This window comes from Halobacteriovorax sp. GB3 (genome assembly GCF_028649655.1).
Classification (GTDB): domain Bacteria; phylum Bdellovibrionota; class Bacteriovoracia; order Bacteriovoracales; family Bacteriovoracaceae; genus BSW11-IV.
The window spans coordinates 1-57,671 of sequence record NZ_JAQSLN010000002.1 but is presented as its reverse complement, the minus strand read 5'-3'; the positions used below and the strand labels follow the sequence as shown (position 1 = coordinate 57,671).

Annotated in this window: 49 protein-coding genes and 1 rRNA gene (1 of these 50 running past the window's edge); 16 read left to right on the top strand and 34 right to left on the bottom strand. The window is 35.9% G+C overall.

Annotated elements, in window-relative coordinates; translation table 11 throughout:
• Both groL and groES read right to left on the bottom strand, forming a co-directional pair.
• A protein-coding gene (gene groL / locus HBN50_RS04980) for a chaperonin GroEL (RefSeq protein WP_273868411.1) crosses the window boundary here: on the bottom strand, window positions 1-128 show its start. The gene continues 1,519 nt to the left of window position 1, outside the view; the window shows 128 of its 1,647 coding nt (coding positions 1-128); the start codon lies at window positions 126-128; its stop codon lies off the left edge, out of view.
• 30 nt (window positions 129-158) lie between these two features.
• Window positions 159-446, bottom strand: a complete 288-nt coding sequence (groES, locus tag HBN50_RS04975) for a co-chaperone GroES (RefSeq protein ID WP_273868410.1) — start codon at window positions 444-446, stop codon at window positions 159-161.
• 221 nt (window positions 447-667) lie between these two features.
• On the opposite strand from groES, the gene HBN50_RS04970 reads away from it, so the two are divergent.
• A complete protein-coding gene (locus HBN50_RS04970) occupies window positions 668-2,503 on the top strand; it encodes a chloride channel protein (protein ID WP_273868409.1) in 1,836 nt (611 codons plus the stop codon).
• Window positions 2,504-2,555: 52 nt separating this feature from the next.
• The gene (locus HBN50_RS04965; protein ID WP_273868408.1) at window positions 2,556-4,418 is read left to right on the top strand and encodes a FecR family protein; all 1,863 of its coding nucleotides are present in this window, start codon (window positions 2,556-2,558) and stop codon (window positions 4,416-4,418) included.
• 70 nt (window positions 4,419-4,488) lie between these two features.
• On the opposite strand, the gene polA is transcribed toward HBN50_RS04965, so the two are convergent.
• Together polA and HBN50_RS04955 are read right to left on the bottom strand one after the other, a co-directional pair.
• Window positions 4,489-7,179, bottom strand: a complete 2,691-nt coding sequence (gene polA / locus HBN50_RS04960; protein ID WP_273868407.1) for a DNA polymerase I — start codon at window positions 7,177-7,179, stop codon at window positions 4,489-4,491.
• Between the two features lie 55 nt (window positions 7,180-7,234).
• Entirely contained in the window at window positions 7,235-7,729 is a 495-nt protein-coding gene (locus HBN50_RS04955) for an RDD family protein (RefSeq protein ID WP_273868406.1), read from the bottom strand.
• A gap of 150 nt (window positions 7,730-7,879) precedes the next feature.
• Between HBN50_RS04955 and trxA the strand changes: the two genes are divergently transcribed.
• From trxA to HBN50_RS04935, 4 genes are all read left to right on the top strand, one after another.
• Entirely contained in the window at window positions 7,880-8,203 is a 324-nt protein-coding gene (gene trxA, locus HBN50_RS04950) for a thioredoxin (protein WP_273868404.1), read from the top strand.
• Window positions 8,204-8,333: 130 nt separating this feature from the next.
• Window positions 8,334-8,987 carry a MotA/TolQ/ExbB proton channel family protein gene (locus HBN50_RS04945; RefSeq protein WP_273868403.1) on the top strand — a complete coding sequence of 218 codons (654 nt, stop codon included), beginning with the start codon at window positions 8,334-8,336 and terminating at the stop codon, window positions 8,985-8,987.
• A gap of 28 nt (window positions 8,988-9,015) precedes the next feature.
• Window positions 9,016-9,546 carry an ExbD/TolR family protein gene (locus HBN50_RS04940; protein WP_273868402.1) on the top strand — a complete coding sequence of 177 codons (531 nt, stop codon included), beginning with the start codon at window positions 9,016-9,018 and terminating at the stop codon, window positions 9,544-9,546.
• Window positions 9,547-9,552: 6 nt separating this feature from the next.
• Window positions 9,553-10,059, top strand: coding sequence for a biopolymer transporter ExbD (locus tag HBN50_RS04935; RefSeq protein ID WP_273868401.1), 507 nt, complete (start codon window positions 9,553-9,555; stop codon window positions 10,057-10,059).
• Window positions 10,060-10,065: 6 nt separating this feature from the next.
• Here HBN50_RS04935 and HBN50_RS04930 read toward each other — a convergent pair whose 3' ends face one another.
• The 9 genes from HBN50_RS04930 to HBN50_RS04890 form a co-directional block, all read right to left on the bottom strand.
• On the bottom strand, window positions 10,066-10,503 hold the full coding sequence (locus HBN50_RS04930; RefSeq protein WP_273868399.1) for a hypothetical protein: 438 nt from the start codon (window positions 10,501-10,503) through the stop codon (window positions 10,066-10,068).
• Between the two features lie 115 nt (window positions 10,504-10,618).
• Window positions 10,619-12,646: an AgmX/PglI C-terminal domain-containing protein gene (locus HBN50_RS04925; RefSeq protein WP_273868397.1), complete on the bottom strand. Its 2,028-nt coding sequence runs from the start codon at window positions 12,644-12,646 to the stop codon at window positions 10,619-10,621.
• A 10-nt stretch (window positions 12,647-12,656) separates the two neighbouring features.
• The gene (locus HBN50_RS04920; RefSeq protein ID WP_273868396.1) at window positions 12,657-12,908 is read right to left on the bottom strand and encodes a hypothetical protein; all 252 of its coding nucleotides are present in this window, start codon (window positions 12,906-12,908) and stop codon (window positions 12,657-12,659) included.
• Entirely contained in the window at window positions 12,905-13,810 is a 906-nt protein-coding gene (locus HBN50_RS04915) for a tetratricopeptide repeat protein (RefSeq protein ID WP_273868395.1), read from the bottom strand. The genes HBN50_RS04920 and HBN50_RS04915 overlap by 4 nt, the downstream gene beginning before the upstream one ends.
• Entirely contained in the window at window positions 13,810-16,689 is a 2,880-nt protein-coding gene (locus HBN50_RS04910; RefSeq protein ID WP_273868394.1) for a tetratricopeptide repeat protein, read from the bottom strand. The genes HBN50_RS04915 and HBN50_RS04910 overlap by 1 nt, the downstream gene beginning before the upstream one ends.
• On the bottom strand, window positions 16,686-18,101 hold the full coding sequence (locus tag HBN50_RS04905; protein ID WP_273868393.1) for a hypothetical protein: 1,416 nt from the start codon (window positions 18,099-18,101) through the stop codon (window positions 16,686-16,688). Before HBN50_RS04905 ends, HBN50_RS04910 begins: the two co-directional genes overlap by 4 nt.
• 8 nt (window positions 18,102-18,109) lie before the next feature.
• Complete coding sequence (locus tag HBN50_RS04900; protein ID WP_273868391.1) at window positions 18,110-18,814, bottom strand: outer membrane beta-barrel domain-containing protein; 705 nt, start codon at window positions 18,812-18,814, stop codon at window positions 18,110-18,112.
• A 79-nt stretch (window positions 18,815-18,893) separates the two neighbouring features.
• Entirely contained in the window at window positions 18,894-22,166 is a 3,273-nt protein-coding gene (locus HBN50_RS04895; RefSeq protein WP_273868389.1) for a UvrD-helicase domain-containing protein, read from the bottom strand.
• A gap of 5 nt (window positions 22,167-22,171) precedes the next feature.
• Window positions 22,172-24,526 carry a PD-(D/E)XK nuclease family protein gene (locus tag HBN50_RS04890; RefSeq protein ID WP_273868388.1) on the bottom strand — a complete coding sequence of 785 codons (2,355 nt, stop codon included), beginning with the start codon at window positions 24,524-24,526 and terminating at the stop codon, window positions 22,172-22,174.
• Between the two features lie 77 nt (window positions 24,527-24,603).
• Here HBN50_RS04890 and HBN50_RS04885 point away from each other — a divergent pair, with 77 nt between their 5' ends.
• On the top strand, window positions 24,604-25,440 hold the full coding sequence (locus tag HBN50_RS04885; protein ID WP_273868385.1) for an Hsp33 family molecular chaperone HslO: 837 nt from the start codon (window positions 24,604-24,606) through the stop codon (window positions 25,438-25,440).
• Here the strand turns inward: HBN50_RS04885 and HBN50_RS04880 are convergent.
• Complete coding sequence (locus HBN50_RS04880) at window positions 25,437-26,438, bottom strand: hypothetical protein (protein ID WP_273868384.1); 1,002 nt, start codon at window positions 26,436-26,438, stop codon at window positions 25,437-25,439. The two genes, HBN50_RS04885 and HBN50_RS04880, sit on opposite strands and share 4 nt — an antisense overlap.
• 184 nt (window positions 26,439-26,622) lie before the next feature.
• Here HBN50_RS04880 and HBN50_RS04875 point away from each other — a divergent pair, with 184 nt between their 5' ends.
• The 5 genes from HBN50_RS04875 to HBN50_RS04855 all read left to right on the top strand — a co-directional run bounded on the left by HBN50_RS04875 (window position 26,623) and on the right by HBN50_RS04855 (window position 35,278).
• Window positions 26,623-28,656 (top strand): (Fe-S)-binding protein, encoded by a 2,034-nt coding sequence (locus HBN50_RS04875; RefSeq protein ID WP_273868383.1) that lies wholly within the window; start codon window positions 26,623-26,625, stop codon window positions 28,654-28,656.
• Window positions 28,649-30,556 (top strand): hypothetical protein, encoded by a 1,908-nt coding sequence (locus HBN50_RS04870; RefSeq protein ID WP_273868381.1) that lies wholly within the window; start codon window positions 28,649-28,651, stop codon window positions 30,554-30,556. Before HBN50_RS04875 ends, HBN50_RS04870 begins: the two co-directional genes overlap by 8 nt.
• Window positions 30,543-31,607 (top strand): hypothetical protein, encoded by a 1,065-nt coding sequence (locus tag HBN50_RS04865; RefSeq protein WP_273868380.1) that lies wholly within the window; start codon window positions 30,543-30,545, stop codon window positions 31,605-31,607. The genes HBN50_RS04870 and HBN50_RS04865 overlap by 14 nt, the downstream gene beginning before the upstream one ends.
• Window positions 31,604-32,500 carry a hypothetical protein gene (locus HBN50_RS04860; protein WP_273868379.1) on the top strand — a complete coding sequence of 299 codons (897 nt, stop codon included), beginning with the start codon at window positions 31,604-31,606 and terminating at the stop codon, window positions 32,498-32,500. Before HBN50_RS04865 ends, HBN50_RS04860 begins: the two co-directional genes overlap by 4 nt.
• 102 nt (window positions 32,501-32,602) lie before the next feature.
• The gene (locus HBN50_RS04855; protein WP_273868378.1) at window positions 32,603-35,278 is read left to right on the top strand and encodes a valine--tRNA ligase; all 2,676 of its coding nucleotides are present in this window, start codon (window positions 32,603-32,605) and stop codon (window positions 35,276-35,278) included.
• 33 nt (window positions 35,279-35,311) lie between these two features.
• Here HBN50_RS04855 and HBN50_RS04850 read toward each other — a convergent pair whose 3' ends face one another.
• Genes HBN50_RS04850 through HBN50_RS04840 form a run of 3 tightly spaced genes read right to left on the bottom strand, consistent with a single transcriptional unit; the run spans window position 35,312 to window position 37,418 of the window.
• Complete coding sequence (locus tag HBN50_RS04850) at window positions 35,312-36,247, bottom strand: hypothetical protein (RefSeq protein ID WP_273868377.1); 936 nt, start codon at window positions 36,245-36,247, stop codon at window positions 35,312-35,314.
• Between the two features lie 57 nt (window positions 36,248-36,304).
• Complete coding sequence (locus tag HBN50_RS04845) at window positions 36,305-36,967, bottom strand: EI24 domain-containing protein (protein WP_273868376.1); 663 nt, start codon at window positions 36,965-36,967, stop codon at window positions 36,305-36,307.
• A 10-nt stretch (window positions 36,968-36,977) separates the two neighbouring features.
• Window positions 36,978-37,418, bottom strand: a complete 441-nt coding sequence (locus tag HBN50_RS04840) for a DUF309 domain-containing protein (protein WP_273868375.1) — start codon at window positions 37,416-37,418, stop codon at window positions 36,978-36,980.
• Between the two features lie 137 nt (window positions 37,419-37,555).
• Here HBN50_RS04840 and hisC point away from each other — a divergent pair, with 137 nt between their 5' ends.
• From hisC to HBN50_RS04820, 4 genes are read left to right on the top strand one after another with little or no spacing between them, the layout of a single operon-like run.
• Complete coding sequence (hisC, locus tag HBN50_RS04835; protein ID WP_273868374.1) at window positions 37,556-38,701, top strand: histidinol-phosphate transaminase; 1,146 nt, start codon at window positions 37,556-37,558, stop codon at window positions 38,699-38,701.
• A 9-nt stretch (window positions 38,702-38,710) separates the two neighbouring features.
• Entirely contained in the window at window positions 38,711-39,718 is a 1,008-nt protein-coding gene (locus HBN50_RS04830; protein ID WP_273868373.1) for a fumarylacetoacetate hydrolase family protein, read from the top strand.
• On the top strand, window positions 39,718-40,806 hold the full coding sequence (locus HBN50_RS04825; protein ID WP_273868371.1) for a homogentisate 1,2-dioxygenase: 1,089 nt from the start codon (window positions 39,718-39,720) through the stop codon (window positions 40,804-40,806). The genes HBN50_RS04830 and HBN50_RS04825 overlap by 1 nt, the downstream gene beginning before the upstream one ends.
• Before the next feature lie 9 nt (window positions 40,807-40,815).
• On the top strand, window positions 40,816-41,442 hold the full coding sequence (locus tag HBN50_RS04820; RefSeq protein ID WP_273868370.1) for a flavin reductase family protein: 627 nt from the start codon (window positions 40,816-40,818) through the stop codon (window positions 41,440-41,442).
• A gap of 1 nt (window position 41,443) precedes the next feature.
• Here HBN50_RS04820 and HBN50_RS04815 read toward each other — a convergent pair whose 3' ends face one another.
• From HBN50_RS04815 to rrf, 17 genes are all read right to left on the bottom strand, one after another.
• Window positions 41,444-41,833: a response regulator gene (locus HBN50_RS04815; RefSeq protein WP_273868368.1), complete on the bottom strand. Its 390-nt coding sequence runs from the start codon at window positions 41,831-41,833 to the stop codon at window positions 41,444-41,446.
• 152 nt (window positions 41,834-41,985) lie between these two features.
• Complete coding sequence (gene tig, locus HBN50_RS04810) at window positions 41,986-43,266, bottom strand: trigger factor (RefSeq protein WP_273868367.1); 1,281 nt, start codon at window positions 43,264-43,266, stop codon at window positions 41,986-41,988.
• A 92-nt stretch (window positions 43,267-43,358) separates the two neighbouring features.
• Window positions 43,359-44,765 (bottom strand): hypothetical protein, encoded by a 1,407-nt coding sequence (locus HBN50_RS04805; protein WP_273868366.1) that lies wholly within the window; start codon window positions 44,763-44,765, stop codon window positions 43,359-43,361.
• Window positions 44,765-45,538: a tRNA pseudouridine(38-40) synthase TruA gene (truA, locus tag HBN50_RS04800; RefSeq protein WP_273868365.1), complete on the bottom strand. Its 774-nt coding sequence runs from the start codon at window positions 45,536-45,538 to the stop codon at window positions 44,765-44,767. The genes HBN50_RS04805 and truA overlap by 1 nt, the downstream gene beginning before the upstream one ends.
• Window positions 45,525-46,478 (bottom strand): hypothetical protein, encoded by a 954-nt coding sequence (locus HBN50_RS04795; RefSeq protein WP_273868364.1) that lies wholly within the window; start codon window positions 46,476-46,478, stop codon window positions 45,525-45,527. Before HBN50_RS04795 ends, truA begins: the two co-directional genes overlap by 14 nt.
• On the bottom strand, window positions 46,456-47,214 hold the full coding sequence (gene pssA, locus HBN50_RS04790; RefSeq protein WP_273868363.1) for a CDP-diacylglycerol--serine O-phosphatidyltransferase: 759 nt from the start codon (window positions 47,212-47,214) through the stop codon (window positions 46,456-46,458). Before pssA ends, HBN50_RS04795 begins: the two co-directional genes overlap by 23 nt.
• Window positions 47,215-47,216: 2 nt before the next feature.
• The gene (locus HBN50_RS04785; RefSeq protein WP_273868362.1) at window positions 47,217-47,711 is read right to left on the bottom strand and encodes a hypothetical protein; all 495 of its coding nucleotides are present in this window, start codon (window positions 47,709-47,711) and stop codon (window positions 47,217-47,219) included.
• Window positions 47,712-47,863: 152 nt separating this feature from the next.
• Entirely contained in the window at window positions 47,864-48,472 is a 609-nt protein-coding gene (locus HBN50_RS04780) for a hypothetical protein (RefSeq protein WP_273868361.1), read from the bottom strand.
• A complete protein-coding gene (rseP, locus tag HBN50_RS04775) occupies window positions 48,472-50,046 on the bottom strand; it encodes an RIP metalloprotease RseP (protein WP_273868360.1) in 1,575 nt (524 codons plus the stop codon). Before rseP ends, HBN50_RS04780 begins: the two co-directional genes overlap by 1 nt.
• Before the next feature lie 11 nt (window positions 50,047-50,057).
• The gene (locus HBN50_RS04770; RefSeq protein WP_273868359.1) at window positions 50,058-50,882 is read right to left on the bottom strand and encodes a phosphatidate cytidylyltransferase; all 825 of its coding nucleotides are present in this window, start codon (window positions 50,880-50,882) and stop codon (window positions 50,058-50,060) included.
• 10 nt (window positions 50,883-50,892) lie between these two features.
• Entirely contained in the window at window positions 50,893-51,660 is a 768-nt protein-coding gene (uppS, locus tag HBN50_RS04765; RefSeq protein WP_273868358.1) for a polyprenyl diphosphate synthase, read from the bottom strand.
• A gap of 1 nt (window position 51,661) precedes the next feature.
• Window positions 51,662-52,219, bottom strand: coding sequence for a ribosome recycling factor (gene frr, locus HBN50_RS04760; protein WP_273868356.1), 558 nt, complete (start codon window positions 52,217-52,219; stop codon window positions 51,662-51,664).
• 12 nt (window positions 52,220-52,231) lie between these two features.
• The gene (gene pyrH / locus HBN50_RS04755; RefSeq protein ID WP_273868355.1) at window positions 52,232-52,939 is read right to left on the bottom strand and encodes a UMP kinase; all 708 of its coding nucleotides are present in this window, start codon (window positions 52,937-52,939) and stop codon (window positions 52,232-52,234) included.
• 76 nt (window positions 52,940-53,015) lie between these two features.
• Window positions 53,016-53,897, bottom strand: coding sequence for a translation elongation factor Ts (gene tsf / locus HBN50_RS04750; RefSeq protein WP_273868354.1), 882 nt, complete (start codon window positions 53,895-53,897; stop codon window positions 53,016-53,018).
• Between the two features lie 36 nt (window positions 53,898-53,933).
• Window positions 53,934-54,728 carry a 30S ribosomal protein S2 gene (gene rpsB, locus HBN50_RS04745; RefSeq protein ID WP_273868353.1) on the bottom strand — a complete coding sequence of 265 codons (795 nt, stop codon included), beginning with the start codon at window positions 54,726-54,728 and terminating at the stop codon, window positions 53,934-53,936.
• Window positions 54,729-54,916: 188 nt separating this feature from the next.
• A complete protein-coding gene (locus HBN50_RS04740) occupies window positions 54,917-57,349 on the bottom strand; it encodes a DNA translocase FtsK (protein WP_273868352.1) in 2,433 nt (810 codons plus the stop codon).
• Window positions 57,350-57,464: 115 nt separating this feature from the next.
• A 5S ribosomal RNA gene (gene rrf / locus HBN50_RS04735) occupies window positions 57,465-57,581 on the bottom strand.
• Between the last annotated feature and the right edge of the window lie 90 nt (window positions 57,582-57,671).

The window sequence follows — 57,671 nt, the reverse complement described above, 5'->3', positions numbered from 1 at the left end:
AAAGATTTTTGAATAACAACGTTTCTTCCCTTAGGCCCTAGAGTAACTTTAACAGCGTTAGCAAGTTGGTTAACACCTTCAAGAATTAAACTTCTCGCATCTTCTGAATACTTTAGTTCTTTTGCCATTTTTATCTCCTAATATGTGATTAATTTTAATTATTGTAGAACACCAAAAATTTCGTCTTCTTTCATGATTAGATACTCTTGACCTTCAACTTTAATTTCAGTTCCCGAGTACTTCCCAAAAAGAATCTTATCTCCAGTTTTAACTGTTAGTTGAGCAAATGTACCATCTTTAAGTCTATAACCTTGACCAACTGCTACAACTTCACCTTGAGAAGGTTTTTCAGCGTGATTATCTGGAATGATGATCCCACCAGCTGTTTTAGTTTCTTCTTCAAGTCTCTTAACAAGAACTCTATCCTGTAATGGCTTAACTTGCATACGTCCTCCTAAATAGACATTGTTTTCAATTGCATTGATAAATATTTAATAACTCTAAGTTGGTATGTATTAAACCAATGTCAATGGTAGTTAGTCCAAATTTTTTTTGGTCCTGGACACTTTAATGGTGGCAATGCGTCTAAAAACTTGTAAAAACCTTGATTTTCCTCTTACCACGAAGGTGAAATGGGTGTACGTTATGAGAAATACACTTCTGGCTAATGCAACGAGTAAAGAAATTGAAAGACAGACAAATCAGAAAATTTAACTTCATTGGAAAGTTCATTAAGACCGACAAGGCCGAAGAGAGAACTTACCTCGCCTTGACCCTAATCACAGGGTTTCTCGCGGCACTAGTTGCTGTCTCACTGCACAAAGTAACACACTACTTAACTGACCTTATTGGGAGCCATGAGCCATTTACTTTAAAGACTTTTCTTTTTGGTGGACTCTTCATCCTCATATCAGGTTGGTTAACGACGAGAAAATTCCCTTCAACATCGGGTTCAGGTGTTCCAGGGGTGAGAATTGCCTTGGCCGTTTTCCATGGAAAGATCAAACTTCAAGATACTCTTGCCAAATTTGTAACCTCAGCACTTAGTTTATCTTCAGGAGTTTCTCTCGGTCGAGAAGGACCGACTGTCGCAATTGCCTCTGGTATTGGATCATTTTTGGGAACATTTTTTCAAATGTCTAAAAAGAGAGTTAAGGCCCTCGTTGCAGTAGGTTCTGCTGGTGGAATTGCTGCTGCTTTTAATACTCCAATATCAGCTGTTGTTTTTACTCTTGAAGAAGTCGTCGGCGATCTCAATGCTAAGGTACTTGGGTCTATTGTCGTCTCTTCAGTTGTTGCATCAATTACGGCCACAATGTTAACCGGAACAGATGCTACCTTCTCTCAGCTTTACTATAAGTTAAGTGATCCTAGAGAGCTCATTTTCTATCTCATTATTGGATTAGTTGCTGCAGCTCTTGGACCACTATGGATGAAACTCGTTCTTTATATGAGAAAAAAGAGTATCGTCATTTTCAAGCACCATAAACTTACGCCAATGGTAACTGTTTTCATAATGATTGGCCTTTTATCGCTTATCCATCCAGGTGTACTTGGTAGCGGTCACGGAAAAATCGAAGAAACTCTTCTCTCTCTGATTCTTGACTGGAAGATTCTCTTAACTATTTTTGTCTTAAAATTCTTTGGGACAAGTCTATGTTACGCCTCTGGAATTTCTGGTGGACTTTTTATGCCAACTCTACTCATGGGTGCGACTCTTGGAAGTTTAGTTGGATCAGTGGCCCAAACTCTTTTTCCTGAAATAACTTCCAATACAGGAGCTTACGCCCTTGTTGGGATGGGAGCTTATTTTGCGACAGTCATTCGCGCTCCATTTACATCTATTCTTATCGCCTTTGAAATGACGAGAGACTACAACATTATTGTTCCGCTCATGATTGCCAATATTGTAGCCTACGTTATATCCAGTCGTTTTACTAACGGCTCGATTTACGAAGAAATCTCTGAGCAGGATGGAATTCACCTTCCTAATCGAGATGATCACGATGTCTTAGAGACCTTAACCGTCGATGAGGCCATGGTGCATGATGTGGTCTCGCTCAATGCAAATCTCTCTGTTAAAGAAGCTCTACAAGGAGTCAAGGGAACTGATATCTCAGGATTTCCTGTATTGAAAAATGGACGCCTAATAGGAATGATCTCTCGTTCAGATATTGGAATCAATTTTGCGAAAGGAAATTGCGACACTCATATTGAACATTTATGCGAGAGAAAATTAATTAAAATCTATCCAGACCAATCTTTAATGGTTGCCTTTCACAGACTTAATAAATTTCAAGTTAGCCGTCTTCCTGTTGTAAGTAGAATCAATGATAAAAAGTTGATTGGAATCATTACTGCTGAGAATATCGTCTGCCAATTTGGATACCACATCCAAGAAGGCGATGAAGAAAGACGCCCACTTGAAGAATATGAACAGGAGTACGAGAAGCTCTTACAAAACATAGAGTCTCCTTCTTCAATTCAAGAAACCAAAAAATAGTTAAGAAAAAACTACCTCTTTACTCTCGGACAAAGCTACATAAAATAAGTTTATGAAACTTATCGCCCTCGCCCTTATGTTCCTTGCATGCGGATTTGCACATGCAAACCTGATCACTGTTGTAAATTTATCGGGAAAAGTCTCATCCATTATCCCCACTCAACAGGAAGAAGAACATGTTTTTAAGAAAAAAACTTATCCCACTAAAACAATATTTAAGACTAAAGAGAAGAGTTTTGTCCAAATTCAGTATCTCGGAATTAATACGACGATAGGGCCAAATTCCGAAGTTCAAATCACTCTCCCAAATTCAAAAAAAGAGACTCACTCAATGATTAATCTGACTAAGGGAAAGATTAGGTCTTGGTCGAAAAAAAACCAAGGCAAGCTCTATATTCACTCTAAATCGGCAGCTATTGGTGTTAGAGGAACGGACTTTATTGTTACATATAATCCTATTAACAGAATTTCCTCTTTATTAACTTTAAGAGGAGAAACAGAAATACAAAAAAGACCCGATAGCGAAATATTCGATGATGAAGATATAACGTTACCTGAGCAAGAAGTTCTTAGAAACGAACTTGATTCCTATCAAAAAAATTTTGTAAAACCAGGAGAACTCTCTTCAAGCTATCCTGGAGAGCAATTGACTACAAACGCAATTAAGATTTCTAACGAGCAATTCAATGTCCTCTTAAAAAATACAACTCTGGCTAAAGAAAGTTCTCCTTCTACCACCGATGCAAGTGAATCAATCCCTCACGCTCCTAAACTCACTGAAAAAGAGGGTGTCTTCGAAGATAATACAGATAAGATTTTAGATGGAGGCTACTTTGATCTCAATACAGGTTTTTATATCTCTCCACCAAATGATTCAGGCGTTATTCCCAAAGAGTATGGAGAAATCGATCAAGTTACAGGTGAATATATTCCACCAAAAGGACTTATCCTCGATCCACTAAAAGGATTCATCAGCGTTGTTGGTGAATCAATTGAAAAGCTCAAGGAGATCAGAAACAAACTGAATAGAAAACTTGAGAATGAAATTTTTGAATTGAAAGAGAAGGCAGACCTAAGTGCTGAGATTAAATCTAATTATCGCTATCAAAACTATTCTTATGAAAGATTTTTCTTAGTCCCAAATAGAATAACGAAGACAGATATCCACCAGATAAATATAAAGGGGAAATTACAACACAATACTTTTAGCAATAAACGTTACGATTGGCGCCCCTCTCTTTTTGGATCTCTAAGCTATAATTCCCGAAGATCAAATGAAGAGGCCAAAAGAAATGATGAGGCTTTTTTTGGTGGCTCCCTTCAATTTAAAAGAAAATTCTTACTTTTCAAAAAGATGGCCAATTTTAGCTTCACACCTCGTATGAAGCTGTCATTTCGCGACCTAAATAACGAAAGTGACTTTGACTACTATTCAAGAGAGCTTAACTTTAGAACAAGTTTTAATACTTACTATTCTGGTCTTAAACAACTGAAGTTCAAATTAAATTACACAACATTTGAATCTTATCAAAGTCAACAGCTCGGCAAGCTATTTTCTTTTTCAACTGAAATAGACTTCTTTAAAACGCGACAATTCGAACTCTCTTCATCAATCTCTCTTGGTCATCGCGATTACAATCAAGAACAAGCTGTCATGAATTCTACTTCTATTGATCTTTTACTTTATAACATAGCGAGAAAAACAGATTTAGAAATGAAATTTAAAACTCAAAATTTATTTTATGATCACAGTCAGACAATAAAAGAGTGGAATTCGTCTTTAACAATCGACAGAAGAAAAGGTCCGTTTTTAAAGTATTATATACAGTTAAACTTCGAATCAATATCAGGTTTCGGTCGAGCAATAAATCTCGATGGTCTTGCAAGTGAAGTCGGGCTCAAAGGATTCTTCTAAAAGAGAGGATTCAAAAAAACGCGCTCCTCACCTGCTTTTATAAGCAAGAAGATAAGCGCGTTACTTATAACTATTTAAGATCAAACCAGTTAACCCCATAGCCCATATCAACAGAAAGTGGAACTCTTAAATTGACAACTTTTTCCATCCCTTCACGAACAATCGCCTTCATTTGCTCAAGTTCATTTTCAGGAACATCGAAAATAAGCTCATCGTGAACCTGAAGAATCATCTTGGACTTAAGCTCTTTTTCTTCAAGAGTCTTTTGGATATTGATCATGGCAATTTTAATAATATCAGCGGCAGTTCCCTGAATTGGACTATTGATGGCCATTCTTTCGGCGTTAGCTTTAATATTTCTATTACTCGACATAATATCTGGTAAAAATCTCTTTCTTCCATTCAATGTTATTGAGTATCCCTTAACCTCAGCTTCTTCTTTTAAGGAGTCTAAATAAGATTTAACTTTATTAAATCTTTCGAAATATCTATCTATATATTCTTTTGCATCTCTTCTTGAAATTTTAAGTGCCTTTGCTAATCCAAAAGAAGACTGTCCATACATCAGACCAAAGTTAACTGCCTTTGCTTTGGAACGATCATTTGATGTTACCTCGTCAACAGAGACACCCATGATCTCAGAAGCCGTCTGAGTGTGAATATCAATTCCATCGTTGAAGGCCTTAAGCATTGTTGGATCTTCAGAGAAATGAGCAAGCAGTCGAAGTTCAACTTGGGAATAGTCGGCCGCTAAAAGGAGATTACCAGGACTCGCGATAAAACCTTTTCTTACAAGTCTTCCCGTCTCTGAACGAATCGGAATATTTTGTAAGTTTGGATTCACAGACGAGAGTCGACCCGTTTGAGCGATATGCTGATTAAAGCTTGTATGAATCTTTTTATCTTTTTCATTAACCAATTGTGGAATTGCTTTTACATAAGTTGAAAGAATTTTTCCAATTTCGCGATATTGCAAAATAAGACTTGGAACTTCTGAGATATTTCTCGAAGCGAGGTCCTCTAATACTTCTGAGTCTGTAGAAAAACCAGTCTTCGTTTTTTTAACAACAGGAAGTGCTAGTTCATTAAAGAGAAACTCTCCAACTTGTTTAGGAGAATTTAAATTAACCTCATTCTCACTATATTTATTAATCTTTGCTTGAATTGAATCAATTTTTTCAGTTAACTCTTTTTCAAACTTTGAAAAATAAGCAGGGTTAATAAGAACGCCTTCTTTTTCCATCGAAGCGAGAACAGATATAAGCTTTGCATCAACATTATAATAAATTTCTTCAAGCGCATGCTTTTTTAAATCTTCTTTATAAGACGCTGACAAATTAAAAATTACAGCGGCCCTAAGTCCAGCAAACTGAAGAGCTGATTCATCATCTAATTCTGTTATAAAGGGATTTTTTTTATCCATTGGAGGAACTTCCTCTCCAATGCTTTGTGCAAGACTCTCAATACTGTGATTTCCACCTGTATTAATATTGTAGTGAACCTGAACAACATCAAAGACTCTAGCATTAAAAGGAAGATTATTAACTAGAGCATAGGTATAATCTCTCTTCCCATGTTCTGTTTGAATTTTCTTGGTCTCATCACCCCAACTCATTTTCAACAATTCAAGAGATAATTCTTTATTTTTGTTATTTCTTAAATCTAGAAAATAAGCCTTTCCTTCCTCAAAAGAAAAAGCAAGACCAATAAGATTTCTCATAATCTTATCTTCACTGTCATATTCAGTATGAAGGGCGAAAAATTCGCTCTCTTTAACTTGCTTTTTCAATAATTCAATTTGCTCTTCAGAGGAGATCGCAACAAGTTCAGTATCAATGGCCTTCTTTTCAAAAACAGTTGGTTCACTTAAGCCGCCATCATTCTGCTCTGTTTGAGCAATCTGATATTGCATATCTTTTAACTTTTTAAGAACCGTCTTAAACCCAAGTCCCTTAAGATATTCAATGAGTTCATCACTTGGATAGAATTTATACTCTGTATCAGAGGCCTTATGTCCTAATTCAACATCAGTAACAATTTTAATTAATTTCTTTGAAAGTAAACCATCATCTAAATATTCACTAAAAGCCGTTGTTAATTTTTTACCTTTAAACGTATCTTTTGCCTCAATACAGGCATCGAGCGTACCATGCTCTGCTAATAGTTTAGCAGCACCCTTAGCGCCAATCCCCTTCATTCCAGGAATATTATCAGACGTATCTCCCACCATAGAAAGGTAATCAACGATCTGATCTGGCTTTACACCCATCTTCTCAAAAACACCTTCCGAATCGTAGAGCTTATCTTTCATCGTATCGAGCATGTAGATATTATCGCCCACAAACTGCATAAGGTCTTTATCACCTGAGGCAATATAAATTTCATCAAAGTCATTTTTCCACTGAACACAGGCAGATCCAATAATATCGTCGGCCTCATAATTGTCATCCATCGAATATGGAAGTCCCATTTGATCAATAAGCTCTCCAATCAGAGCAAATTGAGGAACAAGATCTTCTGGTGGTTCAGATCTATTGGCCTTATAGGCATCATAGAGTTCATTTCTAAATGATCCACCTTTTGTATCTCTTGCAAGGAGAACATGAGTTGGTCTATACGTAGAAAGAAGCTTTAAAAACATACTCAATACGCCATGAACAGCATTAACAGGAACACCTTCAGGCGAATGTAGTGGACGGATAGCGAAAAACGCTCTGAATATAAAATTTGAAACATCGACGACAATGAGACGTTTAGACATAAATAGGCTCCTTATTACTAAGGATCAATTTATCAAATTGGGAACCAATAGAAAACTAAGCTTTTTCAGTTACGTCAAACCAACTAGTCTTAGTTTTTTTATTTAAAGAGATTCTCTCCCCATCATTGGCCATAACCGTTGTGTCTGCCATGACATCACCTAAACGATGCCCAGAGTCGAGTTTTTGAAGAAGGTAGACTTCAAGAACCAAAAGAGGAATACCTATAACAAGAGAGATAACCCACCCCCAAAAAGGGATGATTGCAAATGCCAAAGGGACAATGATTGGAAGGTTTCTAACAATAGATTGCTTCACGCTACATGGACTGCCATCTTCGAGTGAAATAACCGAGAATCCCATAAAACGCTTACCAACCGACTGCCCATTTTGCAGAGAGTCTGAAACACAGAGATAAACAATTGCTAGAATGAGTCCTACTGGATAGAACAGTGAAAGAACTAAAACTATAAACAAATCAATAGCTTTCGCGATCAATCGCGACAATTTTGCTGCTCGAATGCTCTTTTTTAGTAAATATTTTCTGTCCATAAAACCATTCTATCTTATTGAATTTCTTAATTATATTGGGCATTTATTGCCAAGTCCAGCAAATGTAAATGTAACAAAACTTCACAAGAGCTCACTTATATTATAATAATAGTATTACAAAAAAAGGTTAAAATACTTAGGAGAATTATAATGGCCAATGTAAACAAAACTGATAAAGCTAACTTTCAAAATGACGTTCTAAACTCTGACAAGCCAGTTCTTGTTGATTTTTGGGCAGAGTGGTGTGGTCCGTGTCGTTCACTTGCTCCAATTCTTGACGAAGTAGCAACAGAGGTTGGCGAAAATGCATCTGTTCTAAAAGTTAACGTTGATGAAAATGGTGAGCTAGCTCAACAATATGGAATCCGCGGTATTCCAACAATGATCTTCTTTAAAAATGGTGAACCAGCAAAAACTCTTGTTGGAATTCAGACAAAAGAAGAAATCAAAAAGACTCTAGAAGAACTTTCATAATCTAAAAAGCCCCGTTTCTCGGGGCTTTTTTTTTCTCTAAATTATTCGGCACAATTTTCCTCGAGCATTCAGAACTCTCTATTTAACTTAAAATACATTAAAGGTTTGATTTAAAAGGAGAAGTTCGACCATGGAAGCTTTGACAAATGGAATTAACGGCGTAGCTACGTTCATCCAAAGTGGTGGTGCATTTATGTGGGTCATCCTCTTAATTTGGGGAATTGGTATCGCCATTGCGATAGAGAGATTTATGAAGCTCTCATTTAAGTTTGATGTAGATGGAGCATCGTTTATGAACGAACTTCAACGCTACATTCTTTCAAATGACATTCAGGGTGCAATCAGAGTTTGCTCTGGTTCAGTTGCTGCCCTACCAAAAGTACTAAAGAGTGGACTTAAAAGAAGCACATCAACTCCTTCACAAGTTCAAAATGCAATTGATGCTACAGCACTAGAAGTTATCCCTAAGGTTGAACTTAGACTTAACTACCTACAACTGATTGCAAATATCGCGACTCTCTTTGGACTACTTGGAACGATCCAAGGTCTTATTCAATCATTCTCAGCTGTTGCTGCAGCCGATCCAGCTCAAAAAGCAGAACTACTTGCGAAAGGTATTTCTCAAGCAATGAACACAACATTTCTTGGTCTTTTAGCTGCGATTACAATCATGATGCTTCACACTTTTCTATCAAGTAAGTCTGAAAAAATCATCAACGAGATTGATGAGTTTTCAGTAAAGCTCATGGACCTATTAGGAACTAAGAAAGAGCAAGGGGAATAATTCCCCTCGCCTTTTTCAAGGAATACAAATGTATCAAGCGCCAAGTAGAAGAAAAACAAGAAGTGAAGTTAAGAAGCCGAATCTAATTCCTATTCTAGATTCTGTTTTCATTTTCATTTTCTTCCTTCTCATGTCTGCTAACTTCATTAAAGTTTATGAAATTCCAAGTGATGTTCCAATCGTCTCAAGTGCTCCGCCACCAAAGTCGAAGGAAAAGCCACTGGCACTAACTTTAAAGATCTACCAATCTTCTATTGTTCTCTACACAGGAGTTCCCTCTAGAAAAGTTAGGTCTTTCGGTAAAACAGCCGATGGAAAGTATGACTTAGAAAGGTTACACGGTTACTTAATTGATCTTAAAAAGAGAAATCTAAACGAAGCAACTGTTGTATTAGAACCGATTGTTGATTTAGCTTACGACGACATTGTTCAAATAATGGATGCCGTTCGCTATCTTAGAAAAACAGATCCAGATATTTTTATTAAAGGAAAAGACGGTCTCGATACAAAAGTTGACTCTCTTTTTAATAAAATTATTTTTGGAAATATTCAAAGTTAGGTTGTTATGAGAAATAGTAGATTAATTCGTAAAAGAGGAAGATCTAGGAAGAAAGAAGTACTTGATCTAGATATCACTTCCCTACTCGATATTCTCGTTATTCTTCTCGTTTTTCTACTTAGAAGTTATAACAGCTCTGGTGTTGTTCTCAATGTCCCAAAAGGTGTTGAACTACCAAAGTCTGAGTCATCTTCAATTAATACTTCCGGTGTAATGGTTCAAGTTTCACCAGATAAAATTTGGGTAGATGATAAGCTTATCTTAGATAATTCAGAAACTGGTGCCCATAACTCTAGAGACAGAAGAATTATCGCTCTTTATAACGAACTCGTTAAAAAGAAAAATGAGATTAAAAGAGTTGAGAAGATGTCACCTAATGCAGACAAGTTCTCAGGTAATATCAATCTCATTATCGATAAAACAATCAAGTATAGTTTTATGAAAAAGCTAATGCTCACTTGTGCTGAAGCAGGTTTCAAATCCTATAAATTTATTGTTCTAGGTGAAGAATAGATTTTTCTAGAAATAGAATAAACTTCCAATAATTACCATAATGGCCAGATTTGCATGAATGATTTTCGTGAACTTCTGGCTTTTTCTATACTCTCTTAGTGAAACTAATAAGAGTAAAGTCGACCACCCTATTGTTGAATACTTAATAACAATCATTGTATAGGGATCAAATGGAACGATATCAACGAAAGTCCCAATAATAAAAATAAGGCCTACAAAGAGACTAAAGATGAGCCGTGCAAAAAACTTATTTCGGTCTTTTTCAAAAGGATTAAGAACGTGCGAGTTACGATTGGTAAGGTGATTATAAGAGAGGATCGCCAGAAGTAGTGTGGCAATATCAGTATTATCTTCAAATCCATCCAAAGCTTCCAGTAAACACAGAACTGTGAAGAGGACAAAGAGTGCGAGTCGAATTTTAGATGCTTCCAATATCTTTTGCATAACCTTATAACCTATCGGATAGATTATAGCAGTTCATTAAGTTAGATTAAAATCTTCATGTAATAATAAATACTTAGAAAGATTCTGGAGGGAGGCTCCCTCCAGAACTTGGCACTTAAATTGACTTTGGATAGAAGTTAATTGGTTGCTTAACTGAAACAGAACCACCACCCATCGGCTCAGGGAATTTAATCCCTCTAAGGACGTTGGCCACACAGCTTCTTACAGAGAGCGGCATACGAGAGTCTTGAGACTGAGCTGCTACTCTTGAAACGTGACCAGAGGCTCCAATAGTAAAGTCTAGTTTTACGATACCGTTAAATGCTCTTGGAGACTTCTCTAGAACAGATTGATAACAAGATCTAAATTGACTTGCATGGGCCATAATTAATCTTCTAATAATATCAGGATCCATTGACCCAAGAACAACGGTACGATACGGAAGACCAGCTGTTGCGATATTCTTTTTATTTACGATTCCATCAACACCTTTTGAGCGATCGACTCGTCCAGAGCTGACACCTTTGAAATCCCCTACTTCTGTTGAGACTTCGGCCGTTTCGACTTGCATACTCTCTCCACCCTCAAACGAGCTTGAAGTACTTCCACCAGAACCTCTGTTATTTACAACAGGCTGAATACTTTTAGTTGATCCCCCCTTGGCCATAAGAGAGCTAAGTGACGATTTGAAATCAATTGATTTATAAGTATCAACACTACCTTGAGACTTCGCATTTACTTTATTACTTCTAGCTGTACTCTTACTATTTCTTGAACCACCACGCTTATTATCAGTTCGTGTTACGCGTGTTGTTTTCGTCTTAGTTGGACCTTTACGAGGATTCGCCTTTTTAACTGGTGCAACTTTTTTAGCAGCAAGATCACCCTTCGGTTGCTTTGTCGCCTTTTGCGTTTTAGCGACTTCCTTTTTCACATCTGGAGTCGGCTTTTTACGTGTCTGTGTTGGTGATTTTTGGTTCACCTTAGGCGCTGTTTTCGTTTTATCGATGGCCTTATTCTTAGAGATAACAAGTTTCTTAGGCTTATAAAGAATAGAAGCAAGGCGCTCTGGTGCCTTTTCCTTTTCCAACTCTTTATCAACTTCAAAAAGCTGCATGGCAAAGAGAAAAGTTAAAAGAAAAAGAAATACCGCCAGCAAAATCTTTTTCAAAGAGTTATCTCTTCTAAAAACAGGAGCTGCATCTACTCGTGGTGGAGCATCCGTACCTCTAACAAATATTTGAAGATCTCCCTTAGAGAATCTAAAAATATCATCTTGATTCAGGATGACTGAACCACTAACCTTTTCATTTTTCCCACTGTCAGTGAGAGTCATCATTTCAAATCCAGGAACAGGACTTACAAATGTCTCACCACCTTTGATATCAACAAATGGAATCTTCTCATTTTTACCTAAATAAGGATATTCAATATCAGAATCTTTAGCATCCCATCCCTTTAAGTGGTAGAGACCATCCTTTTGTGGAAGGTAATCAACAGAGAGGATCTCTCCTTGAAAAAGAGTGACTACTTCAACAGCGGCATGAGCGATATCGTAGTGAAAAATAGGATAAAGAGTTTCAACATCTTCGAAAATATATTCACTGAATTCTGCCTTAGGATCTTTCCCTAACGGATAGACAACACTTACCTCTTCTTTTCCACTCGTTTCTTTTTTAACAACGATTGGCTTGCTCGGAAGAGCCGGAGAAGATGGTTTTTCTACTTGCACAGGCTCATTTGGCACAGCTGCAATTGGAGGAAGATCTTCAATTTTACCTGGTAGAGGCAGATCATCTAAAACAGCAAGAGGTGCTTTAGGAATATCTACTTTATTATATTTCCTTAGTTCAAAATCAATATCTCCAAAAGTAATGACATCAGAAAGGTTTAATTCCTTTGCGACAACACTCTCTCCGTTGATTTTTGTACCGAATTTAGAATTCATGTCATAGACTTTTAAGGCCGATGTTCCAGAGATCTCTAGAACCGCATGAATTGGATTAATTTTCGGGCTATTAATAACAAGGTCACACGTTTGAGAAGTACCAATAATGAAGCGCTTCTTCTTGATGCGAATACCTTTTTTCAATTTATTAGAATATAATTCTAAATCTGTTGGTTTTTGAACTTCTAAGTTCACAGGCTCACTCCTACCTTACTCTCTCAATACCTTTTCTAATTTCGGCATTAAAATTCTTTCTATATGGCAATCTGTTCTTAAATCTTTTTGCAAAACGTGGCGAAATACTTAGAGAATCGGGTGCCCCAGTTTCTCCTTCAATCACGATATTTTCGAAATCAAAACTTTCGAACTTCTTATATTTGTAAATAATTTTTTCCTTTCCACCTTGAGCAAAAGAACTCACTGAAAGAAATAAAAAGATGAGTGCGAGGACTTTCATTTCCCCTCCCTAATGATTTTAGTTATTTTAACGTAGTACTTAGAAAAATCTGGAGTTAAAGAAGCTTCCACACCTTTGAGAACATTTAGCGCCTGATCTTTTCTTCCAAACTTATAGAGTGCATATCCCATAGAAATAGAGACTTGCGGTTTATTCATAACATCTGAAGGGAGAAGACTAAAGGCCTGAACCGCTTTCGCATAATTCCCTTTCATCATATACAAATGGGCCAGTCCATTTACTATATCAACGTCTTTATTGTTACGCTTATAAAGGGCAACTAGCAGTGGCTCAGCTTTTGTTATAAATCCATATTGCAAATAAAGCATTGCTAAATTGTATGCTGGAGTTAACGAAAATTGATTCAAATCATAGGCTTCTTTGAATGCGGCCATCGCTTTTTCTTTGTTACCATTTTTAAAATGAATAATGCCGATGTTATTAATCGCAGGTGAGTAATCCTTAACGAGATCACGTGCTTTATTGTAATAAAGTAGAGACTTTCTTGTTTCACCCTTTAAAAGATAACACGTCCCAACTTGGTTCCAATAAGAAGCATTATTCTTAAGTTTTTTATATGTACGATCAAATTTATTAAAAGCAGCTACAAAGTTATTTTGATAACACAATGAGATAGGCTTAGAGATTGGATCATTTTCATCAACAAGATCCATTAATCTCGAAGGCGGAATTTTTGCCATTGTTTCAACAGAAACAGAATCCTGCTCCTCTATATCTCCCGAATAATAGTCATCACCTTCATCGTAGCTAATTTCTTCTACTGGCTTGAAGTCAGCGTTATCAATCCAATAAAATGGGACATCTTTATTAACAACCTCTTTTTTTGTAGAAGTTCCACAAGAGGCCAGTAGTACAAGTGATATTAGAATAAGATATTTCATTATCTTCTCCCTCCACGGTCCATAATTACTGGGTCTTTAAGTGGAATAAATTCAGTTACATTATCGAGACCACTATTAAGAAAGAATCCATTGTCTCTACTCAAAATATTATATTGAAAAATATTTTTCTTCGCTTCATCTCTTAAGCTAGAAGCCTTTTGTAAGATAGGATTCGCAATTTGGGCCATACTTCCTTTGAAAGATTTTACATACTCAGGACTTTTTCCAGGAGGTGTGAATTCTCTAATCTCTTCACCAAATTTTTCATAAGAATTAACGAGTAAGCGATATGCTGCGACCATTCCTTTCCCAGATCTCAACTTGAAAATCTCAACTGTTCTATCAGTAAGGTTATTGATCATTGAAAATTTCTTTTTCAAAAGATTGTTATATGTCTTCTCAGGAAATTGAAGATTCGTTCTCTCAAACTGACGATACAAGCTCTCTAGTCCTTCTAATTTATAGAGAGCGATTACATCAAGTGCTTCAACTGGGTACTCATCTTTTCTTCTGGATGTCGTATAGTTTCTAATGAGCTTTCTTCTTGTGTCAGCAGCATTAGAAGCACGCCCACTATCTTTGTATACGTCGTAGAGTTTCACATAATGAGCGGCGACAAGAGGTCTCAAATAATCGACTTTATCTAGTTCAGCAATCAAACTACTGTATTTAGACCATCTTTTCTCTTCGTAGAAAGCATTGAGCATCTCTACTTTAAGATCATTAACTTTTTTCTTAGAGACTCCACATGAAGCTGCTTGATAAACAAGAGCTTCTGCTTTCTTAATATTTTTCTCTGCCAAATTCATGATAACAGCATTCTTAACAAAGAGATCTTTGTTCTTGCTTCTCTGTCTACAAAGTTTTTCAAATGCCTTTTCTGCAATTTCTGCGGCATAAGCAACTCTTCTTTGATTAAAAAGGTCTCTAGATGTAACGAGAATACTATCTTCGTAAGTCTTAACATCTTTATTCGTCATATGACTGATCGCTCTTTCCATCCACTTGTATGACCTTTCGGCATCACCAAGTTCATAGAAATAGACGGCCATGTTATAGGCAGCTTTCTTTCTTGCTTCAGGAGAACTTTCTTTAGATTTATATACTTCAAAGTAAATTCTTAAGGCCTTTACCTTGTCACCTTTACTTTGAGCATTTTTAACCCCTTCAAACTGCATCGTTAATAGAAGTAAATTTACTTGCTTTGCATATTTTGGAGAAACACGAAATGTTCCATTTTTAATTAATGCTACCCATTTACTAATTCCAGCTCTATCTTTTTTATCTTTGTAAAAGTCCATAATCTCAGCAAGCATCGCTTCCTGTTTTTGACTTTGCTGTGGAAAAAACTTTCTAAAACGAATAAGGATCGATTCGGCCTTCGCCACATCCTTAGCGTCGATATAAAGAGCAAACAGCTTTTGGTATACGTCTAAAGATTTTTTACCTCTTGGATTTTCTTTTAGAAAAGATTCAAGGGCCTTGGCCATATAAAGATCTTTTGTCTTTTTTGATACCCCTTCACTTCCTAGGGCTGCAATCATCCCTTCTGTAGATTTTCTCTCTATTTTTCTATTTCCAGATTTTTCAGCTTCATTTTTAGCAAGCTCATAATACTTAATCGCAGAATCAAAATCTTTAATGGCATACATTGTTTCACCAGAAAGATAATAAGCTTGCGCGGCCATTTTAGGTACAATCAAAGCATAAGTTGAAAAATAACGGACAACTAAATCCGCTCGTCTTCTTCTTTCCTTAGGTCTTCTTTCGTATAGATTTCCTACGACTTGCTTTTGTAAGATGGCCCCACTTCTTTTAACGTGGTATTCGAGGATTTCTTTTTGGTCTTTATTAAGTTCACCTTTTTTAAAGGAATCAGTCATTTTTTCAATAACTGCGATATGTAGATCTTGCTTTCCAAATCTCTCATAGATACTTAATTGCTTTGAATAGATTTCATTTTTCGTATATGTATCTGGATTGTTTCTAAGGGCATCTCTATAGATCCCCTCTGCTGAGTCATACTTGGCTTTACTTTCAAGATAGTTCCCAAGACTCAAAAGCTTTTTAGCGACATCACCACCAGTTTTTTTGAAAGAGCTAACAGCTGTTTTTACAGACCCTGACTCTGCGTAGAAGATCGCTAAATCCCTGCTTGCTTGATTACTCATATCGATGTACTTAGAGTTTGAACTCATACGTTCAACATCTTTCATCAAGTCGATTGCTTTACTTTTTAAGTTAAGACGATAGTAACACCATGCTAAATTGTAAGCATCTTTAGTCCACCACTTATCTCTTAAAGATTTTTTAGAAAGAGCTTTTTCATAAAGTGGCCTAGCTTTGGAATATTGTTGCTTATTATAGTAAATTTCCGCGAGCGCTAAATGAGACTTCACACTCGTCATACTATTGAGGTTAGAATTTTGTACTGCAAGTTGAAAATATCTCAATGCTTTTGCATCTTGATTAAACTCTTTAGCATTATAAGCTAAGATGTAGTAGACATCCCCTTTACCGGAGAAGTTTCTAAACTTATTAAGAATTGAAACACTTGTCTTTTCCGCTTGCTTAAAATATTTACGAGATTCACCAAAGAACTTCCCCTTATTGATATTCATCCTCTTTCTTGGTGGAATCTGTAGGAACTTTTTATTCTCTGCTTCTCTTGTGATTCTTGCTTTTTCAAGCCATAATTCGGCCATTCGAATCATAAGACTTGGTCGACCTCCATTACTTTGCTTATTAAGACGAACGATCTCTCTCAATTCTTCATCAATAATAGACATTAACTCCTGTCTTCTGGAGTTAACATCAGCATAAGCTTGTAAATTTGATATAAGTAAAAAAAGTACTAAAACTTTCTTTAATTTACTCATTCTCTACACTCCGATTTTAAAGAGAAGACATAGTCACCTAATTCATCGGCCCAAAACTCACCGTTAAATGACCAGAAATACTGCTTATCAGTTCTCTTTAAATTTTTAAGATCACCTCTTTTTTCAGAAACTCTCTCATCCAAGTAAAGTTCTTTCTTTCTTTGAGTTAGTACTTCAAGTTTCATATAACTCATGTCTTCAAATGAAGTTTTCAGTTGTCTTAAATATTGAGCGACAGTTTTTCTAACATAGGCTCCAATCAAATTTCTTTGAACAATTAATGTATCTCTTAAATTAATTGTTAGAATTCTCTTTAAGGCCTTACGTCTTGTCCCATTAACTTTATTAATTTCATCGTTTCCATTTTGAAATGCATTAAACATTTCAAGATATGCAGGATCACGCGTGATATTACTTAAAACCTGGTTTAGTAGTTTATTATTTCTACTCTTTCCTTCTTTAAACGATTTAGCTAGAAGGTAATAAGACTTGTAGTTTCTACCCGTTCTTTTATAAAGAGACTCTAGTGTCTGAGTATCTCGTTCATAAGTCCCATAGAATTCATTAACGACTTTCTTTACATCATCCCATAGACATAATTCCATATACGTCAAACCACGTAGTACATCACTTTCAGGATTAAAAATATAATCAAGAACAGGCGCTTTATAAGTTACAAGTTTTCCTAGTGTCCTATTATAGTTTTTTAAATAAAAGCTATTCCAAGCTTCTTCAAAAAGGATTTCAGGCCAAATATATGAACTTTTTGACAGGTCTAAATATGCTAGGTTCGCTTCATCATATTTTCCCCAAGCAAAATTAGCTCTTGCTCTTCCGACAACACAATAATCACGGTTAATACGATATTGATTCTGTCTACGAACATCACTTGTTCTCGAAATTAATGAATCACTACTATCAATACATTCTTCATAAGCTTTGATTGATGTTGCATACTTCTTGTTAATCGAAAAGATTGCGGCTTCTAAAAATAGAGCAAAAGGTTTAACTGGATGATTTCTTCCAATTGTTCCCTTCAGAGTCGCTAAACTGCTTTTATACTGTCTTTTACGAAAATACTTTTTCGCCAAAATATATTTTAGCGTTTGAGAATTTGAATTTTCGAGAGCTTTCTCTGGTAAAATTTCGAATTGCTTAACGCCAACATTTGCGACAACATCGTCAATGAGTAGGTCCATTCCCTTACTCATTTTACGATTTGATTGAAAGAGATACTCTTTAATATAAGGAACAGATGTAAAGTACATGTTATTTCTAACAAGTACTTCGATTACTTTAGGATAGTTTTTTACACTCCCCTTGCTATCAACCAACTGTTTCCAAACTTCATCAACATTGGCACTTGTTGCGAAAGAGAGAAGCAGTGTAAAAATGAAAGTTAACTTTCTCATCTTCCCTCCTAGAAGCTAGCGCTTAAAGATACTGCTAGATCATAGTTTGAATACCAAATGTCTTCAGGATTTGAGCTCTTGGCTTCTTTTGCTTGATAATGAACAGTTGTTAAGTCTAGTCGAATACTCCAACGCTCATCTAAGTAAAATTTAGCTCCAGCATTCCAAAGAATTCCTGTATGAGTTTCATTTAAATCTTCAGAATCAACTTGGTTAATTACTTCATTACGATTATTTTCTTCTTCGATTTTTGCGAGACCTAAACCAAAGATCCAATCCATGTAAACGATTTTATTGAATGTATTAATCTTGCTATAAAATGGAGACCAAAGGACCATCCCACCCATGTAGTTTTGAACTATTCTTCTAAATGGACGAGCACCTCCACCAGCACTCCCCGATGTCCTTACAGAATTTGCTGTATCGTTTTCTTCTCCACTATTCATGGCATAAAGAAATTCAAATCCAAGCTCTTCTTTGAAGAAATATCCTACTCGTCCTTGAATCGAAGTCGCATCTACAAAGGCTCCAGAAGTTGTAATTCCATAACCAGCATTTAAATAAAAACGACCATCTTTTCTAAATTTTCTATTTTGTAAAACAAAGACCTGCTTATCTGGATCAAGCCAAGAAAAATCATAAGTATCTGACTCAGCAGCATTAACAGTAAGACAACCTAAATAGGCTAAAACAATAATCAATAAACTCTTCATACTCTCGCATCCTGCGTTAATTCATTAAGGGAATCCTTCCCATATGATTTCATGAGCTTATTTTAACATGTCATAGAATCTAATCAACTGGGTCTGTTTGGTAGTAACACATCTCTTTAAAGAAACAATTCTCACAGTGCTTCTCATTTACCTGATATAAATGATCTAATTTATTCCACACTTGAGTTATTTGCTCAGACACATCTGCTCTATCAAGAGTTTTTTCTAAAACATTTTTCTCATCAAGGAATAAAAGTTTAATTTTTACATTTTCTAATTCACTATCTTGTAAAAAGAGAGCGTGTGCATAACAAGTTAGCTGAAACCAATACGGAGTTAACTTATCTTCACTTAATGCCCCTGTTTTATAGTCCCAAACTTCTGCTTCTTTTGAAGACTCATTTTTTACAACAAGATCAGGAATACCTGAGATCATTTGTCCGAAGATTGGAAATTTTATTAATTTCTCTGAAATCAATTCAACATCACTTCCTAGACTTTTAATTTCATCAACTCCAAAGTCATAGGCAATTTTGTCCCTCTTCTTCAGATCAGTCGCACCTGTCCCCGTCAAGACGTATTCACTTAAGACTTCGTGAATTAAACTTCCACGCTTTGAAGATGAAACAACAGTTTCCTCAGAAAGATCGATTCTTTTTTGACCAACCTCTAAATCTAAGTCGCTTAAAAAATCAGGATCTAATTTACAAATATTTTGAAGATAAAACTTTCTTGGACACTGACTAAGTGTCGCAAGCTTTGTAACAGAAAGTTCAGCAACAAGTCCTAAGGATGATTTTTGGCCATCTTTTCCTGAAACTCCGATATTATCGATATGAAAAATAGGAGCTCTGTTTTCTAATTCAACTAGAAGAGATTCATCTTCTACTTTCTCAGTTTCAATATATTTTTGAACAACACCCTTTTGCGGACACACTCGCAGACCATCAATCCAAGAATTACTTAGATATGAAAGATCTCCAAGTCTATGACCAATATTTCCCCAATAGAGTCCCTTCACGGCACGAGTACAAGCGACATAGAAAAGTCGTTTAGACTCAGAGAAGTCTTTCTCTCTCGTTAAGAGCGACTCGTAAATATACATTGGCGAACGAAATGCTGTCTTTTGTGAACTATCTTTTTTCCATTTAAAACTACCAGGTAGTTTTCCTAAAAAAAGTCCTTCATTAATACTTCCGCCATTCGTATGAATTCCACCTAAGATGAGATGGTCATACTCTAGACCCTTTGAAGCGTGAGCTGTCATAATTCGAATATTCGGATTTTCTTTAAACTTAAAATCAATGGAATATTTCTGAGAAGAGTTTTGGCGAATTGACTGCCAGATTGTTTCAACATCGCCTAAGCTCAGATCAGTAAGGATCTTAATGGCCTTTAAATTATTTTCATAATTAGAATTTGAAATATTTAATTTCATCAAAAAGTTACAATACGAGTAGTAAATTCCATAAACACTAAGATCATTAAAAAAACAATCTACAGATTCTTCTAAATCCCCTTCAAAATCACAATGTAATAACTCACTAATCCCCATGATTGTAATTAAGCACTGCTTTTTGTCTTTTTCTTTATCTAGTAAATACTCGATTAAGCATGCAAATATCGCAACGATTGGATCTTCATCATTTGGAATCTTAACCTGTGCTGTAAATGGAATATCTGCAAAGATGAGTTTCTCAATGAGATTAAGCGATGGTCTTAGATTTCGATAAAGGACACAGATAGGTTCATTTAACTCATTTAATTCAATAGTTTTATTAAAAATGTACTCTGCTTCGACTTCATTTAACTCCAAATTAGATACTTTAGGACCTTTCTTGAGGTCTTCATCAATTAAAATCTCAACCTTAGTTTCCTCGACGAGTCCCTTTCCAGCTTCTTTTACTTCACTAGGAAACCTCTGGTGCTTAACCTCAACAGTATGATTATCACCACCCTCAAATCCTATTCCAAGACCAAAGACATCATCAAAAAATTGGTTATTAAAATTAATAACATTTTCTTCAGAACGATAATTATTTAAGAGAGATAAATTTGTAGGAACATTTTTAGAACACTCCATGAATACTCCAAGCTCTCCTCCTCTAAAACCATAGATTGCTTGTTTTTCATCTCCAACGCAAAAGAGGCGGGAATAATCACTCTTAATAATCTTGCGAACAATTTCAAACTGTACCCAAGAGGTATCTTGAAATTCATCAATGATTAGATAGTTAAAATCATTATGGATGCGCTCAACAGTCTCTTCGCATTCAAGACCTTTAAGAACATTAAATTCAAGGTCCGAGAATGTAAGCCCAGGGATATTCTGATAATTCGTATTGATATAGTGAAAGGCCGATTTAAAGATCGAATTCCACTGTCCGACAATGGAGTCTTTAAACTGAAAATAGTTAATATAGTCTTCAGCAAACTTCTTAACAAAGTTTTTAAGAGAAGTAATATACTTCATCCTCGCTTGAACTTCTTCAAGCCCCTTTTTGCGAGGAGGCATAATTCGACCGTATTTATTCGATAGTTCTATTATATCTTCAAAGAAATTAACTTTCGAAAAGTCTATGGATTGCAAATAATTCTCAAAATCTACAAGATAAGGAAACCATTTACTTTTCACTTCATCATCATAACTATCAACATCGATTGTATTTAAGGCATCACTTAAGTCCACTCCTGACATTTCGGCCACATCATGAATATGCTTACTAAAATCTAATTCATCACCTTCACTATCCCATGTCTCCCAAAAAATTCTTAAATCAGGATTATTAAAGACTGATTGTAAGGCCCCTTTAATCGAACGTTCATTAAGAACGAGTAACTTTCTTATAGAGTCATCAAGCGACGACTTCTCTCCCTTAAACCACTGATCATATAAAGTATTAATTCTATTTTTCGACTCAATATCACCAATAACCTCTGCATTTGGATTAAAGTCTTTGAAATATCCGCCAGTTAATAACTTGAAACAAAAACCGTGAATTGTAGATACGCTAAGACAATGAATCGCCTCTAAGACAAGATCCCATGGGGTCCCATCTTCCTCGATTTTTTCTTCTAATCTCTTATGAACTCTAAGAGAGAGCTCTCCCGCTGCTTCATTAGTAAATGTCATAAGGACAATTTTTGACAAGTAGGCCCTTAGTTTAAAAACAAATTCTTCTCCATCAGAGAAATTCCCTGTTTTTCTATGGTCTTCTATAAACTTCTCCACGAGATAAACAATATGCTCTACTAGAACAAAAGTTTTTCCCGATCCTGCCCCAGCACTTAGAAGGACTCCGCCAAAATGTTCAATTGCTTTTTTCTGTTCTTCATTAGGTGTTCTTGCCATAAATACTACTTTCTCGGACAGATTTTGTTCACACTACAATATGTACAAACACTGCTTTTAAGAGGTTTTGGTTTAAAATGAGTTTCAACTTTAAGTCTCGAAATCAGCTCCTCAACAAAGTCCTGAAATTCATCAAGCGATTCTTCAAATTCAAAATTTCTTATCTGCTTCAAACTTCCTTTACAAAAATTTCGCTCTGACAGACGTTCAACTAATTCAAGTTCAGGAATTAAGAATTTTGAGTTTTCGATATCTGAAAGGTTCATATATCCAGCAAAAAATAAATTACTGCCCTCTTTCTTCAAGGCTTCGTTGATATAAAACCATAGTTGAATTTTATCAAATTTTAACAACTCAATATTGTCTGGAATGCTACTTATTGATCTTTTAAAATCAATAATAACAATTCCAAGTGAAGTTTTTGCATAGAAGTCGATACTTCCGGAGAAATCGCCGAACTCATTCAAGTTCTTCTCAAAGACGTACTCCATTTTAGGAAAAACATCTTTCAATTTATATAATTCGACCAATCCATTCTTTGCGTATTGAACAATTTCTGACTCATACTTTTCATAGAGCTCTTTAGTTAATACTTTATTCTTTTTCGCGAGATACTCATCAATCTTTTCTCTCGAAAATTCGATAAGTTCATCTTCATTCAACTCATCATTTACTTTAAAAAACTCTCCGAGAACAAAGTGTTCAAGTTCCCCAAGTTCATTAGGCATAAGGTCTCTTTCAAGAACAATATCTGGAGCGATTCTATCGATATAGTTGAAGTAGTACTTTCTTGGACAATCAAGATAATTCTGTAAACGTGAAGCCGAAAGTTTTTTTATTTCTTGCTCTTTATTAATTTTATCTGCAATAACATCTGGACTCTTTTCATTAAAACTCAAGACGATTTCTTGCTGATTAATGAGCTCTCCCCCATCTAAGATATCACTCCATGCAAGATCGTGATCAATAAGTCCTTCTTCTAAAAAGAGTGTTATCTTTTGGTTAACACATCTTTCATGAATCATTCTTTTAATATTTAAAAAATCCAATTCCTTTCTTTGAATCGGTCCTAGAGTTGCGAGAAAAGATGTAATTTCCTCACTAAACTTTTGACCTCCACCTTTAAGAGAGTTTTGCTGACTACTCACACATAAGAGAACATCTTTTTTGGAGTTTTCACTAAATCCCTCTAGGCCATAGACTTGAATACCACTGGTCGATGTTTTCAAGGGAACAAAATATGTTCGCGGTAAATCAAGAGGAAAGACTTCTCTTAATATCTTTAAATCAAAGAAAGTAAACTTCGCATTAATTTCACTAATGTCATAATATTCACGAAGTAAGTCATAGATGACTCTCAAGACTGTTAATAACTTAAAATCTTGATTTTTTAATGTTTCTTTAATTGATTCTTTTAGCTTTGTGATGATTTCTTTCGTTTCATTTGTTTCATTAACAAATTCCTCTAAAAGAGCGATCGCCTTCTTTTCCTCTAAATCGAATAACTCTGCTTTTGTTCTGTATTCAGCTTCTGAAAATGGAACTTCCATTAAAGACTCTAAATTAGGATTCTTTTCAGCAAGAACGATATCGAATGATTCATTTTCTTTTGATGCAAAGAAGTTACGAAGATATTCAGACATTCTTCCTTTAGGATAGAGAATAGTCGGTATTTTCTGATTAATCTCTCTCTCAATTGCTTCAACTTTATTAATTTCTATCCATCGAACCCAATCCTGTCTCGTTGTATGAGAAAAGACCTCACGAGAGTATGGAACATAGACATGACTAGAGCTCGCTAGAGAATTAAGTAGATCAACTTGATGAGCGTTCATATGAGGAAAGCCCCAAAAGATATAGTTTTTATCTTTTTCATGATCTTTTATTTTCAATTTTTCATTTAATAGTACATAAGACTTTTGTTCATCAACAAGAAACTCTTCAAGGTAGGCCCAAAAAAAGCGAATGACATCGGCTAATTCAGAATCAAGAGTCTCTAGAACATCCTCGACCATCTCTAGTGAAAGAGTAAAAGATCTCAATTCAGTAAATAACGTGAATGCTTGAAAAAAAGACTCAGAAGAAGATTCTTGAAACTTAGTTTTCCAAATTGATGCCAAATGAACCATGAGATCTGACTTTCTCATGATCTCTAACTCACCTAGATTTTCTTCAATTTGCTCAGAGATAAATTTAGAAATTGTTACAACATTGGCCATATCAATAGATGTCATTTGTGCTCTAAAGTTATCCGCTTCACTTGGAGAAGGGCAAACAACAATAGTCTCTAAATTAATATCTTTGACAAAATCAAAGGAGAAAACAGTAGATGTATTATCGTAGAGGCTTACGCTTAGCATAAAAAATTTTCCAATGACACTCTAGGTCCAATCATGTTAAGTATTTTCAAATTCTAGCTTTAATAAAGGAATTCGTCATGCTTTTGGAAAGTAGACTTTATACATTTATAGACTCAAAAAATGCATTCACCTTATCTTTTCTAGAAGGTCAAAAGCTTATCCATGATTTGGCCATTATTCATAATATTAAAGGAAAGGGATTTGCCTATTTTAGAGACTCTGTTTTAACGGCCATGCCTTTGATCTCCTATTTAAAGCAAGGTGAAGGTATGGGAATTTTTCTTGATTCTGAAGACCCATTCTTCAGACTGAAAATTGAGGCCAATCAAGCAGGTTACATGAGAACTCTTCTAATTCCGGAAGATTTTCAAGAATTCCCTTCTAAGGTCAGCGGTATTGCTCGTTTAAGTAAGACTTTTCCAAACAACCCAAAGCCATATACTTCAATTATTCAGCTTAATCAGATCGACTTTCATGATGTCATCAATAAAATTATTCAAGAGTCTTATCAAATGGATGCCAAGGTCGTTATTAGTGACAAATCGGACCAATCGATTCTTCTCTCAAGACTTCCAGATAGAAATGTAAACAAAGAAGAAAGAGAAGAGAGAGATTCTCTGAATGAGTACTGGATTAAAACCCAAGCAAAAATTCAAGCAATCTTTGAGAAGAGTCTTAATGAACAGGAAACAATTCAAAAAGCCTTTGAAGATCTAGGGTTTGAATACCTCTCGGGCGTTGATGTTGCATTTAAATGTTCTTGCTCAAGAGAGAGAATGGTCCAAGGAATTCAGAGCCTTTGCCAAACTCATTCAGTTGAAGAGATTTTTGAAAATAAGAACGACATTGAGACTAAGTGCGATTACTGCAAGACTCACTACCTCATTCAGCGTTCTGACCTTACATTGAATTAAAATCCAAAGTACTCAAAAATTAGTTTATTTTCTTGAGGTGTCCACAAAAAGCGCTCGAGCAAGCTGGACTCCTCATATATACCGCAAAAATTTTCGCTTAAAGGGCCGCTAGCTATAACAGGCGACATCAATGCACTCTTTTTATAGCTTATATTTCTTCCTTTCTTTTCAAAATCAAACCATTCTTTTCCAGCTTTAGGAAACTCAATCCGACGGGCAGCTGTTGAAGATAAAACCACAAGGAACTCTCTTCTTAAGTCTTGAGAAGAGAATGTGCTATAAATTTTTTCAATATCTAAAAGGGCCATTCTCGCCTTTTTAATATCTTTTGCCTTCAAGGCATTATAGTAACTGAAGTCACGAATAATAAGCATTGTTTGATTTTGTCGCTTATTTAATTCTTTCCAAATATACTCAACATTCTTTGGTAGACCACTAAAGCATTCACTATTCTGACAAGTTTTGTCGTAGTAAACCTTCCCTTCTTCAAATTCATTCTTCTCTTGAAAATGGAAAAGTTCTCCACTACTTGGAGCTTTTGACATGGACCAGACAATCGATTTAGAAAGATAGTCTTGATTACACTTTAGCCCCTCTTCAAAAGTTAGGTTCTTTGCCCCTCTTTCAAGGATTCCCGTTACAAAACCCTTTTCTTCTAAGTAGCGCCAAACAGGCTTTTGATTATAATCCTCACACTGCCCTTTAATATTCTTCGTCCCCTGGAGCTGGGCAAGAAGTCCACTTTCCGGGTTTGTTCTTAAATCAAAGAAATTATAATTCCACGATTTCCCTAGGCAAATAGCAGACTCAAAAGAAGTAGGAGCATTATTGAGGGCAGAAAATCGCAACATCGCAATCTGTTCTTCATCGAGACCTGGAATTTGAATCCATACAATTTTTGACGGTGCCTTACTAAAAGAATGCTTCTTCATACCGATGGTATCAATTTTGGCACATGAAGCGAGCAGAAACAGAAGAACGATATATAATGCTTTCAATTTTACTTAACCTTGATCATCTATTTAATAATAATTACCTGAATAATATCTTCTAATGAACATTAATTAAAGAATAGCCTTGGTAATAAGTTTCTCATTCAATTTTCACCTTAAATAAACTATTCTAGAGGAAACTGAAAAAAGAACAAAAATTTATTTAACTACTACTTATTAGGGGTTTCTTATGGCCTTCGAATGTACGCCTGGCGACACGTGTCGTGAAATTATGATGCACATCCCACAGTCTTTTAAAGTGGCGATGTATGTACTTCTCTTCCTCAGTATGGGAATTATGATTAAAGGGCTTTATGACAAGCTACTTTTCATTACTTCTGGAGAGGGTTTCAAGGGAATTAAAAAGCTTTTACCTGAGAAATTAAACTGGTCTAGCTTTATGAAGACAGCTTTCCTGACGGGAAAGGTTCCTCGATTTAAGGAAGTTGCTGTTTTCCACGGTCTGATCTTCTGGGGATTCATCATTCTATGGATTGCAACAGATGTCGTAGCAATTCACTATGATACTCCACTAAAGATCTTTCACGGTCCAGTCTATATTGTTGTTTCATTTGCTGCTGACATTGCCGGTCTTATGGTTCTTCTTGGACTAAGCCTTGCTTACTATAGAAGATATGTGAAAAGACCTGACTACCTCACAGCGACAAAGCCAAAACAAGAGATGTTCATGTACGCAATGCTCGCCTCTCTTGTTATTATCGGTTACCTCATTGAAGGTGTAAGAATTTTCCTTGCAGGAATGCCTGTTGGAGAACAAACTTGGTCACCAGTTGGTTGGGCAATCGCTAGAGTTTTTGAAAACCTCGGACTTTCAATTGAAACTTGGGCCATGATCTACAAAGGAATGTGGTTCTACCATATGGCCAACACAATGGTTTTCGTGGCCTCTATTGGTCTTACTAAATTCTCACACATTTTCATGCTTCCATTTAGTGCTCTTGTAACTCCTCCAAGAAGAGGGGCCATCATGAATGCGATGGATTTTGAAAATATGCCAGAAGATGTCGAGACTTTTGGACTTGCTAAGCTTTCAGAGCTTACTGAAAAAAACAAACTAGACCTTTTAACATGTGTTGAATGTGGTCGTTGTACTCAAGTTTGTCCTGCCAATAATGCAGGGAAGCCACTAAACCCTAAAACAATTATCACAAAATTACGTGACTTTGCTTTCGATGCAAAAACTCAAGGTAAAGAAGATGCTGATCTATGGGAAAACCCAATTTATGCATCGACAGAACTTGACTCATGTACAACTTGTGGTGCCTGTATGGAAGAGTGTCCAGCTAACATTGAACACGTAAATGTGATCATGGAAGCAAAGAGATACAAGGCGCTTACACTTGGAGATATTCCAGCAGATGCGGCAACAGCTATTCAAAAAGTTCAAATTAACGGAAACCCTTGGGGTATTTCTCAGGATGACCGTTTCAAGTGGGCCGATGGAATGGATGTTCCAGTAATTGAAGCTGGTAAAAAAGTTGATTACCTCTACTATGTTGGCTGTGCAGGATCTTACGATGCTTCAAACCAAAAAGTAGTAAAAGACACAGTAACCCTACTAAAGAAAGCTGGAGTAAGCTTTGCTGTAATGGGGAAAACTGAGAAGTGTAATGGTGACCCAATTAGACGTTTTGGAGATGAGTATTCATTCTTTGAAATCGCTATTGAAAACATTGCAAACATGAGACAGTACGACTTCGATAAAGTTGTAACTCACTGCCCTCACTGTCTTCACACTATTGGTAAAGAGTATGCTCAATTTGATGACGGTCAATTTGAAACAGTTCACCACACAGAGCTGCTTGCTGATCTTCTCAAGTCTGGAAAGCTAAACCCGAGTAAAAAACTCGACGAAAAGCTTACTTTCCACGATCCATGTTACCTTGGTCGCCACCACGGTGAATACAATGCTCCAAGAGCAATTCTTGAGGCAACAGGAATCCAGATCAATGAGATGGAAGAAAGTAAAGATAAGGCCCTATGCTGTGGTATGGGTGGTGGAAACATGTGGTATGAAATCCATGAAGGTGATCACCTTGCTGAAAAACGTCTTGAGCACGTTGGGGCAAAAAGCGTCGAGAAGTTGGCTACAGCCTGTTCTTTCTGTATGATTAACTTTAACTCATCGAAGAGTGATAAAACAAAAACAGATGGACTTGAAATAGAAGATGTTGCCTCAATTCTTGCAAAAACGATTGAATAAAATCATCATATTTGGCCTGGGAGCACTCGCTTCCCAGGTCGCTTTTTCTTCGTCCTCTTTCCAACCAATCTCAAATCTTAAAACAATTCTAGAACAAGAAAAAAAGAAAATTGAAGAGATTGAGAAATCTTATCAATCCAATTACTCAGAACTTCTAAAATCTCTCGATAAGATTGAAAGTATAAAGCTACACAATGATTACCTTGATTCACTAATTCTGCACTCTCCAGAAAATTATCTTAATGAAGCTCTTAGAGGAGATGAGTGTCGTTTTAACCATCTTTTTGAACATGATCTTATAAAAGGTTCACGCCATTTTAAAGACAATGTACTTGCGATCATCAAGTTCAAGGATAGTCAGAACATCTCTTACATCAGCAAGCAAAATTATTTTGAGATTCTTTATCGAAAGACATGCCTTAATAATAAAGAGTTAAATATTAGCTACACTGGCACTAATGAGAAAGCTGCTCTAAATGCAATTAATCCTAGCTCTCCCAAGTCCTCTGCTGAATGCTCTAAAGTAATCAAACAATGGAGAGAAGATCAAAGATTTCCTCTAATCTGTGGGAAGATTCAATTCATTGATAAGGCAAGAAAAAGAGAACTAAGATATAAAACTTCAAAGAGTCCGATCCCCTTAGCGTTAACATCAGATATTAACAGGGCAAAATCAACAATTTCTTCATTTAACCCATCATCACTGAAGTTTTTTGAGAATTTCTGTTCAAATTTTAATAAACCTCAAAAGTTTTGTGCCCCATATCTAGCGGATGACGTTTGGACAAAAATTAAGAACAAAGAAAAACCAGATTACTTATTCACTCACCTTTGCCGTCTGTCTGGAAAAGGTGAAAATGCTCTTAACAATAGAAAAAAAGAACTCTGCCTAGAAAAGCTTAAAACAGACAAGGAGTTCTGTTCAACATATATTGCCAAAGGATTTAATAGCCTTTTTCCTCATCAAAGCTGTCAGCAAATTTCTGATCAATTAAATAAGTCTCATCTTTTTACAGACTATAAAGATTGTCCTGGAAACTTTGATAACCTCTCTGTTGTAAATATCACGAGAATCATTTCTCATATAAGTAAAGAAAAGAGACTCACAACAACGAATTCTTGTATTAACGAGACCAATAAAATCCTAGCTGAACTCTATACAAAATATGACAACATGGATAATTGGCCTTTAGAAATTTGCTTTCCAAACAAAGCAACAAAAGAAACAGAATGTCGTAAATACATTCCTGGCAATAATCAAAATGAAAAGCTTTCAGAGAGTAATGTTATTGCCAATATTCTCTATCAAAATGAGTCTGCACTATCCAATGTAAAATGCGAACTCGTTAACAGTAACAACTACAATCCTTCACGACTGGAATATGCTTCGGGCTGCTTTATTGTCTTCGATCAAAATAATTGTTCACCTATTCACTGCCCAAAAAAAGTGGTCTTGAATAAGAGAGAGATAAAGTACTTCAAATACCAAGGAATACAGGCCTTTGATTATTTCCCAACTAGCTATACCAAGTCTCAATTCGCTATTACTTCAATGCTTAACAAAGTGTATGAGATAGAGCCTAAAGTCATTCAAAACTTTACTCTTCTCAAATATTTTTTTGAGAAATATTCAAAAGGAATCATTCATGGGCTCGGCTGTGTTGAAGACTTACACCCAGAGTTCTTCTCTCGAAGAAGTATGAACCAGTGCTCACCAATTCCTTTTATCATTGATGGTTTTTTAGAAATCTCTCAAGAAAGCAAAACCCTTATTCTACGTAGTGCAGTTGAAGACATTCACCTTCCAAGAGAAGTTAAGTGGAGTCATATTTTTAACTCTCTTAAAAACTACCAGAAGCTTCACCCTTTAAAGACATGGATGCTCTATGGGATTAAATAACATCATTAAAGTGATCTTTCTTTTCTCCCTCATCAGTCCGTCGGTTTTTGCATCGAAACTTCCTGAATTAGCGACAAAGCAAGATGTCTCAAATCTGAGATTTATCTCAAGCTCAGGGAAATTCACTTATTACCAAAACTCAAATGGGCAATTACTCCTTTCGACAAATTTTAAAGTTTCAACCACTTTAAAGCTTCAGGAAAGAACACATTATTCCCTAACAAGTTCGTATGCGAGAAAACTTATTACAATTGAGGCCAATGAGAATTATCATAATTTTCTAAGTCTTAGAAAACGAAATAAGATCTACACCATTGCCTATGGTGAAGACAAAAGCAAGCTTGTCGGTGAAGGTTCAAATCCAAGGCTTCATTTCAATGACAAATTAATTAGTTTTTACGATACCTATAGTAAAGAAATCTCTCTTTACGATACATCTACTTACAGAGAGATGGCGAAGATTAAAATAAATGGAAAAGTTAATCCTTTTTTTAGACCAGAAATAGCAACATCTGATCTTTCCACCGTTTACTACACAGATATCAATTCAAATGGGGTTCAAGCGATCCTCAAATTAGATAGAAAAACGAAGAAGACAACAGTTTCTCTTAAGGCCCCCTCACCTCTTTTTAAATATGAGTTATGTGAGTCAAAAGAGCGAATCTATATTGGGGAATTTCCTTTATCGAGTAAGAAAGGAGGTTCACTTATTTCTTTTATAGAAAAAGGAAAGGACGATTTTTCTAAAAGAACCATCATCTACAGCTCCGAATCACAAGATTTAGGAAATCTTATCTGTAATAACGAAGCTCAAAAAATAGCCTTTATTCAAAGAGACAAGCAAGCAGATGAAACCGAGCTTGTCGAAATCAATACCCAAGATAAATCGATAAAAAAGCTGAGTGACCTAAAAAATGTCACAAGTGCAATTAACATGGACTCTAGGCTTTTAATCCCTCACTACGGAAAGATCTATCTCGTTAAAGGGGATAATAATCTTCCTTTTATCGACAAATTAGATCAAACAAAGACGACCGAGGTTAGTAAATGAAGGCATTTCTATTTCTAACCCTATTCAGTTTGTCCACTCAAGCAAGCGTAACAAAGAGTATTGAAATCCAAGGAAATAAGATTCCTGAAAAACTTACCGCACTCATTAAATCGATCAATCCAAATAGAGAAATCGACGAGAACATTACAGCAAAAGCTCTCGAGCTAAACAATTTTTTGAATTATCAATTTGAAAAAGAAGTACTCACAAAAGTCGTTCATCTAGAGTATTTGAAAGCTATACTCTCTTTGAAATCGCCAAAAATACTTCCACCAAATGAGACTCTAACTTTTATTAGAAAGATCAATGAAAACTCAAAGAGCATCAATGATCCTTTTGTTAAATCATTGTATGAAGGAGTTATCAAAGATCTCAACGAGATTTACGAGTCCCCTTTCTTTAGAGATTATCTAAGACATATTAGAAGTAAACTCCCTTTAAAGACAAAAGAGATTCGTGAGATCCACAAGCAGTTACGTCTACTCACTCCATGGATCGAAATTTTTGCTAAAGAGGGACCAATGAATCCTCTAGAATTTAATCGAATCAAAGAAAGAATCTTATCTTCAATAATTACTAAGATGAATTTTCTGATTAAGTATAACGCTTACCCGAAAGAAAGTTTTTTTGAATATGTTTCAATTAAAGAAATCCAAAAAGAGAAGTTACTTCCAGATGGACTTCCTCTAATTCCTCTACCTTCAAAGAACTATGTTGCTCCTAAAAATCTCCCCGAAGGTTCTCAAGATGAATGGACTCCCCTTGGAGATGTTTTAGAACTAGAAGAGTCAACAGAGGTGTCGAAAGACAAGTTAAACAAAGAAACAAAAATTGATGACACCAAGGCCGAAAACCTGCCAAAAGGTAGTGATGACTGGCTACTAGAAGAGTAAGTCAATGCTTCCTTGGCCCTATAAATATCTACCCTGTTGTGTTATAAATTCCAAATCGCGATAATGAAATTATATTTACTAATAATTCTAATAGGTTAACTCATGTCGACAGAAAACAAAAACAACGAATTATCTACAACTTACTCTCCAGAGGACGTTGAAAAAAAGTGGTACCAAAAGTGGGAAGACGAGAAGTACTTCGCCCCTAAAAAAGGAAAGCAAGATGAAGGCTTTTGCATCATCATGCCACCACCAAATGTTACGGGAAAACTCCATGCTGGTCACGCACTAGATATTACAACTCAAGATGCTCTCATTCGCTTTAAAAGAATGAAGGGCTACGAGACACTCTTCCTTCCTGGAATGGATCACGCTGGGATTGCCACTCAATCAAAAGTTGAAGAGCAAGTTTGGAATGACCATAAGAAAACAAAGCACGATTATACTCGTGAAGAATTTCTAGAATTAATTTGGAAATGGAAAGAAGAATACGGTGGAACGATTGCTCACCAACAAAGAACAATGGGTGCTTCGGCCGACTGGGATTACTCAATGTTTACGATGGATCCAGAAGCAAATGAAGCCGTAAGAAAATGCTTTGTCTCAATGTATAACGAAGGTCTAATTTATCAATCTGATTATATCGTTAACTGGGACCCTGCTCTTCAATCAGCTGTTTCTGATGCAGAAGTAGAACACAAAGAAGTACAAGGTGCTTTTTATCACATCCATTATAAAGTTAAAGATTCTGATATCGTTCTTGAAGTTGCAACAACAAGACCTGAAACTCTTCTTGGAGACACTGCTGTTGCAGTTAACCCTGAAGATGATCGTTTCAACCACCTAATTGGAAAAACGGCCATCGTTCCAATTTGTAATAGAGAAGTTCCAATTATTGGTGACGAGCATGTTGATATAGAAAAAGGAACTGGATGTCTTAAAGTTACTCCAGGTCATGACTTCAACGACTTTGAAATTGGTCAACGCCACAAACTTGAAGTCATCAACATCCTAAATCTAGATGGAACTCTCAATGAAAAGTACGGACTTGAATTTGCAGGTCTTACTTCAAAGAAAGCTAGAAAGAAAGTAGTTGATAAACTCAAAGAACTTGAACTCTTTGTAAAAGAAGAAAAACATGTTCATCAAGTTGGACACGGAGACAGATCAAAGGCCATCATCGAGCCAATGGTCTCAAAGCAATGGTTTGTTAATGTACAAGATATGGCCAAGACAGCTGTTGAAGCTGTAGAAAATGATACAACACGCTTCTACCCTAAAGGTTGGGAGAACACATATTTCTCTTGGCTAAGAGAACCTAAAAATTGGTGTGTCTCGAGACAACTTTGGTGGGGACACAGAATTCCGGTTTTCACTTGTAAGTCTTGTGATCATCAATGGGCCGATGAAGCGATTGAGCCGACAGGTTGTCCAAAGTGTTCAGAGAAAAACTACACTCAAGATCCAGATGTTCTCGATACATGGTTCTCTTCTGGACTATGGCCACTCTCAACTCTCGGTTGGCCAGACCCAGAAAGAATGAAAGAACGTAAATTTGATACTTTCTATCCAACAAGTGTTCTTGTAACTGGTTTCGACATTATCTTCTTTTGGGTCGCCAGAATGATGATGATGTCTTACAAGATGGTTGATCAAAAACCATTTGATAAAGTTTATATTCACGCCATCGTAAGAGATAAGCTAGGTAGAAAAATGAGTAAGTCTCTTGGAAATGGAATCGATCCAATCGATATGGTTAATGAATATGGAGCAGATGCCTTTAGATTCACACTTGCAGCAGGTTCTGGGTACAACAGAAATATCAACTTAGACCCTGACAGAATTGGTGGTTATAGAAACTTTGTTAACAAGATCTGGAACGCGTTTAGATTTATTCAACCATCTCTAGATAAGGCAGGAATTGAGCTTCCAGAAGAACTAGATCACCACGAGAGATGGATTTTATCTGAACTAAATGAAACAACTAAAGTTATGAATGAGTCGATGGATGAATTTCGTTACGATGATTCATGTCAGGCCATCTATTCATTTGTTTATGACAAATTCTGTTCTTGGTTCATTGAAATTTCGAAGAATATTCTCAATGGAGATGATGAAGCGAAAAAAGAACAAAGAGCCACAGTTCTTCGCTACACATTTAGAAAAATTGTCGCTCTTCTTCACCCTGTAACTCCATTTATTACTGAAGAGCTTTGGGGTTATCTGAAAGAAGAAAATGAAGACCTTCTTATCATCCAAGAATACCCAGAGTATTCACAAGATCTAATCTTTACTGACGATCAGGATAAGATGAATAAATTTGTTGAAACAGTAACGGCCATTAGAAATTTAAGATCGTCTGTTAATATTAAGCCTAAAGAAGAAGTAACTGTTAAGCTCTTCACAGATGAACAAGAGCTCACTTCTTATTTTTCTTCAAATACAGAAAACTTTGCTAGCCTCGCGAGAGTAAAAGAGCTTTCTGTTGAGCAAAAAGATAGCGAGCGTCCAAAGAAATCGATTATGAGTGCTACAACTCATACTGAAATTTTTCTCCCTCTTGAAGGCGTTATCAACCTGGATGAGCAAATTGCTAGACTTGAAAAAGACCTAACTAAAACTCAAAAAGAATATGATAAATACGCAAAGAAAATTAACAATGAGAAGTTCATGAGCAATGCTCCTGACCATGTTGTTGTTGAAGTTAGAGAGAATGCAGCCCTTCTTGAAGAGAAGCTTACTGCGATCAAAGAAAACTTAGAAAACTTTAAGTCTTAATCATTTATATGGCATCGAGTTCTTTTCGATGCCCTATATCTTCAATTTGTCATGTATAAAGTCGAGAACCTCATCTACTACTTTGATAGGCTTCTTTTCTCCACCATCAATGATATCTAAAATCGATTCTTCTTCAAAGGTAATCACAGGAAATGGCCCCGTGAAAGATCCACTCTGCTCAAAAGCAATATCATTTCTTTTAAAATAAAAGCAACTCGTTCCAAGAAATTCACATAAGAACAATACCCATTGCTGATCAGTTAGAACCACATCAACTTCACTAAAATATCTTTGTAAGGCAGAGAGCTCTCCCATATGAAAGAAGTATTCACTCTTATTGTTCAAGTTACTCGTAAACTCTTCTCGATCCTTTTCATCGAGCCAGAAAATAATTTCTTGTTCATAAATCTGATTAACAAGATCGATCCAAAGTAAACTTTCTTTTTCTTTTAATAAATCTTCATAAAAAAAGAAAAATTTTAAAGGACTATTCTTTCTCTTGAATTCTGTTCTCGCTGTTTTATAGATTTCTAAATTTTCTTGCTCAAAAAGCGAAAGCATAGAATTGATTCTTTTTTCAAAGGAGTCAGTATCTTTGAACTCAACTGATTTAGAGAACATAAGTTTTGATTTTAAATCGCGATGATATCCAAACTTAGTTTCTGCTCTAAAAAAGACACCAATCATTGCTCCAAGAAATTCTCCTGAAAGATCAATATACAGATTAATATTAAAGACATCGTGCAGATTCACAGCATATTTATGCATAAAGGCCAATTTATAATCTGCTAGTGGTACTTCATATGTTTTAATTTTTAAATCGAGAAATGAGAAATAAACCCTCTGTCCCTCTTTGCATAAGAGATTAATCTCTGACTCTGGATAGAGCTCTCTCACTTTTAAAAGAAAGGGATAAATTAAAATGGCCTCAATTTTTTCAAAGGGTGCAAGGATTAAGATTTTATGCACAAGGCGCCTCTAAAGTTCTGATATTTTAAAAACTTATCGGCGCCAAATAACTTATCTTTACACTCTCTTCTTCGTAAAGATCGTCGTAAAGTAGATAACCCCAAGAGGGAGAAAGATGACGTTTATTAACGGCAACGAAACGATGAAAACATAGGCCACACCTGGCAGCAAATATCTGACAAAAGAGCTTTTGAAATCATTAACACACTCAGAAACGCTCATTTCATGCCTCGACCAAGAATAATCTAGAAATGTTACGGCCATGAGAATTGCTGAAATAAAGAAGCTAAGTGGAGGAAAAACAAAACCGCAAAGCAAACCAATGATAGAAATCAAAAGAATAAAACCAATCTTTTTAATTTCATTTTTTAATACACGAAAAACCCCTGAAAAAGTAAAAGGAGCTTCTTCGACTCTTCCCCCTAAAATTTTCTCTACTCTTTTACTAATAAGGTCATTAAAAGGTGAAGAGATCAGAGAAACAAAGAGAAAGAAAGTAAAACTTGCGACAAAGAAAAAGAAAATTCCTAGCGTCCATTGTAAAATTGAAGCAACGAGTTCTGCATTTTCAAAATAACTATCGATATAAGTTTTTCCCCATGTTGTCGTACTTGTAACAAACCAACCTCCCAAGTAGTAATAGGCAACGAGTCCAATCACACTTGGAATTAAACTTAAAAGAAGTATTTTTACATCTTTAAACATTATAGAAAGAGACAAAAAAAAGTCCTTAATCATTTGAATCCTCATTTTTAGAAACATCCCATTTATCTGGACTTGAAAAACGAAAATTGAAGAGTTCTTCATATCCATCTAAAGGTGTCGATTCGTTAATTCTACGAATTGCATTTTTAAATTTATGCCAACTTAAATACTTATATAATAAATCTGTTTCGACTTTATTTTTTTCAAGTCGATTAAGTTTATCTTGGGCCTTTTTCATCATACCCCAAGCACCTAAAATATTACCATTTCGATAATGATATAATGAAGCTGCAACTTGGATTATGGCCCAATACACAAAACGAGCATTATCCCCTACATGTTCTAGCCAAAGATCTTCAAGCTCTTCATGGCACTCCCAGTAAAACTGACCATTAAAAAGCTTAATTCCCTCTCGAATCGCTAAAAGATGTTCGTCGCTAAATTGTCCAAAATAATATTTTTCCATCTTGTTCACTATAACCTTTAAACGATCATTTTCCTATGCTGATCGACGTTTGCGCTGCAACATTCAAAGGGAAAGAAAGTGGCACTTAATAATGTTTATGGTACATTGAGAAAAACAACTGAAACGGGAGCACGCACATGGTCAAAAAAGTAGAGTTTTCAAAAACTCTTGTTCCAGAGTATTTAAAAAGCCTACAAGTTTATCAAGCAGGTAAACCTATTGATGAACTTGCAAGAGAGAAAGGCCTCACTAAGATTTCCAAATTAGCTAGTAATGAGAACCCACTTGGACCTTCTCCATACGCTATTAAGGAAATGACTGGAGGACTTTGGGAGCTACACCGCTACCCTGATATGCACGCCTATAATTTAAAACAAGCTCTATGTGAACTTTATGATCTAAAGCCACAAAATATTATTCTTGGTAATGGATCAGAAGGAATCATGGCCTATATAGCAAGGGCCTTTATTCAGCCAGGTGATGAAGTTTTAACAAGTGAAAAAACATTCATTGGTTTTTATATTCTAGCAAGAAGTGTTGGGGCACACTTGAAGACAGTCCCACTCACAGAAGACTATCGCTTTGATGTCAAAGCACTTGCTGAAAATATTACAGAAAAAACGAAAGTAATCTACATAGCGAATCCTAACAATCCAACTGGAACATATATCACAAAAGAAGAATTTGATTACTTAATGGATCATGTTCCTGGTCATGTTCTTGTTATCTTAGATGAAGCATACTTTGAATTTGCAAGACAGGAAGATGATTATCCAGATTCAATGGATTATCGTTACGACAACGTTATAACTTTGAGAACGTTCTCAAAGGCCTATGGTCTTTCAGGAATTAGAGTTGGATATGGTTTTGCCCATGAGTATCTCATTGAAAACCTCTCAAAAGTAAAACTTCCATTTGAGCCTAACCTAATTGCTCAACTTGGTGCAAAAGGTGCGCTCTACGACCAACCACACCTAGAAAGAACGATCAAAGTTAATCACGAAGAGTACTTGCGAACTTTCAAGTTTCTTGAAGATAAGGGTTTCAATCCAATTAAATCAATTACAAACTTTATTACATTCAAGACAGGAACACCTGAAGCAAGTAACTGGCTATTCGATAAACTTCTCGACTTTGGAGTTATTATTCGACCACTAAAAGCAAATGAGATGCCAGAATATGTTCGTGTTTCACTCGGAACACCAGAAGAAATGGACCACTTCTTTGAAGCAATGAATGCGATTCTTCCTGAGTACGATAAACTCTTTGGAAGACCAAACTAAGGACATATCATGAAAATTTGTCAGGTTAAAATTAATACAAGTTACGGTACTCAAACAAGAATGGGTATTCTTATCAATGACAATCAAGTTATCGATGTGAACCATGTTTGGTCAATGTACTATGCAAAAGATAATCGCTACAACTCTCAAGAGAGAGCTGACTACATTTGTCCAAACTCTCTTCATACAATCCTAACTCTAAAAGATCAGCCTATTGAGTTTTTTCAAATGACTCAGACACTTTTTGAAACATATCAAAAAGATGGAGACCTTGATCTAAGTGGAAATGGAAAGTTACTCTACTCACTAGATGATGAAAGCATCGCTCTAACAAAGCCAATCGACAAGATAACAACTTATCGTGATTTTTATGCACATGAAAAACACGTTGCAAAAGGTTTTGAAAAGCGTAACGAGCCAATTCCTGAGGCATGGTATGAAATACCTGCTTACTACAAAGGTCCTTCCGCAGGTTTCATTGGACCTGAGGATGAAGTTCTGTGGCCACACTACTCTAATATTTTAGATTATGAATTAGAGCTTGGAGTTATTGTTGGTAAAGAAGGAAAGAATATTAAAGCAGAGAATGCTACTGATCATATTTTTGGTTTTTCTATTCTAAATGATATTTCTGCTCGAGATATTCAAAGAAAAGAAATGGCAATTCGATTGGGACCAGCAAAAGGTAAAGACTTCTGTTCTGTTATTGGTCCAGTCATCACGACAATTGATGAGTTCAATAATAAAGAACCAGACCTACTCATGACAGCAACGATAAATGGTCAAGAATGGTCACGTGGTCAATCTGGAGACTCTCATTTCAGCTTTAGTGAGATGATCGCTCATGTCTCAATGGATGAGTGGGTTCTTCCTGGAGACTTCATGGGATCGGGAACGGTTGGAACTGGTTGCGGACTAGAAATAGATAAATGGATTCAATCAGGAGATACAATAGAACTCTTTGTTGAAGGTATTGGAACTCTAAGAAATAAAATTGGTAACAAGAGGACAGTGTAATGGAAAGCTTTAAATCAAGTGGAATTTATACAAAACAAGCTCACGTAAAAATACCTGAAGGTCTTTATGAAGAAGAGCACGGAAGAAATGGTTTCTTTGGTCGTGTATCTCAGATCTACCACCAAAATCCTCCTGTAAATTGGACTAATATTGAAGGTGAACTTAAACCTCAACTTCAGCCTCCAATGTTTTCTTCTCAATTAAAAGAAAATTATTTTCAGCCAATTCTTTTTAACAATGATGTTCAGATTGCCATTGCCCATTTCACAAGAAGCTTCAATTGCTTTTTTAGAAATGCTGATTTTGATGAACTCTACTTTATTCATGATGGAGAAGGACGTTTCGAAAGTATTTATGGTCACCTCAATTATAAGAAAGGCGATTACATCACAATGCCAAGAGGAACAACTTATAAAATGTTTATCGACTCTCCTACAAAAATTTTCAAAGTAGACTCGAGATCTGAATTTGAACAACCTGATCGTGGAATGCTCGGACCAAATGCTCTCTATGATCAAACGGCCATTGAAACTCCAGAAGTTGCACTAGGTTCTGATCAAGATTTAGAAGAATATGTTCTCGAAATTCAAAGATTAGGAAAAATAACAAGAGTGACTTATCCATTTAATCCTCTTGATGCTAAAGGTTGGAAAGGTTCTGTTTATCCAAGTAAGCTTTCAATCTATGACTTATGTCCTATCATGAGTCATCGCTATCACATTCCTCCTTCAGGACATACGACATTTGTTTGTAGAAACTTTGTTGTATGCTCATTTGTTGAGAGACCACTTGAAGATAAGAAACACGGTGTATTAAAAGTTCCTTTCTATCATTCAAATATCGACTTTGATGAAGTTCTTTTCTATCACCAAGGTGATTTCTTCAGTAGAGATAATATAGATGCTGGAGCTTTAACATTCCACCCTCAAGGAATTCACCACGGCCCTCACCCAAAGGCCTTCAAAGCGGGTGATGACAAAGAATATACTGATGAATACGCTGTCATGGTCGATACGAGATTCCCACTTGAGCCTACAGAATGGTTTAAGAAGAATGAAGTAAAAGACTATTGGAAAAGCTGGATGTAAGGAGACATTATGCTTTCATTTAATACAAATGGACCTTTTCAGGACAACTATAAATTTCTAATTGGTTCAATCCTACCTAGACCAATTGCACTCGTTTCGACTCTTAATAGTGACGGAACAAATAACCTAGCACCCTTTTCGTTCTTTACGGCCGTAAGTGCTAGCCCAATGATTATTGCTTTTTCTCCTATGATTAGAAGCGCCACAGGAGAGATGAAAGACACTCCTAAGAACATTATTGAAAATGGTGAATTCGTTATCAACATTGTTAGTGAGCAAATTGCTGAGCAAGTTAATCTTGCTTCTACTGAACTTCCTTATGGTGAAGACGAGTTCAAAATAGCAGGTCTTACTCCAATTGATTCAGATATCATTGCACCAAAGAGAGTCAAAGAAAGTCTTATTCATTTTGAGTGTAAATTCAGAGATAGACTTAGCTATGGGGATGAACCAGGTTGTGGTCAAATCATCACAGGTGAAGTTGTAAAAGTTCATATTGATGAATCAGTTTACGAGAATGGTAGAATTATTACGCAAAAGCTTCAACCGGTAGGTCGTGGTGCTGGAAATGATTGGTTCCGTTGCACTGAAACTTTTGCGATGGAAAGACTAATGAAGGCCCAAATTCAAAAATAATTTAGGCCACTGAAGCTTGTTTCTTTTTTTCTAAAAGTATCTGGCCGAGTTTTTCTTTGAGGTTATTTACCTTAAAAGGCTTGGCCAGAAAATACTTGGTCGATTGCGTGGCCTCTTTAATATAATCCGGCGTAAAATTTCCTGAGATCATCAAAACAAATGCTGATGAATTAAGATCATCATCTCTAATAAACTTAAGAATCTCTAATCCACTTTTTCTCGGCATATCGATATCTAAGATAATGATATCAAACTTTTGATTACTAAGTTTTTGTAATGCTTGTGCGCCATCATAGGCCTTGATTACATTTCTTATGGCATCATAAGCAGACAGGGTATCTGCAATGGATTCGACCAGCATTTTTTCGTCATCGACGACAAGAATATTCATTCAAAGACTCCCTCAATAATGATTATAAAAAAGTATACTCTTATTATGACATTATCGGAATTTCGGGATGTTAAATGAAGAAAGCAGTCAAAAAAAAGCCCCGTCTAATTGACGGGGCCTTATTAAGATAATTTACTTATTTGATCTTTCAATTACTTAACAGTAACAACTTCAGCAATCTTGCTGAAAGTTTTTTCTTCTCTGATAGCGTACATAAGGTTTTGTTTTACGTTCGCTTCTGAATAATATTTCTTTACTTGTTCAACATCAAGACCAGACATTTTAGCATTTTCCTCAACCTTAGCATTGAAGTCTTCATCAGAAGCTTCAACTTTAAATTGGTTTGCAAGTGCATCTAGGATTAGCCCAGACTTAACTTGGAAAACAGCTTTTTCAGTCATATCTCCGGCCCATTTAGAGAAGTACTCTTCGGCCATATCATCGTTAAAACCTTGTTGCTTAAGAGTTCTCGTAAGATCTTGCTTAAGGTACTCTTCTTGTTGAGAAACAAGTGCTGAAGGAACTTCAAATGAGTTTTCAGAAATAAGTTTTTCAAGAATTTCTTGGTTAAGTTTTTCCTGAGCTTGTCTTTCTTTTTGAGAAACTAGATTTTCTTTTGTTTTAGTAGCAAAGTCTTCTACAGAGTCAAAACCAAATTCTTTAGCTAGTTCGTCAGTAAACTCTGGGTAGTTCTTAGCTTTAACTTCAAGAAGCTCAACATCAAATTTTACTTTAGCATCTTTTAGTTCATCTACGTGGTAATCAGCTGGGAAAGTAAGGTCGATAACTTTCTTATCACCTTTTTTCATACCAATCATTCCATCTTCGAAACCTGGAATAAATTGTCCAGAACCGATTTCTAGAAGGAATTCCTCACCCTTCATATTCTCTGGCTTAGAACCATCTTCTTTCTCACCTTGAAAATTGAAAACAGCAAAAAGACCTTTATCTAAAGTTGTAGACTCATCTTCAACTTCTTTCATCTCTGCTCTAGAGTTTAGATAGTTCTTCTTAACGTTCTCTACTTCTTCGTCAGTTACTTCAACTTTCTCTTTAGTGAAAGAAAGCTTAGACATATCTTTAACTTCTACTTGTGGAAACACTTCTACAAGAGCATCAAAGCTTACAGATTTTCCTGAGTCATAGTTTACGTTTTCAAAGTTAGGGTATCCAACAACTCTTAGTTTTTCTTCGTTAACTGCTTCGAAGAATTCTTTTTGTACAAATTGGTTAAGTGCATCTGACTCAATTTGTGGTCCATACATTTTCTCAACCATATCAAGAGGAGCTTTCCCCTTTCTGAAACCTTTGATGTTAACTTGCTTTTGCTTTGCTTTTACCGCAGACTTGATTTGCTCAGTAAGATCGAGTTTGTCGAAGTTAAATGCGATTTTTTTCGTGCATCCGTTAATGCTTTCAACAGAGTAAGCCATAATTATTCCTCTTTATATTCAACGCGTTAATATGATCGTTTATACAGTGCCAAAAACTATCGACAATACGCCAAAAAGTCAATGTTTAAGGACTACTTTACGCATCTACTTAGGGCCCAAATATTTGATCTTTTAAGCCAATTAAAATAATTGAAATCAAAAACCCATTCAGGATAAGTCGAATAAATTAATTCGCAATGACCAAGTTCAGCACCTTTTATAGACTGCAATTGATCATACTTAGTCGTAAAGATATATGAAACAGGGTCGATGTTTTCCCCTTTCTTATAGTTGATTATTTCTAAGTCTTTTCGAAGTAAGAGCCCTAATTCAAAATTAGCATGTCCTCCTGACGAAGAAGGATAAACATATAGTTTTGACACCTCTTTTTTATTCCAAAGGGCCTCATAAAATTTATAGGGAGTGTAAGCTGCTTTTAAATTAAAGGGAACAATAACTACTAAATTGGCCACGACTGCTAAATTTAGCCAGATCGTCTTTTTTAGTTTGGCCATCCATATTGAAAATGGAATAAGCGCCAAAGGGAGTGCACTATAGATAAATCGAAACTCTTTATGGCCAAGCGCGGAATGAAAAAGAACAAAGATAATAACAGACCAAGCAATTGCATCTGACTTATGTTCTCTTATCCTAGTGACTAGGCTAATTAAAATTGGAATACCAATAAAGGGAGAGAGGTTGAGAACAATCTTTTTAAAGTAATACCACCATGGAGAGACCCCAAAGTTACTCATTTTCCCAAGAAGGATATTCTGTTCAAAATAATTATATAAAGTAAAAGTCCAATCTCCGTAACCCCAATAATCAGAAAGGATACCAAGGCCAATACCAAGGAGTATCCCAAAAGAAAGTTTAATAAAATCTAAGATCTGAAATTTTTTGAAAGCAAGATAATTAACTCCCAAACAAAAGGCAATTAGCCCAATTTGAAATCTCAGGCTGTATGCAATACCAAAAAAGAGTCCTGCTAAAATGAGCTTCCACGTTTTCTTTGAAAAAAATAAACACATTCCAAACAAGAGAAAGCTAGTAGACCAGTTTTCTGAGGATGTTCTCGCATTCATATAGAGAATCGGCCACATTAAGAAATTGAAAAAGCAAAACACTTTCAGAGCATTCTCACTCAGATTAAACTTCTTTTGTACTGTTTGATAGAAAAAGAAATGCGCTAGAAAACCAAAAAGAGATGAAGTTACTCGCAATAAAGTAATCAAAGTAAAAGTATCCAACGTGAATACTTTAAAAAAACTTATCAATCCTGAAAACAAAGTTGGCAGTAACCATGGGCGTATTTTATAGACATACTCCCAAGATGGTTCGTAAGCATCAAATAGACCAAGTTTTAAAAAACTATAATTGATCCCATAATAAAATTCATCAGGATGATGAAAGCCTTTTGAAAAGAAAGGTATCAAAATATGAAAAAATAATGATAAGAGAATTATCTTTTTATATGAAAGGTAATTTAAAATTTTCATTAATAATCTACTTTTATAAGATAAAGACCTTCAGCAGGAGCTACCACTCCCAATTTATTTCCAGTAGGATTTTTTAAAGCTTTCGAGATCTGCTCTACTTGAGTTCGACCTTTCCCAACGCTCCAAATTGTCCCCATAATTAAACGTACCATTTGTTTGAGAAAGCCACTCCCTCTCACAATCAATACATAATATTCATCGTTAAATCTCGATTGCCAGGAAGACTCGATGATCTTCTCAATTCGACAGTCAAAAATCTCACGCACAGTATTATCAATATCTGTTCCAACACATCTAAAATCTGCAAAGTCATGTTTTCCAACAAATGCCTTACAGGCCTTGTTCATTTCATCAAAATCTAATTCATATGGATATGTCGTCATTAGATCTTTAGTGAATGGAGAATGAATCTCTTTGCAAGTAAAACGATAATGATATTCTTTTTCTTTAGCATGAAAAACAGGATGAAAATCTTCTGATGACTTTTCGAGACTTAAAACTCTGATGTCATCAGACAAATTGGAGTTTAATCCCTTTAGCAATCCCATTTCATTTATATCTAATGGAATTTCAATTCGAACAACTTGCCCAAATGCATGAACACCAGAGTCTGTACGACCAGAGCCAATTGTACGAACATTAGAAGATTTAGATATTTTTGATAAGGCCTTATTTAAAGAACCCTGAACAGTTTTCAGTTCATCTCCTGGTTGAATTTGCCAACCTTGATACCGTGTTCCCTTATAAGAAATAACCGCTTTATAGAAATTCAAATGTAAAACCTAAACCAAAAGATGTCCCAGAGATGCTGAAATCATCCTGAAACTTATTATAACTATGGTGACGGGCTTCAATATTCATAGAAAGATTCGAAATATTACTCAACTGATAAAGTCTAAAAGCATAGTTATCAGACATTCTCGAAAAATTAATAGAAAGCTTAGCTGTTCCCATATAACCAGGACTTATTTGGCGCTTATTCTTTTTCGGATCTCCATCTTCTTTATCATCTCTATTTTGCCAAATCCCCATAACAGAAGGACCGCCAAAAACAGTAAGCTTCATATATTTACCGAGAGAAAGATCCGTACCTACGTATAAATCAACAGGAACTGTCCATAGCTTAAATGCCGCCCTACTTTTAGAGCCATTTGCAAAACGGCCATGACCCGTATTGTAACTAAGACCAGCACCCGCACCCCAAAAAGGACTTAGGAAACGTTTCGTATAATAATTTTGCCAGTTAAACATAAGCAATCCACCTTTTATAGAATCGGCAGAATCAGCTTCGTAGGTATTAGAAAAAACTCCCGTATCATCTTGATAATCAAATGAGTCAGAGAAATATGAAATAGAAAAAGCTCTGTCACCCTTATCATAGAGAGCTTTCATAATTTCTTCGTTACTAAAGTCTTTATAAACTTCAGGAGCTGCAATCGTTCCTAAAACATAATGTGCTTTTCCATTAAGCTTTGGATTAGCTTCTTTTTGTTTCGTTCCAAACAAGAAAGGTGAATTCTTTTTATACTTAGAATATGAACTGCCTTTCTTCTCTTTATTGTAAAGATGAGATTCTCCTTCAACATCTTGAAGAGATTTTTCAAACTCAGAATAATCTTTCTGTCCTTCGAGAGATTGTCCCATGTCAGCGTAGGCACTACAGGCAAGCACTAACAAGAGAGAACTTAATTTAAGAATCTTCTTCGTCTTCATTATCGTTACTCCATTCAAAGATGTGCTCGAACTTACCTTTATTTTTAAAGAAATAGATTAAGCTAAATGCAACATAAGTCGTAATAAGCGTAACGACCATATACTTAGTATAAGAAATCACAAGACCAATAATAAGAAGAATAATAAAGAATACCGCCTTCTTATATTTTTTAACCCAGTTTGAGTTTTTAAATGAATTAAATGGAATATTTGAAATCATTAAGAAAGAATAAAAGAGTACGTAAGCAATCGAGATGACCTTCACAGTTCTCAAACTTTCAATTTCTAAATGAATCAGAACATAACCGATTAAACCTAACGCAGCTCCAGGAATAGGTAAGCCTTGGAAATAATCAGAAGACACTTTCGTGATATTAGCATTGAATCGCGCTAATCTTAAAGCTCCACATAACAAATAAATAAAGGCAACAACGATCCCAAGCCTTCCATAGTCAGCTAAAAAATAATTATAGGCCATAAATGAAGGAGCCGCACCAAATGAAATCAAATCACTTAGAGAATCAAATTGTTCTCCAAATTGAGATTGAGTTCCTGTCATTCTAGCAACTCTCCCATCAACAGAGTCAAAGATTGCTCCAAGTAATAAAATAGTACAAGCACTTAGAAAATCACCTTTCCAAGAAAAGATGATTGAAGCAAAACCACATCCCATATTGAGAGCAGTAAATGTATTTGGTAAAAAGAAGGCTACCTTCTTTGGTGTATCTAAAATCATTTTTATTTCCTCTTTAATCCAACAACAACAGACTCCGCCGCCTTTAACTCATCACCAACTTTAACCATTAAGTCGCAATTTTTCGGCAGGCGAAGTTCAACAGTTCCACCTAATGGCATAAAACCAATATTAACTTGTCGACGTCCCCTATCTCCTGGTGCAACCATTAATTGTGGGCGACCGCCAAATATAGATTTTCCAAAAGAAAGCTCTATGAGATCTTTCTCTTTTCCTTCTAACGATACTTTTGCAACTCTCCCAGGGAAATTAGAAGCGAGATCGACAACGCCTTTTTCACGAGAAACATCTTTGACTTCCCCAGTAAGAGGCATGTGTATTCCCATCTCATTCCATGGAAAACTTTTAAGCTTAATATTTAACGTCTCTTCATTCTCATCAATATCAACAATCTTTCCCGTCACTGGTGAAAACACCAAACCAGACGTCGTAATTTGATCATCTTTGTAATAAATTTTTCTCTTTCTAAAAAGAAACACTACCAATGTATAAAGAAGAAAAATGAGAAATGCTGCCTTAAATGAAAAGAACAGAATAAAAAGAGTAAATAATAAAAAAACCCAATGTACTACTTTGGGTAAGTATGAAAATGTCATGCGTTAAATTTATCAATTCACGCGGTAATTGTCATTCATTTGGATGGACTAAATTCTTCTTCTATTGAACGATAATAGTATGGCCCTCTTCTTAATGATTTCCCTACGACGTGCGTTAATAATAAATCGGGGTTATTCTTTACCAAATCGCTCGTAAACTTAAGATCATAGTCTGTTAAATCATCAGAAAAGTGTGTGTAACATGGCAGAGCTTGTCCTAACTTCTCAGAGAGCTGATCCCCTAGAATCAAAGATTTTTCAACATGATTTTCTTTCCAAGAATAAATAAAGTATTCACCCTTAAATGCTCTTGCTACCCACAGTCCTTCTTTTTCCCCAAAGATCTGGGGCAATTCGAAGTGGTAAAAGCCAAAAACAGGTATACCTTGCCATGAAAGAACTTGCGCTAAACCCTCAGAGACTCTCATACCCGTATAAGATCCTGGACCAGCAGCGGAGATAATTCCATCTATCTTAGATATATCTAAATCGGCAGCTAAAAGGATCTCATCAATCTCAGCATGGATGATTTGCGAACTTTTAACACCACTATACGTTTTAAACTCCAACCAACTTCCCTTCGAGCAGAGAAGTCCAATTGTTAAGTCTTTAGATGTATCTAGAAATAAATATTTTTCACTCATTAAAAGAATCTCGAGAAATCATTAAAAATCGCCCCAATCATAAGCATAAGAAGAACTGAAAGCCCCATCTGCTGAGCAATTTCCATTTTCCTACGAGAAAGAGGTCCTCTATTAACGATTTCTAGAAAAATAAACATAATGTGTCCACCATCTAAAACAGGTATTGGAAAAAGGTTAATAATTCCTAAGTGAACACTAAATAAGGCCATTAACTGAAAGAAGTAAGTTAAACTCGTATTAAATGAATCCGATGCAACTTTACCAATAGCAATTGGACCACCAATATTTTTAACAGAAACTTCTCCAGAGATAAGCTTCCCAAAACCCTCTAGCGTTTTGCCCATAGTCTCCCATGTTTTAGGAAACGACATCATAAATGAATTAACGAATCCTTTTGATGGAGTATCAATGAATCTCACACCATTAAAGGCACCATTACTATAAACACCAATAAGTTTCACTTCTTGATCTTCAATCATCTTCTTATCTGGTATTAACTCATATTCTCTTCTGTCTCCATTGGATTTCAATGTTTGAACTTTGACTGAATTAGAGTCTATTTTTTGAAGCGTCGTTCTCAATGTTTCAAAGCTATAAATTTTCTGACCATTAAGCGCCAAGATAATATCATTGGCCGAGATCCCTGCTCTATCTGCAGGTGACTTCATTGATACGGACTTAACAATCATATCGATTGTATAGAGTCCCTTTTGTTGAAGGGCAGAATAGAATTCTTCATTATTTGTGTACTCGATATTAAGTGGAGACGATTCAAACTTCGCTGGTCCTAAATCCTTTTGAGAAAGGTCTACCTCCTTTGGAAGTTTAACCATATAAAGGCTCTTAATTTGGGCCAAAGCTATTTCTTCAAGCGAGAAATTCCAATCGACTTTCTGATCACTTGTAGAAAGGTAGTACATCTGTCCATCGGTATCAGAAACGATTGGTCTTCTTAAAGTAAACGGAGGAAATTTCATAAAAGCTTTTAGAAAATCTTCGCCTTTCATATTTATCTTTAGTTCAATTCTTTTACTAAGTCTTTGAACAGCAATCGTATCAATATCACTTGTTGCAACCAAAGCAACATCACTTGGCCCCGTAACAACTTTGTCATTGATTTGAGCTAAAACATCACCGGAGCGAACACCTAAACTATATACTACTGAAGTATTTGGAACTGCTCCGATTTTAACTTCTGGAACTCTTTCTCCACTGAGAAAAAGTGAGAAAAATAAAAAGTAAGCAAGGATAAAGTTAGCGAGAGGACCACCAAATACAATCCAAAATCTCGCCCACTTACTCTTATGGTTAAAGCTGTATTTTCTTTCTTCTTCAGGTACAGCGTCTTTGTTAAATGGATCATCTCCATACATTTTAACGTATCCACCAAGTGGAATTAATGAAACTGCGTATTGAGTATCACCTTTTTTGAAAGAAAAAAGCTTCGGCCCAAAACCAATAGAGAAAACCTCTACTCTAACTCCAAAGAGTCTTGCAAAAAAGAAGTGTCCAAGCTCGTGAAAAAATACAAGTGGACCTAAAAATAAAACAAAAATTCCAATTTTTTCTATCATAAAAATCTATCCTAAATTCTTCCTGCGGCCTTCAAGGCCCAAACAAAAAATGGTGACAGAAAAAGCAAGCTATCAATTCTGTCGTAAACTCCACCATGACCTGGAATTAGAGAAGAACTATCTTTAATTCCAAATTGCCTTTTCAGCTTAGATTGTACCAAATCTCCGAGCTGAGATACACCACCAAGCATAAAGAACAATGGCCAAACAAAAAAAGCTGATCTTTCAAAAAGAAAGTAAAAGGCTAAACCACCGAGAACTGAAGAAGTAAGCATACCTCCAAGCAGCCCTTCGACCGTTTTCTTTGGACTTACACTCGGCCATAATTTTCTCTTACCGAAGTTTTTTCCAAAAAACCAAGCCCCAGTGTCCATTCCAAAATTCACAAGTAAAATTACAGCAATCCAAGAAAGCCACTTTTCAGAACTAAACAAAGCTGTAAGCGACATAAATGGTAGCAAGAGAACTATACCTGCTAAGAATGGAGCCTTCGTCATTACTTTTATGACATTTCTCGAGCTCATTTTCATAAAGAAGAGATAATAAATAAGAAAAAAGTTTAATACGAGAGAAGACAAAATAAAGTGATCGAATGCTTCTCCATTATCTGAGATAAAATTAAAATAAATGAAAGGTGCAGCAAAGAGTGCTTGTGAAACAAAGTACAGTCCACCAAATCTCTTTTTCTTTAAAAAGTTACAGTAAATTTCATCCGTTGATAAAACTCCGGCAACCATTATAAATAATAATGTCGTTTTCTCACCAAGAAACAAACAAATAGACACAATTAGTGCCATTACAGCTGCAGATATAATTCTCAGTTGCGTATTACTCATAGGGAATTTCCTAGTTTTTGCGAATAATTTTTAAATTCTCATCCGCTTGCTTGCGAGAGTTTTCAAGACAATCAGTTGTTGAAACCATTCCAAATCGTCTTTCTCTCTTTGATACTTCTAAAAGTATATTCTTGAATTCTTCTCTCGTAAAATCGGGCCATTTCGTTTTCGTAAACCAAAGCTCCGCATAGGCAATCTGCCAAAGAAGATAATTTGAAATTCTTTTATCGCCACCAGTTCTAATCAATAGATCAACATCACCAATTTCAGGACGATAAAGAAGTGAATTAAGCTTAGATTCCTCTAGCTCTTTACCTGGATTTTCTTTTATAAACTTATTAATTGAATCGATGATTTCTTTACGTCCACCGTAACCAAAAGCAAAAGTTAATTTTAAACCTTCGAAGTCTTTTGTTTCTTCTTCAAGATCTAGAATCAATTTTTGAGTGGCCGCTGGCAAATCAGAAATATCACCAATAACCTTGAAACTAATATTGTTAGCAAGGATTCTCTTTCTTTCTTTTTTTAGAAATTTTCTTAATAGCGTGAAAAGAACTTTCACTTCAGTAACTGGACGACTCCAGTTTTCAGTAGAAAATGCGTAGAGAGTTAAAGCTTTTACACCGCAATCATCTGCCTGCTCAACTATTTGTGAGACAATTTGTGAACCACGTATGTGACCCCAAACTCTAGGATGTTTTCTCTCTTGTGCCCATCGTCCGTTGCCATCCATAATGATGGCAACATGACGAGGTCCACATATTTCATTTTGAGTCATATTATACTGTGAGAACTTCTTTTTCTTTAGCTTCTACAACAACATCAACGTCAGCAACAAACTTATCAGTTATTTTTTGAACTTCAGCTTGAAACTTCTTAGAATCATCTTCTGAAATTTCCTTATTCTTCTCAGCTTTTTTGATCACTTCGTTTTGGTCTCTACGAGCATTACGAATTGAAATTTTAGCGTCTTCACCAAGCTTCTTAATGTCTTTAACTTGTTCCTTTCTTCTCTCTTCAGTTAATGCCGGAAAAGAAATACGGATTAAGTTTCCATCATTTGTTGGGGTTAGTCCTAAGTTTGCATTGATAATTGCTTTTTCAATTTCAGGAATCAATGTTTTATCAAATGGTTGAATTTGAAGAAGTCTAGCTTCTGGAGTTGAAACTTGTCCAACTTGATTAACTGGAGTTGGTGCTCCATAGTAATCAACGTTAACACCATCAAGTACAGATGCCGAAGCTCTTCCTGTTCTTACTTTTGTCATTTGATACTTTAAAGAATCAATTGCTTTATTCATTGATGTTTCTAATTCAGCTTTAATTTCATTCAACATAAATCACCTCAATTATTTAACGACTTTAGTTCCTATATCTTCTCCCATAACAACTCTCTTAATATTTCCTTTTTCGAAAGTGTTAAAGACTCTAATTTCAATATTATTGTCCATACACAGAGAGATTGCCGCAGAGTCCATGACTTTAATACCACGGTTTAGTACATCAATATACTTCAACTCATCGAACTTGACAGCATCTTTATGAACAACAGGGTCTTTATCATAAATACCGTCAACCTTAGTCGCTTTCATAATAATATCTGCGTCAATTTCATTTGCTCTTAGAGCAGCTGTCGTATCTGTCGTGAAATAAGGGTTACCTGTTCCAGCAGCAAAGATAACAACTCGTCCCTTCTCTAGGTGACGCATTGCTCTTCGTCTAATATAAGACTCACAAATTTCCTGCATTTTAATTGCCGAGAGAACTCTCGTGTAGACACCTTTTCTTTCTAACGAGTCTTGCAGGGCTAGCGCATTAATCACAGTCGCAAGCATACCCATATGATCAGAAGTTGTTCTATCCATTCCCTTAGTGGAACCGGCAACACCTCTATGGATATTCCCTCCACCAATAACAACAGCAACTTCAATTCCAAGCTCATTAAGCTCTTTAACTTCATCTGCAAATTGACCTAGAACCTCAGGTGTAATCCCATAACCTTGATCTCCAGCTAAGGCCTCTCCTGATAATTTCAATAGAATTCTTTTGTATTTCACGCGCTCTCTCTTTTGATGAAATTTTACGAAAAAAAAGGGGCTTTAAAAGCCCCTCTATATTATTTTGAAATAATTCTTACTGTTTAGTCATTTTTGCAACTTCATCAGCAAGGTTATCTTCTTTTTTCTCGATACCTTCACCAAGTGCAAATTTTGTAAATCCTGTAACAGTAATTTCAGAACCAACTTTTCCAGCTACGTCAGCAACAAGCTTCTTAACTGTAAAGTCTGGGTTCTTAATGAAAACTTGCTCAAGAAGACAAACTTCTTTAGCTAGCTTTCCAAGTTTACCTTGAACGATCTTATCGATCATATTCTCTGGCTTACCTTCTTCTTTTAGTTGAGCAGTGTAAATTTCTGCTTCTCTATTTTTGAAGCTTTCGTCAATTTCATCACCAGAAAGAAACTTTGGATCAGCAGCAGCAACGTGCATAGCTAGATCTTTAGCAAGTTCTTCTACTTCAGCGCCAGTAGCAGTAGTCTCTAGGTTAACTAGAACACCAATTCTTCCACCGTGATTGTAGTTTCCAAGAACACCTTTAGATTCAACAACAGAGAATCTTCTTAGATCGATCTTCTCACCACACTTTAGTGTAAGTTCAGTTGCAGATGCATTCTTAGCTTCTTGAAGAGCTTCGATATTAGCTGGTTTTTCAGCAAGTACATATTCAGCAACACTTTTTGCAAAGTTTTGGAAGTCATCACCTTTAGAAACAAAGTCTGTTTCACAGTTAACTTCAACAACTACACCAAGGTTCCCCTCAGATAGTGTAACAACAGCACCTTCAGCAGCAACACGTGATTGCTTCTTTTGAGCCGCTGCAAGTCCTTTCTTTCTTAGAAAGTCGATAGCTGCTTCAAGGTCTCCACCAGTTTCAGTTAGGGCTTTTTTACAGTCCATCATCCCTGCACCAGTTTTTTCTCTTAGGTCTTTAACATCTTTAGCTGTAATGGCCATTTGTTACCTCTTAAAAATTATAGATTAAAAAAATAATTATTCGTCTTCACCGATTAGGTCGATGTCTTTTTCATACTTAGAAAGAATTTCATCTTCTAGAGCTTTATCTCTAACGTTATCTTTCTTAGCTTTAGAACCTTTCTTAGCTGTACCAGAACCTTCAGATACTGCACTTGCAAAGTAGTCAGCAAAAAGAGTAACAGACTTAATAGCGTCATCGTTACCTGGAACAACATAAGAAACACCATCTGGGTTACAGTTAGTATCTGTAATAGCTACAACTGGAATACCTAGTGTATTCGCTTCTTGAATAGCAATTCTTTCATTGTTTGGATCAACGATGAAAAGAGCACCTGGAAGCTTTCTCATATCCTTGATACCACCAAGGTTTTTCTCAAGCTTAACAACGTCTTTGTTGATTTTTGATCTTTCTTTTTTAGTAAGAAGTTCGAAATCACCAGTTTCTTTCATTTTTTCAACTTTTCTAAGTTTATCAACTGAAAGTGTGATTGTTTTGTAGTTAGTAAGCATTCCACCTAGCCATCTAGAAGTTACGTGGTAAGCACCACAAGACTCAGCGGCCATTTTTACAGTTTCAGATGCTTGTCTTTTTGTTCCAACGAAAAGAACTGGCTTTCCTTCAGCAGCTGTCTTCTTAAGGAAGTCATATGCTTTTTTGGCCATTGGGATTGTTTTTGCAAGATCAACGATATAGATACCGTTTCTCTCACCGTAAACATACTTTTTCATTTTTGGGTTCCACTTCTGAGTCTGGTGACCGAAGTGTGCACCTGCTTCTAGTAACTCTTTCAACTTAAGTTCGTTAGACATAACATGCTCCTAAAGGTTAGTCTGATCACCTCAACTATTGAATTGCCAATAGACCTTCACGTAAGGTGATTGTTATTTCGCAATATTGCGATAGTAATTTTTGAGTAATTAACATACACGAAAAAGTGTAGCAAGTGGAGTATAAAAAAAGGTTCCAGTTAAAAAAACCGGCTTTTCAGCCGGTCATATTATTCAGCAGTCATTTCACCGCTTATCAATACCTTACGTGGCTTGGAGCCTTGAGCTGGCCCAACAACACCTTTTGACTCCATCTCCTCAACAAGGTTAGCGGCTCGGTTATATCCAATTCGAAGTCGCCTCTGCAGCATTGATGCACTTGCTGAGCGTTGCTCCATAACGATTCCGACCGCTTCTTTATAAAGACTATCTGTTGATTTATCGTCCGTTACTCCACTAATATGTGAGCCGAACGTATATTCATCCATTTCAACTTCTCCACCATTCTCGAGAAACTCCATAGCATTTTGATTAAATTCTTGCGGCATATCTGAGAGCTTTGCAGTCAGCGCTTCAATCTCCTCCTCATCGACATATGATGAGTGAACACGGGTTGTCTCGATTCCTTGTTTGTAAAGCATATCCCCTTTACCAAGAAGTTTTTCTGCTCCCATTTTATCGAGAATCGTTCTCGAGTCCGTTGGAGAAGTCACTCTAAAAGAAACCCTTGTAGGAAAGTTTGACTTAATTACACCTGTAATAACATCTACAGAAGGTCTTTGAGTCGCTAAAACAAGGTGGATTCCAGCAGCTCTAGCTTTGGCAGCGAGTCTAGCAATATTGTTTTCAATTTCTTTTCCAGCCTTAGTAAGAATAAGGTCAGCAAACTCATCCACAATAACAACTAAATAAGGTAGCTCATATTCCTCAGCGCCTGAGTCTTCGTAATGCTGATGTATCCCTGCTAGCATATCTGGAGTAGCTTTTTTCAATTTCTCATTAAAGCCACTAATATTACGAACACCAAACTCTTTAAGGATTGAATATCTTCTCTCCATCTCCTGAACGGCCCATAGTAACGAAATAGAAGCTGTCTTTGCATCTGTTACAACTGGCATAATTAAATGCGGTAGGTTCTGGTAAAGGGCTAATTCGAGCTGCTTAGGGTCAATTAGGATTAACTGCATTTGTTTTGGAGATTTTTTAACTAATAAAGATACTAGTAAAGCGTTGATAAAAACAGACTTACCAGCACCTGTAGCTCCAGCAACTAGCATGTGAGGCATTGATGCAAGATCAACAACAAAAGATTCACCAAAGGCATCTTTTCCCATCGCAACAGGTAATTGTTTTGTAGAAGTTTGAAAATCTCGTGTATTTAAAACTTCATCTAAATAAATAATCTCACGCGGATTTCTTGGAACTTCAATACCGATAGTAGTTCTTCCTTTCATAGGATAGACAATTCTTATCGGTGCTCCATATAGTGCAAGAGAAAGATCTTCAGTTGCACCCGTAACCTTTGAAACTTTCACACCAGTTCCAAGCTCGAGTTCAAAAGTATCTACAACAGGACCTTTTAAAACATTGATAATTTTCCCATCAATTTTAAACTCACCAAGCTTATCTTCAATAAGCTCAATAATTTCTTCAAAGTACTTATCGTCGGGGTGCTGAACACGGTTTTCTTCTTTTTTGCTAGATAGATCACTAACAAGTGAATAATACTGAGTATCTTCTTTTCCATCACGTGTACTTTTTAGTACCCTTGGTTGCTTCATTAAATGATCAGTGGCCGCAGCTTCACCAACACTACTAGCTTGAGCAACTTCTCTAGTTACTAAAACTTGATCATCAAGCTGTTTTTCCTGAAAATCTTTTTTCAAAAACTCTTCATTCTTCTCAGGTTTGGCGAAAGGATTTCCTATTTTAGTTAACAAAGGAACTTCTCTAGAATCAATTTCTTCTTGAGTCTCTTGTTCGTTTACAGACTTAGACTCAGAACGCTTTTGTACAAAAGAAGGCAATGACTTAGGCTTATCTTCTTCATCGCCTTTGAGCATTGAAGGTACTTTCATTTTAATATTTTCAATCAATGAAGGCTTATCGTTTGTTAAGGCTTTAACATCTTTTCTGTTATCAATATTAGACTTAAGCTGGTGAACAAGTCGTGGAAAATTAGCTATAGAGTCAAGAGTCTTCAAAACAAAATCTTTAAAAGAATCACGGAAACTACCTGCTAAAAATGAAATTATTGAGATCATCCCTAAAACAGCAATCATAATATCAGAAAAAGCAAAATTCAGAACATACCTTAAGCCTTGGCCTAAGAACGAAGGTACAAAGATATATGTGAAAAACATTACTGTTAGTGACAATGTAACGATATTTAGTAAATCTAGTGCCGATTCACGTTTAGAATAGAGAAATGAATAAAAAGCTCCAAAGCCTACAAATGAAACAAGTAACCACGGACCAGAATAATATCCAATCATTGTTACAATACTAGAAACAAAGTAGGTAAAGAAATTAATTGAAGTATTTTCCGAAGAAATCGAAAAATAATTATCCGGCAATAAATCTGAATAGCAGAATGCAAGAAATGCCAAGGCCGTAAAAATAAAAAGCGAAACTAGTTGTATTTTAAGGATTTTAGATATCATACAACTATTTTAATCCTTAAGATTTAAAAAGCAATCTTAAGTACTCTTTATTAATAGGAAAGTTGAAAAAAAGGCAAAAAAAAAGGAAGCAATAAAGCTTCCTTTTTTAATATGATGGGTGCATCGTCCTATCCTAACACCAAGTCCCCCTGGCACTACTTTCGGCGCTGACAAGCTTAACTGCTGAGTTCGGGATGGGATCAGGTGTTTCCTCGTCGCTATCGACACACCCAAATTTGAATTTAAATTTGGGTAACCGGTTTATATACTTAGCAAAAGTTCCGGTCAAGTACTTTTGCTCCTTTAACACTGACAAAACAGA

Excerpts from the sequence above, each read along its gene's own strand:
- HBN50_RS04780 (WP_273868361.1), bottom strand. The coding sequence starts at position 48,472 with ATGAGTGAAAAATATTTATTTCTAGATACATCTAAAGACTTAACAATT.
- HBN50_RS04875 (WP_273868383.1), top strand. The coding sequence starts at position 26,623 with ATGGCCTTCGAATGTACGCCTGGCGACACGTGTCGTGAAATTATGATG.
- HBN50_RS04825 (WP_273868371.1), top strand. The coding sequence starts at position 39,718 with ATGGAAAGCTTTAAATCAAGTGGAATTTATACAAAACAAGCTCACGTA.
- HBN50_RS04860 (WP_273868379.1), top strand. The coding sequence starts at position 31,604 with ATGAAGGCATTTCTATTTCTAACCCTATTCAGTTTGTCCACTCAAGCA.
- tig (WP_273868367.1), bottom strand. The coding sequence starts at position 43,266 with ATGGCTTACTCTGTTGAAAGCATTAACGGATGCACGAAAAAAATCGCA.
- HBN50_RS04905 (WP_273868393.1), bottom strand. The coding sequence starts at position 18,101 with ATGAGAAAGTTAACTTTCATTTTTACACTGCTTCTCTCTTTCGCAACA.
- HBN50_RS04840 (WP_273868375.1), bottom strand. The coding sequence starts at position 37,418 with ATGGAAAAATATTATTTTGGACAATTTAGCGACGAACATCTTTTAGCG.
- HBN50_RS04940 (WP_273868402.1), top strand. The coding sequence starts at position 9,016 with ATGTATCAAGCGCCAAGTAGAAGAAAAACAAGAAGTGAAGTTAAGAAG.
- HBN50_RS04815 (WP_273868368.1), bottom strand. The coding sequence starts at position 41,833 with ATGAATATTCTTGTCGTCGATGACGAAAAAATGCTGGTCGAATCCATT.
- HBN50_RS04820 (WP_273868370.1), top strand. The coding sequence starts at position 40,816 with ATGCTTTCATTTAATACAAATGGACCTTTTCAGGACAACTATAAATTT.
- uppS (WP_273868358.1), bottom strand. The coding sequence starts at position 51,660 with ATGACTCAAAATGAAATATGTGGACCTCGTCATGTTGCCATCATTATG.
- HBN50_RS04930 (WP_273868399.1), bottom strand. The coding sequence starts at position 10,503 with ATGCAAAAGATATTGGAAGCATCTAAAATTCGACTCGCACTCTTTGTC.
- HBN50_RS04770 (WP_273868359.1), bottom strand. The coding sequence starts at position 50,882 with ATGAGTAATACGCAACTGAGAATTATATCTGCAGCTGTAATGGCACTA.
- HBN50_RS04935 (WP_273868401.1), top strand. The coding sequence starts at position 9,553 with ATGAGAAATAGTAGATTAATTCGTAAAAGAGGAAGATCTAGGAAGAAA.
- frr (WP_273868356.1), bottom strand. The coding sequence starts at position 52,219 with ATGTTGAATGAAATTAAAGCTGAATTAGAAACATCAATGAATAAAGCA.
- HBN50_RS04890 (WP_273868388.1), bottom strand. The coding sequence starts at position 24,526 with ATGCTAAGCGTAAGCCTCTACGATAATACATCTACTGTTTTCTCCTTT.
- tsf (WP_273868354.1), bottom strand. The coding sequence starts at position 53,897 with ATGGCCATTACAGCTAAAGATGTTAAAGACCTAAGAGAAAAAACTGGT.
- polA (WP_273868407.1), bottom strand. The coding sequence starts at position 7,179 with ATGTCTAAACGTCTCATTGTCGTCGATGTTTCAAATTTTATATTCAGA.
- HBN50_RS04830 (WP_273868373.1), top strand. The coding sequence starts at position 38,711 with ATGAAAATTTGTCAGGTTAAAATTAATACAAGTTACGGTACTCAAACA.
- HBN50_RS04795 (WP_273868364.1), bottom strand. The coding sequence starts at position 46,478 with ATGAAGACGAAGAAGATTCTTAAATTAAGTTCTCTCTTGTTAGTGCTT.
- rseP (WP_273868360.1), bottom strand. The coding sequence starts at position 50,046 with ATGATAGAAAAAATTGGAATTTTTGTTTTATTTTTAGGTCCACTTGTA.
- HBN50_RS04965 (WP_273868408.1), top strand. The coding sequence starts at position 2,556 with ATGAAACTTATCGCCCTCGCCCTTATGTTCCTTGCATGCGGATTTGCA.
- HBN50_RS04740 (WP_273868352.1), bottom strand. The coding sequence starts at position 57,349 with ATGATATCTAAAATCCTTAAAATACAACTAGTTTCGCTTTTTATTTTT.
- HBN50_RS04855 (WP_273868378.1), top strand. The coding sequence starts at position 32,603 with ATGTCGACAGAAAACAAAAACAACGAATTATCTACAACTTACTCTCCA.
- HBN50_RS04970 (WP_273868409.1), top strand. The coding sequence starts at position 668 with ATGCAACGAGTAAAGAAATTGAAAGACAGACAAATCAGAAAATTTAAC.
- HBN50_RS04900 (WP_273868391.1), bottom strand. The coding sequence starts at position 18,814 with ATGAAGAGTTTATTGATTATTGTTTTAGCCTATTTAGGTTGTCTTACT.
- HBN50_RS04885 (WP_273868385.1), top strand. The coding sequence starts at position 24,604 with ATGCTTTTGGAAAGTAGACTTTATACATTTATAGACTCAAAAAATGCA.
- pssA (WP_273868363.1), bottom strand. The coding sequence starts at position 47,214 with ATGATTTTAGATACACCAAAGAAGGTAGCCTTCTTTTTACCAAATACA.
- HBN50_RS04910 (WP_273868394.1), bottom strand. The coding sequence starts at position 16,689 with ATGAGTAAATTAAAGAAAGTTTTAGTACTTTTTTTACTTATATCAAAT.
- HBN50_RS04805 (WP_273868366.1), bottom strand. The coding sequence starts at position 44,765 with ATGAAAATTTTAAATTACCTTTCATATAAAAAGATAATTCTCTTATCA.
- hisC (WP_273868374.1), top strand. The coding sequence starts at position 37,556 with ATGGTCAAAAAAGTAGAGTTTTCAAAAACTCTTGTTCCAGAGTATTTA.
- rpsB (WP_273868353.1), bottom strand. The coding sequence starts at position 54,728 with ATGTCTAACGAACTTAAGTTGAAAGAGTTACTAGAAGCAGGTGCACAC.
- groES (WP_273868410.1), bottom strand. The coding sequence starts at position 446 with ATGCAAGTTAAGCCATTACAGGATAGAGTTCTTGTTAAGAGACTTGAA.
- HBN50_RS04945 (WP_273868403.1), top strand. The coding sequence starts at position 8,334 with ATGGAAGCTTTGACAAATGGAATTAACGGCGTAGCTACGTTCATCCAA.
- HBN50_RS04865 (WP_273868380.1), top strand. The coding sequence starts at position 30,543 with ATGGGATTAAATAACATCATTAAAGTGATCTTTCTTTTCTCCCTCATC.
- HBN50_RS04955 (WP_273868406.1), bottom strand. The coding sequence starts at position 7,729 with ATGGACAGAAAATATTTACTAAAAAAGAGCATTCGAGCAGCAAAATTG.
- HBN50_RS04920 (WP_273868396.1), bottom strand. The coding sequence starts at position 12,908 with ATGAAAGTCCTCGCACTCATCTTTTTATTTCTTTCAGTGAGTTCTTTT.
- HBN50_RS04915 (WP_273868395.1), bottom strand. The coding sequence starts at position 13,810 with ATGAAATATCTTATTCTAATATCACTTGTACTACTGGCCTCTTGTGGA.
- trxA (WP_273868404.1), top strand. The coding sequence starts at position 7,880 with ATGGCCAATGTAAACAAAACTGATAAAGCTAACTTTCAAAATGACGTT.
- HBN50_RS04895 (WP_273868389.1), bottom strand. The coding sequence starts at position 22,166 with ATGGCAAGAACACCTAATGAAGAACAGAAAAAAGCAATTGAACATTTT.